The organism is Micromonospora yangpuensis (genome assembly GCF_900091615.1).
GTDB classification, from domain to species: Bacteria; Actinomycetota; Actinomycetes; order Mycobacteriales; family Micromonosporaceae; genus Micromonospora; species Micromonospora yangpuensis.
Map to the genome: position 1 here is coordinate 622,350 of NZ_FMIA01000002.1, position 55,486 is coordinate 677,835.

The 55,486-nt window shown below is 72.9% G+C and carries 56 protein-coding genes, 2 pseudogenes and 1 riboswitch (2 of these 59 only partly in view); of the genes and pseudogenes, 34 read left to right on the forward strand and 24 right to left on the reverse strand.

Translation table 11 applies throughout. The features are described from left to right. From GA0070617_RS03075 to GA0070617_RS03085, 3 genes are all read right to left on the reverse strand, one after another. Positions 1-399, reverse strand: partial view of a hypothetical protein gene (locus GA0070617_RS03075; protein ID WP_091433696.1) — the 5' portion only. 918 nt of this gene lie to the left of the window's left edge; 399 of the gene's 1,317 nt are visible here — the first part of the coding sequence; it begins with the start codon at positions 397-399; the stop codon falls past the left edge of the window. Positions 400-429: 30 nt separating this feature from the next. Beyond that, the gene (locus GA0070617_RS03080) at positions 430-1,128 is read right to left on the reverse strand and encodes a hypothetical protein (protein WP_139135561.1); all 699 of its coding nucleotides are present in this window, start codon (positions 1,126-1,128) and stop codon (positions 430-432) included. Between the two features lie 145 nt (positions 1,129-1,273). Then, positions 1,274-2,953 carry a DNA repair helicase XPB gene (locus GA0070617_RS03085; RefSeq protein ID WP_091433701.1) on the reverse strand — a complete coding sequence of 560 codons (1,680 nt, stop codon included), beginning with the start codon at positions 2,951-2,953 and terminating at the stop codon, positions 1,274-1,276. Between the two features lie 165 nt (positions 2,954-3,118). Here GA0070617_RS03085 and GA0070617_RS03090 point away from each other — a divergent pair, with 165 nt between their 5' ends. After that, entirely contained in the window at positions 3,119-3,355 is a 237-nt protein-coding gene (locus tag GA0070617_RS03090) for a hypothetical protein (RefSeq protein ID WP_091433704.1), read from the forward strand. A 4-nt stretch (positions 3,356-3,359) separates the two neighbouring features. On the opposite strand, the gene GA0070617_RS03095 is transcribed toward GA0070617_RS03090, so the two are convergent. Then, positions 3,360-5,843 carry a helicase-associated domain-containing protein gene (locus GA0070617_RS03095; RefSeq protein WP_091433707.1) on the reverse strand — a complete coding sequence of 828 codons (2,484 nt, stop codon included), beginning with the start codon at positions 5,841-5,843 and terminating at the stop codon, positions 3,360-3,362. Positions 5,844-5,928: 85 nt separating this feature from the next. Between GA0070617_RS03095 and GA0070617_RS03100 the strand changes: the two genes are divergently transcribed. Beyond that, positions 5,929-6,552 (forward strand): HAD family hydrolase, encoded by a 624-nt coding sequence (locus GA0070617_RS03100; protein ID WP_091433711.1) that lies wholly within the window; start codon positions 5,929-5,931, stop codon positions 6,550-6,552. 28 nt (positions 6,553-6,580) lie between these two features. Further along, positions 6,581-6,967, forward strand: coding sequence for a cold-shock protein (locus GA0070617_RS03105; RefSeq protein ID WP_091433714.1), 387 nt, complete (start codon positions 6,581-6,583; stop codon positions 6,965-6,967). Here the strand turns inward: GA0070617_RS03105 and GA0070617_RS03110 are convergent. From GA0070617_RS03110 to GA0070617_RS03125, 3 genes are all read right to left on the reverse strand, one after another. Further along, the gene (locus GA0070617_RS03110; RefSeq protein ID WP_091433717.1) at positions 6,928-7,851 is read right to left on the reverse strand and encodes a 1,4-dihydroxy-6-naphtoate synthase; all 924 of its coding nucleotides are present in this window, start codon (positions 7,849-7,851) and stop codon (positions 6,928-6,930) included. The genes GA0070617_RS03105 and GA0070617_RS03110 overlap by 40 nt on opposite strands. Before the next feature lie 439 nt (positions 7,852-8,290). Then, entirely contained in the window at positions 8,291-8,980 is a 690-nt protein-coding gene (locus GA0070617_RS03115) for a futalosine hydrolase (RefSeq protein ID WP_091433721.1), read from the reverse strand. A gap of 217 nt (positions 8,981-9,197) precedes the next feature. Beyond that, the gene (locus tag GA0070617_RS03125) at positions 9,198-10,886 is read right to left on the reverse strand and encodes an MFS transporter (RefSeq protein ID WP_091433728.1); all 1,689 of its coding nucleotides are present in this window, start codon (positions 10,884-10,886) and stop codon (positions 9,198-9,200) included. Positions 10,887-10,972: 86 nt separating this feature from the next. Between GA0070617_RS03125 and GA0070617_RS03130 the strand changes: the two genes are divergently transcribed. Next, positions 10,973-11,884, forward strand: a complete 912-nt coding sequence (locus GA0070617_RS03130; RefSeq protein ID WP_091433731.1) for a DUF3027 domain-containing protein — start codon at positions 10,973-10,975, stop codon at positions 11,882-11,884. 72 nt (positions 11,885-11,956) lie between these two features. Here GA0070617_RS03130 and GA0070617_RS03135 read toward each other — a convergent pair whose 3' ends face one another. Next, positions 11,957-12,211, reverse strand: a complete 255-nt coding sequence (locus GA0070617_RS03135) for a DUF2530 domain-containing protein (protein WP_091433735.1) — start codon at positions 12,209-12,211, stop codon at positions 11,957-11,959. An 88-nt stretch (positions 12,212-12,299) separates the two neighbouring features. Between GA0070617_RS03135 and GA0070617_RS03140 the strand changes: the two genes are divergently transcribed. From GA0070617_RS03140 to GA0070617_RS03155, 4 genes are all read left to right on the forward strand, one after another. Further along, positions 12,300-13,778: an NCS2 family permease gene (locus GA0070617_RS03140; RefSeq protein WP_091433738.1), complete on the forward strand. Its 1,479-nt coding sequence runs from the start codon at positions 12,300-12,302 to the stop codon at positions 13,776-13,778. Between the two features lie 62 nt (positions 13,779-13,840). Continuing rightward, positions 13,841-14,290: a MarR family winged helix-turn-helix transcriptional regulator gene (locus tag GA0070617_RS03145; RefSeq protein ID WP_175440417.1), complete on the forward strand. Its 450-nt coding sequence runs from the start codon at positions 13,841-13,843 to the stop codon at positions 14,288-14,290. A 104-nt stretch (positions 14,291-14,394) separates the two neighbouring features. Beyond that, a complete protein-coding gene (locus tag GA0070617_RS03150; RefSeq protein ID WP_091433742.1) occupies positions 14,395-15,678 on the forward strand; it encodes an MFS transporter in 1,284 nt (427 codons plus the stop codon). 125 nt (positions 15,679-15,803) lie between these two features. Continuing rightward, on the forward strand, positions 15,804-16,391 hold the full coding sequence (locus GA0070617_RS03155) for a hypothetical protein (RefSeq protein ID WP_175440418.1): 588 nt from the start codon (positions 15,804-15,806) through the stop codon (positions 16,389-16,391). A 227-nt stretch (positions 16,392-16,618) separates the two neighbouring features. Here the strand turns inward: GA0070617_RS03155 and sepH are convergent, their stop codons facing one another. The 3 genes from sepH to GA0070617_RS03170 all read right to left on the reverse strand — a co-directional run bounded on the left by sepH (position 16,619) and on the right by GA0070617_RS03170 (position 20,266). Continuing rightward, positions 16,619-17,692 (reverse strand): septation protein SepH, encoded by a 1,074-nt coding sequence (sepH, locus tag GA0070617_RS03160; protein ID WP_091433745.1) that lies wholly within the window; start codon positions 17,690-17,692, stop codon positions 16,619-16,621. Between the two features lie 186 nt (positions 17,693-17,878). Beyond that, positions 17,879-19,006 (reverse strand): phosphoserine transaminase, encoded by a 1,128-nt coding sequence (gene serC / locus GA0070617_RS03165; RefSeq protein ID WP_091433748.1) that lies wholly within the window; start codon positions 19,004-19,006, stop codon positions 17,879-17,881. Between the two features lie 153 nt (positions 19,007-19,159). After that, positions 19,160-20,266 (reverse strand): citrate synthase 2, encoded by a 1,107-nt coding sequence (locus GA0070617_RS03170; protein ID WP_091433751.1) that lies wholly within the window; start codon positions 20,264-20,266, stop codon positions 19,160-19,162. 284 nt (positions 20,267-20,550) lie between these two features. Here GA0070617_RS03170 and pdxH point away from each other — a divergent pair. The 6 genes and pseudogenes from pdxH to GA0070617_RS03200 all read left to right on the forward strand — a co-directional run. Continuing rightward, positions 20,551-21,153, forward strand: a pseudogene (pdxH, locus tag GA0070617_RS03175) (pyridoxamine 5'-phosphate oxidase); the annotation flags it as partial. 179 nt (positions 21,154-21,332) lie between these two features. Then, positions 21,333-22,615: pseudogene (locus tag GA0070617_RS03180) on the forward strand (MFS transporter). Positions 22,616-22,658: 43 nt separating this feature from the next. Then, complete coding sequence (locus GA0070617_RS03185; RefSeq protein ID WP_091445821.1) at positions 22,659-23,588, forward strand: aldose 1-epimerase family protein; 930 nt, start codon at positions 22,659-22,661, stop codon at positions 23,586-23,588. 18 nt (positions 23,589-23,606) lie between these two features. Further along, a complete protein-coding gene (locus tag GA0070617_RS03190) occupies positions 23,607-24,215 on the forward strand; it encodes a nitroreductase family protein (RefSeq protein ID WP_091433754.1) in 609 nt (202 codons plus the stop codon). Between the two features lie 73 nt (positions 24,216-24,288). Then, positions 24,289-24,591, forward strand: a complete 303-nt coding sequence (locus GA0070617_RS03195) for a type II toxin-antitoxin system VapB family antitoxin (RefSeq protein WP_091445823.1) — start codon at positions 24,289-24,291, stop codon at positions 24,589-24,591. 94 nt (positions 24,592-24,685) lie between these two features. After that, entirely contained in the window at positions 24,686-25,417 is a 732-nt protein-coding gene (locus tag GA0070617_RS03200) for a DUF4230 domain-containing protein (protein ID WP_091433757.1), read from the forward strand. 55 nt (positions 25,418-25,472) lie between these two features. Here GA0070617_RS03200 and GA0070617_RS03205 read toward each other — a convergent pair whose 3' ends face one another. Further along, positions 25,473-25,682, reverse strand: a complete 210-nt coding sequence (locus tag GA0070617_RS03205) for a PspC domain-containing protein (protein ID WP_091433760.1) — start codon at positions 25,680-25,682, stop codon at positions 25,473-25,475. Between the two features lie 303 nt (positions 25,683-25,985). Between GA0070617_RS03205 and GA0070617_RS03210 the strand changes: the two genes are divergently transcribed. The 7 genes from GA0070617_RS03210 (at position 25,986) to GA0070617_RS03240 (ending at position 36,489) form a co-directional block, all read left to right on the forward strand. Beyond that, positions 25,986-26,813: an ABC transporter permease gene (locus GA0070617_RS03210; RefSeq protein WP_091433763.1), complete on the forward strand. Its 828-nt coding sequence runs from the start codon at positions 25,986-25,988 to the stop codon at positions 26,811-26,813. After that, positions 26,814-27,554 carry an ABC transporter ATP-binding protein gene (locus GA0070617_RS03215; protein WP_091433765.1) on the forward strand — a complete coding sequence of 247 codons (741 nt, stop codon included), beginning with the start codon at positions 26,814-26,816 and terminating at the stop codon, positions 27,552-27,554. 68 nt (positions 27,555-27,622) lie between these two features. Continuing rightward, the gene (locus GA0070617_RS03220) at positions 27,623-29,644 is read left to right on the forward strand and encodes a DUF5941 domain-containing protein (RefSeq protein ID WP_373868360.1); all 2,022 of its coding nucleotides are present in this window, start codon (positions 27,623-27,625) and stop codon (positions 29,642-29,644) included. Between the two features lie 17 nt (positions 29,645-29,661). Next, the gene (locus GA0070617_RS03225) at positions 29,662-31,848 is read left to right on the forward strand and encodes a bifunctional glycosyltransferase/CDP-glycerol:glycerophosphate glycerophosphotransferase (protein ID WP_091433768.1); all 2,187 of its coding nucleotides are present in this window, start codon (positions 29,662-29,664) and stop codon (positions 31,846-31,848) included. Positions 31,849-31,952: 104 nt separating this feature from the next. Beyond that, positions 31,953-33,260 (forward strand): ABC transporter ATP-binding protein, encoded by a 1,308-nt coding sequence (locus GA0070617_RS03230; protein WP_091445825.1) that lies wholly within the window; start codon positions 31,953-31,955, stop codon positions 33,258-33,260. Positions 33,261-33,358: 98 nt separating this feature from the next. Continuing rightward, entirely contained in the window at positions 33,359-34,117 is a 759-nt protein-coding gene (locus tag GA0070617_RS03235; protein ID WP_091433771.1) for a beta-phosphoglucomutase family hydrolase, read from the forward strand. After that, entirely contained in the window at positions 34,114-36,489 is a 2,376-nt protein-coding gene (locus GA0070617_RS03240) for a glycoside hydrolase family 65 protein (RefSeq protein ID WP_091433774.1), read from the forward strand. Before GA0070617_RS03235 ends, GA0070617_RS03240 begins: the two co-directional genes overlap by 4 nt. A gap of 70 nt (positions 36,490-36,559) precedes the next feature. Here GA0070617_RS03240 and GA0070617_RS30335 read toward each other — a convergent pair whose 3' ends face one another. Then, complete coding sequence (locus tag GA0070617_RS30335) at positions 36,560-36,724, reverse strand: hypothetical protein (protein ID WP_175440420.1); 165 nt, start codon at positions 36,722-36,724, stop codon at positions 36,560-36,562. A 227-nt stretch (positions 36,725-36,951) separates the two neighbouring features. Between GA0070617_RS30335 and GA0070617_RS03245 the strand changes: the two genes are divergently transcribed. The 3 genes from GA0070617_RS03245 to GA0070617_RS03255 all read left to right on the forward strand — a co-directional run bounded on the left by GA0070617_RS03245 (position 36,952) and on the right by GA0070617_RS03255 (position 39,406). Continuing rightward, a complete protein-coding gene (locus GA0070617_RS03245; protein ID WP_091433778.1) occupies positions 36,952-37,605 on the forward strand; it encodes a dienelactone hydrolase family protein in 654 nt (217 codons plus the stop codon). A 348-nt stretch (positions 37,606-37,953) separates the two neighbouring features. After that, positions 37,954-39,162 (forward strand): cytochrome P450, encoded by a 1,209-nt coding sequence (locus GA0070617_RS03250; RefSeq protein WP_229688405.1) that lies wholly within the window; start codon positions 37,954-37,956, stop codon positions 39,160-39,162. 7 nt (positions 39,163-39,169) lie between these two features. Then, positions 39,170-39,406: a ferredoxin gene (locus GA0070617_RS03255; protein ID WP_091433785.1), complete on the forward strand. Its 237-nt coding sequence runs from the start codon at positions 39,170-39,172 to the stop codon at positions 39,404-39,406. Positions 39,407-39,472: 66 nt separating this feature from the next. Here GA0070617_RS03255 and GA0070617_RS03260 read toward each other — a convergent pair whose 3' ends face one another. From GA0070617_RS03260 to GA0070617_RS03285, 6 genes are all read right to left on the reverse strand, one after another. Beyond that, positions 39,473-39,883, reverse strand: a complete 411-nt coding sequence (locus tag GA0070617_RS03260; protein WP_091433788.1) for a pyridoxamine 5'-phosphate oxidase family protein — start codon at positions 39,881-39,883, stop codon at positions 39,473-39,475. 7 nt (positions 39,884-39,890) lie between these two features. After that, on the reverse strand, positions 39,891-40,208 hold the full coding sequence (locus GA0070617_RS03265) for a DUF1232 domain-containing protein (protein ID WP_091433791.1): 318 nt from the start codon (positions 40,206-40,208) through the stop codon (positions 39,891-39,893). Between the two features lie 119 nt (positions 40,209-40,327). Then, the gene (locus GA0070617_RS03270) at positions 40,328-41,122 is read right to left on the reverse strand and encodes a hypothetical protein (protein WP_091445826.1); all 795 of its coding nucleotides are present in this window, start codon (positions 41,120-41,122) and stop codon (positions 40,328-40,330) included. Between the two features lie 209 nt (positions 41,123-41,331). Next, the gene (locus GA0070617_RS03275; RefSeq protein WP_091433795.1) at positions 41,332-41,817 is read right to left on the reverse strand and encodes a hypothetical protein; all 486 of its coding nucleotides are present in this window, start codon (positions 41,815-41,817) and stop codon (positions 41,332-41,334) included. A gap of 144 nt (positions 41,818-41,961) precedes the next feature. Next, positions 41,962-42,423 (reverse strand): hypothetical protein, encoded by a 462-nt coding sequence (locus GA0070617_RS03280; RefSeq protein ID WP_091433798.1) that lies wholly within the window; start codon positions 42,421-42,423, stop codon positions 41,962-41,964. Between the two features lie 101 nt (positions 42,424-42,524). Continuing rightward, complete coding sequence (locus GA0070617_RS03285) at positions 42,525-42,866, reverse strand: helix-turn-helix transcriptional regulator (RefSeq protein ID WP_091433801.1); 342 nt, start codon at positions 42,864-42,866, stop codon at positions 42,525-42,527. Positions 42,867-43,162: 296 nt separating this feature from the next. On the opposite strand from GA0070617_RS03285, the gene GA0070617_RS03290 reads away from it, so the two are divergent. Next, positions 43,163-43,741, forward strand: coding sequence for a carbonic anhydrase (locus GA0070617_RS03290; RefSeq protein WP_229688416.1), 579 nt, complete (start codon positions 43,163-43,165; stop codon positions 43,739-43,741). Between the two features lie 76 nt (positions 43,742-43,817). Here the strand turns inward: GA0070617_RS03290 and GA0070617_RS03295 are convergent, their stop codons facing one another. The 3 genes from GA0070617_RS03295 to GA0070617_RS03305 all read right to left on the reverse strand — a co-directional run bounded on the left by GA0070617_RS03295 (position 43,818) and on the right by GA0070617_RS03305 (position 46,998). After that, positions 43,818-44,828 carry a coiled-coil domain-containing protein gene (locus GA0070617_RS03295; RefSeq protein ID WP_091433804.1) on the reverse strand — a complete coding sequence of 337 codons (1,011 nt, stop codon included), beginning with the start codon at positions 44,826-44,828 and terminating at the stop codon, positions 43,818-43,820. Positions 44,829-44,832: 4 nt separating this feature from the next. Beyond that, positions 44,833-44,963: riboswitch (cyclic di-AMP (ydaO/yuaA leader) on the reverse strand. Positions 44,964-45,129: 166 nt separating this feature from the next. Next, a complete protein-coding gene (locus GA0070617_RS03300) occupies positions 45,130-46,503 on the reverse strand; it encodes a YibE/F family protein (RefSeq protein WP_091433805.1) in 1,374 nt (457 codons plus the stop codon). Positions 46,504-46,698: 195 nt separating this feature from the next. Further along, complete coding sequence (locus GA0070617_RS03305) at positions 46,699-46,998, reverse strand: metal-sensitive transcriptional regulator (protein ID WP_091433807.1); 300 nt, start codon at positions 46,996-46,998, stop codon at positions 46,699-46,701. Between the two features lie 118 nt (positions 46,999-47,116). Between GA0070617_RS03305 and GA0070617_RS03310 the strand changes: the two genes are divergently transcribed. The 6 genes from GA0070617_RS03310 to GA0070617_RS31240 all read left to right on the forward strand — a co-directional run bounded on the left by GA0070617_RS03310 (position 47,117) and on the right by GA0070617_RS31240 (position 51,530). Beyond that, a complete protein-coding gene (locus GA0070617_RS03310) occupies positions 47,117-47,326 on the forward strand; it encodes a heavy-metal-associated domain-containing protein (RefSeq protein ID WP_091433809.1) in 210 nt (69 codons plus the stop codon). Then, positions 47,323-47,496: a hypothetical protein gene (locus GA0070617_RS30340; RefSeq protein WP_175440421.1), complete on the forward strand. Its 174-nt coding sequence runs from the start codon at positions 47,323-47,325 to the stop codon at positions 47,494-47,496. Before GA0070617_RS03310 ends, GA0070617_RS30340 begins: the two co-directional genes overlap by 4 nt. Before the next feature lie 12 nt (positions 47,497-47,508). Further along, a complete protein-coding gene (locus tag GA0070617_RS03315; protein WP_091433812.1) occupies positions 47,509-49,902 on the forward strand; it encodes a heavy metal translocating P-type ATPase in 2,394 nt (797 codons plus the stop codon). 99 nt (positions 49,903-50,001) lie between these two features. Further along, complete coding sequence (locus tag GA0070617_RS03320; protein WP_091433814.1) at positions 50,002-50,175, forward strand: CsbD family protein; 174 nt, start codon at positions 50,002-50,004, stop codon at positions 50,173-50,175. 38 nt (positions 50,176-50,213) lie between these two features. Next, the gene (locus tag GA0070617_RS03325) at positions 50,214-50,426 is read left to right on the forward strand and encodes an alpha/beta hydrolase (RefSeq protein WP_268239701.1); all 213 of its coding nucleotides are present in this window, start codon (positions 50,214-50,216) and stop codon (positions 50,424-50,426) included. Positions 50,427-50,666: 240 nt separating this feature from the next. Continuing rightward, positions 50,667-51,530 carry a DUF3152 domain-containing protein gene (locus GA0070617_RS31240; protein ID WP_308472683.1) on the forward strand — a complete coding sequence of 288 codons (864 nt, stop codon included), beginning with the start codon at positions 50,667-50,669 and terminating at the stop codon, positions 51,528-51,530. 182 nt (positions 51,531-51,712) lie between these two features. Here the strand turns inward: GA0070617_RS31240 and GA0070617_RS03335 are convergent, their stop codons facing one another. After that, on the reverse strand, positions 51,713-52,465 hold the full coding sequence (locus tag GA0070617_RS03335; protein WP_091433818.1) for a class I SAM-dependent methyltransferase: 753 nt from the start codon (positions 52,463-52,465) through the stop codon (positions 51,713-51,715). Between the two features lie 127 nt (positions 52,466-52,592). On the opposite strand from GA0070617_RS03335, the gene GA0070617_RS03340 reads away from it, so the two are divergent. The 3 genes from GA0070617_RS03340 to GA0070617_RS03350 are packed head-to-tail and all read left to right on the forward strand — an operon-like array spanning position 52,593 to position 54,083. Further along, positions 52,593-52,934, forward strand: a complete 342-nt coding sequence (locus GA0070617_RS03340; protein ID WP_091433819.1) for an ArsR/SmtB family transcription factor — start codon at positions 52,593-52,595, stop codon at positions 52,932-52,934. Positions 52,935-52,941: 7 nt separating this feature from the next. Next, positions 52,942-53,436 (forward strand): SRPBCC family protein, encoded by a 495-nt coding sequence (locus tag GA0070617_RS03345; RefSeq protein WP_091433821.1) that lies wholly within the window; start codon positions 52,942-52,944, stop codon positions 53,434-53,436. Between the two features lie 38 nt (positions 53,437-53,474). After that, on the forward strand, positions 53,475-54,083 hold the full coding sequence (locus GA0070617_RS03350; protein ID WP_091433824.1) for a dihydrofolate reductase family protein: 609 nt from the start codon (positions 53,475-53,477) through the stop codon (positions 54,081-54,083). 19 nt (positions 54,084-54,102) lie between these two features. On the opposite strand, the gene GA0070617_RS30990 is transcribed toward GA0070617_RS03350, so the two are convergent. Beyond that, on the reverse strand, positions 54,103-55,486 hold the 3' portion of the coding sequence (locus GA0070617_RS30990; protein ID WP_217628763.1) for an ATP-binding cassette domain-containing protein. 644 nt of this gene lie beyond the right edge of the window; only the last 1,384 of its 2,028 coding nucleotides appear in the window; its start codon lies beyond the right edge, outside the window — the gene reads right to left on this strand; the stop codon is at positions 54,103-54,105.

Consider the following 55,486-nt stretch of genomic DNA (forward strand, 5'->3'; position numbering starts at 1 on the left):
CCGCACCCTCGGCAGGGTGACCTCGGGAGCCGACCAGGTGTGACCGGTCGACCTGAAATCCACCACGGCGGCGTCCTGGTAATTGCCGATCACCTCATTGGTGAGCAGGTACGCGTAGTCTGTCTTGTCCAGGCCGGACTCGATCAGGTGCCGCTTTGCCAGCTTGGCCAGGGTCAGGTTGACTGACCGGACGCTCTCCAGGCTGTCGCTATTCGCCTCGCGCCACGCATTTGCCTCGTCGAGGACAGGCGCGACACGCGACCAGTGGCTTCGGTCGGTCAGCCTGCGCAGATCGCGAAGCGCCTCGGTGAGCTCAGTGAAGTCCCGCTCGCTTCGCTCCTTCGCGGCCTGTTGGGCACCGCCGAGGGAAGCGGGCCCACGGCCGGGGTAGTCGTACATGTCGCCTCCTCCTCACGGTCAGCGGACCCGCTACGGTCGATGCGACTGGTTGCCGGAGCGGCGGTGGTGCTCGCGGCCGTGGTGCTCGCGGGTGGCGCTGCTGGTCGGCGCGGCACCGCCGGTGGCTCCGCGCCGGCTCCGCCCGGCCGCCGCCTCGGCGACGGACCTGCTCGCCTCAAGCGCGGCCACCTCCTCGGCGCTCAGCGGCTGCGCCCCCGGGGGCAGCGGGGGGAGCGGAAGGGGCGGTCCGGCCCAGGGCCGGGGAGCCTGGGGCGGGGGGAAGGTCGGATCGAGGTGGGTGGACCAGAACGGCGACGTCCCCGCCGGGCTTCCCCAGCCGGCCGCCTCGCTGGTCAGCGCCGGGCCCCGGTAGTCGGCCGGGTCCCAGTTCGTGCGCGCGTCGTGCTCCGCGACGAGCCGCTGCCGGACCCCCGTCGCCTGCTGGTAGAGGGGGTCCCCGGTCAGGTTGTGCCGTTGCAGCGTCGACAGGACCTGGTCGAGGCCCAGTCGGTTGTCCTCGTATCCGTAGGCCTGGCCCGTGTAGGCCAGGGCGTTCGTGAGCATGTTCCGCACATTGGGGTCGAGGTCGGTGCGGGCGCGGACGGCGTTGTCGAGACTGATCAGCGCCTGCTGTCCCCCTGACGGTGGCAGGCTGTCGACGCGGGCCTGGGCCACTGCGGCCTGGTCTGCCAGGAAGTCCATGTACTCGTCGTACCCGGCATTACTCATCGTCGTCCTCCTGGTGTCTGGGCGTGGCCGGTGCTGCCCGGCCACGTCGCACTACGGCCCAGGAGGGCCACCGGTTCGCCGTCGAACCGACTTTTCGCTGGTCGCCGTATCGCCTGTCGTCGCTTTTCGTGCTGACCCGCGTAACTCAGTCGACCGAGGGTAGGGGCGGGCCGAGGACGTCGTCGGCGTCGACGATGGTGTAGGCGTACCCCTGCTCGGCGAGGAAGCGTTGCCGGTGGGCGGCGTACTCGGTGTCGATGGTGTCCCGGGAGACCACTGTGTAGAAGTGCGCCTGCCGGCGGTCGGCCTTGGGGCGCAGCACCCGGCCGAGGCGTTGGGCCTCCTCCTGCCGGGAGCCGAAGGTGCCGGAGACCTGGATCGCCACCGCCGCCTCCGGCAGGTCGATGGAGAAGTTGCCCACCTTCGAGATGACCAGGGTACGGACCTCACCCGAGCGGAACGCGTCGAAGAGCCGCTCCCGCTCCTTGTTGGTGGTCGACCCCTGGATGATCGGCGCGTCGAGGTACTCGCCGAGCTGGTGCAACTGGTCGATGTACCCGCCGATCACCAGCACCTGGTCGTCGGCGTGCCGCCGCACCAGGGCCCGGACCACCGGCAGCTTGGTGCGCGCGGTGGCCGCCATCCGGTACCGCTCCTCGGCCTCGGCCGTCGCGTACGACATCCGCTCGGCGTCGGTGAGGGTGACCCGTACCTCGGTGCACTCGGCCGGGGCGATCCAGCCCTGCTGCTCGATGTCCTTCCACGGCGCGTCGTACCGCTTCGGGCCGATCAGGCTGAATACGTCGCCCTCCCGGCCGTCCTCCCGGACCAGGGTCGCGGTCAGGCCGAGCCGGCGACGGGCCTGCAGGTCGGCGGTGAACCGGAAGATCGGCGCGGGCAGCAGGTGCACCTCGTCGTAGACGACCAGCCCCCAGTCCCGGGCCCCGAACAGGTCCAGGTGGGTGAAGGCGCCACCGCGCCGCGCGGTGAGCACCTGGTACGTGGCGATGGTGACCGGGCGGATCTCCTTGCGTTCGCCGGAGTACTCGCCGATCTCCTCCTCGGTCAGCGAGGTGCGGGCGATCAGCTCCCGCTTCCACTGCCGGCCGGCCACCGTGTTGGTCACCAGGATCAGGGTGGTCGCCTTCGCCTCGGCCATCGCCGCCGCCCCGACCAGGGTCTTGCCCGCGCCGCAGGGCAGCACCACCACACCGGAGCCGCCGGCCCAGAACGCCTCCACCGCCTCCCGCTGGTACGACCGCAGCGTCCACGGCTTCGACCCGTCCCCGCCCGCCTCGGCCAGCTCGATCGGGTGCGCCTCACCGTCGACGTACCCGGCCAGGTCCTCCGCCGGCCAACCCAGCTTGAGTAGCGCCTGCTTGAGCCGGCCCCGCTCGGAGGGGTGCACCGCGATGGTGTCGTCGTCGAGCTTGTTGCCGAGCATGCCGGCGAGCTTCTTGCTCTTGGCGACCTCGATCAGCACCATCCGGTCCAGGCCGCGCAGGACCAGGCCGTGCGCCGGGTCGTTGGCCAGCTGCAGCCGGCCGTACCGGTCCATGGTCTCGGCCACGTCGACCAGCAGCCCGTGCGGCACCGGGTAGCGGGAGTACTTGATCAGCGAGTCGACCACGCCCTCGGCGTCGTGGCCGGCGGCGCGGGCGTTCCAGAGCCCCAACGGGGTCAACCGGTACGTGTGCACGTGCTCCGGAGAGCGTTCCAGCTCGGCGAAGGGCGCGATCGCCATCCGGCAGGCCTGCGCGTCGGGATGGTCGATCTCCAACAGCAGGGTCTTGTCGGACTGCACGATCAGTGGTCCACCGCTCACCCGGGTGTCCTCTCTGCGCTGTGACGTCGCCGGCCGACCGTGGCTGACCTGCCCCGGGCCGACCTACCAGTGTTACACGCCGAAATACCGTCCGGACCTGTCACTTCGCCCGTACCGGTGCCACCCTGGTAGGGCCGGTGCCGGACGAACGGGGAGGCTGAGGCGATGACCGTCGACCGTGAGGCGATCTCCGGGGAGGAACGGACACCGGTCGAGGAGGTGTCCACGGCCACCGTGATGGCGTACGCGTTCGCCGCGATCGTGCTGTTCGGGTGGTTTCTCTTCGGGTGGCTGGTGCTCCAGCAGGGCTTCGTCGCCTCGGTGGGTGAGGCGGCCGGTGCCGGGTTCGCCCTGCTGCTGGCCGTGACGATCATCGGCAGCGTCCGGCGCAGTCGCCGCTGACCGGTTACTTCTCCCGGACCGCCGCGGTGATCCGGTGCAGGGCGAAGGTGTGCAGCATCTCGGTGCGCTCGTCCTCGGCCCGCAGGTAACCAGCGCCTATCGACACCGGCCGCAGCAGCCGCGACGCGGTCGCCCCGTGCGCGTCGACGTAGCCCACCCAGACCAGCGCCTTCTCCCGTACCGCCTGCTGCAACACGGCGATGGCGTCGGCGTGGCCGGTCACCGGCACCGGGCCGGTCCGCTCGGTGGGGGTGCCGCCGCGCACCGACACCGGTGCCCGGCGGGCCGCCCGCGACGCCGCCTCGCCCCGCCGGATCTGCTCCACCACCCCCAGCAGGCGTGGCATCGCCAGCCTCGGCGTGGCCAGCGGATCGACCGCCCGGCTCGCCGCCGGCACCCGGGTCGGGGCCCGCCGGGCCTTCGGCCGGGACAACACGATCGCCCCGGCCGCGTCCTCCGGCACCGGGGCGTACCCGGCGTCACGCAACGCGGTCAACAGCCGGTTGATCTGGTACGGCGTGACCAGCACCGTCGGGGCCAACCGGCGCAACGCCAACGCCTCCAACCGCCGGTCCACCAGCACCTCGGCCAGCAACGACTCGTCGTCGCTGCGCAGGTACCCGCCGGCCGAGCCGGCCCGCAGGCCACCGTGCTTGCGGGCCACGTCGTCGATCAGGTACGTCAACCCCTGCGGCACCGGGGTACGCGACCGGGCGGCGAAGAGGCCGTGCAGGTCGTCGGCGGAGTACCCGGAGTCCAACGCCCGCCGGACACTCGCCGGGCTGACCCGGTGCACGCTGGCCCCACCGGCGGACTCGTGCTCGGCCACCACCTCCAACTCGGCGGCCAGCGCCGGATCGGGTGGACCGGGCACCACCACGCTCAGGTCGGCCTGCACCAGGAAATGGTCGACAGGTGCCGGCAGCAGCGCGTCCAACGCCCGCACGACTGTCGACGCCTGGCCCGGATCGGCCTCGGTGAGCAGCCCCAACGGATCGGTGTCCCGCTCGTCGGCGGCGGTGACGTCGTCCAACAGCAGCCGCCCGTACGAGGTGAGCGCCCCCAGCCCGGTCACGCCCAGCGTGGCCGCCTCGGTGAGCACCTGCCGGTGGGCGGCCTCCCGGCCCCGGCTGCGGCGCGGCGCCCGCCACTCCAGCAGCGCCAACACCTCCTCGGCGGTGGGTGCGGTGGCCGGCACCAGATCGGCCAGCACCCCGAGCACCGCCCGCCGGGCGGCCGGCGCACCGGCCCGTTCCGCCTCGGCGGAGAGCACCGGGATCGGGCGGTCCCGGTCGTCGCGCTGCCCGACCAGCCCGGCCTGCCGGGACATGGTCAGCCAGGCGCGGGCCAGCTGCTCCCACCGCTGGGCCAGCGAACCGGCCCGCCACACCTCGTACCCGGCGGTGGCCAGCACCTGCTGGTCGGCGCCGTACCGGCCGCCGGTGGCACCGGGCAGGTCCAGCTCGCCGATCAGTCCGGCCGCGTGCGCCACCTCCAGCAGCAACGCCGTCGCCGACTCGTCCACCCCGACCGTACGGGCCAGCCGACGCAGGTCACGTACCCCGATACCGCCCGAACGCAGCATCGGCGCCGGCTCGGCGGTCAGCTGCTCCACCAGCGCCTCGGTCTGGCGTACCAGCTCCATGGTCTGCCCGGCCCCGGCGGAGTCGGCGGCCTTCGGCTCGCGCGGCGCGGCGGCCACCGGCGGCGGCGCGGAACGCAACGCGCCGAGCGGGCCGGTGTCCCGGCGCAACAGCAGCCCGACCTCCCGGGGCAGCTCCACGGTGCCCGGGGTGCCGGCCCGACCGCCGGCCACCACGGCCAGCAGCCGGTTGTCGACCAGCCACCGCACCGGCGAACCGGTCGGGGTGCCGCCGTTGGTCGGATCCGGCGGCAGGCTCTGCTCGGCCCCCGCCGCCGGTGCCTGCAACGCCCCCGGCGGGACGCTGCCCACCGGCGGTCCGGCGGCCAGCCGGTCCAGGATCGCCCGGGCCGAGGGCGGCGCGGCCAGCAGCGTGCGCCGTAGCTTCGCCGGGTCCGCGCAGAGCGCCGCCGTCGCCGGGGCCAGCTCCGCCGCCGGTCGACCCAACCCCGCCGGGTACGGGGCCAGCTCGTCGACGGACTCGACGACCCGCAGGTCGCTCTCCGGGCCGTACAGCAGGAACCGGGCGCGCAGCCGCTGCACCGCCGAACGGACACTGGTCGGCGCGGGCGGGTGCGCGCCGGCGGTGGCCATGGCGAGCACCGCCTCGACGGAGGTGGTGCCCTCCTCGGGATGCCGGGTCAGCCGGGCGGCGTCGAGAATCAGGAGGGTGAACTGGTTCAGCCCGTCCAGGGCGCGGGCCACCGAGACCCGGGAGTTGGCCCGGGTGGCGAGCGCGCCGAAGTCGGCCGGCACCGGTACGACCAGGTCCGGCCGCAACTGGAGCAGCGCGGCGAGGGCGTCGTCGGGAAGCGACCGCAGGTGGTCCGCGAGTGAGGTGGTCATCGTCGTTCCACGCTAGCCCGATGGGTGGCCCTTGCGCCCCTCGGACGTCCGGCTGGGGTGCGGCGTCCCCGGGTACCGTCGCGGGATGCCCCTTCTGACGGTCGGCTTCGACCTCGACATGACCCTGGTCGACTCGCGTCCCGGCATCGCCGCCACGTTCCGCGCGCTGAGCGCCCGTACCGGCGTGTACGTCGACACCGACGCGGTGGTGTCCCGACTGGGACCCCCGTTGCGTACCGAACTCGCCCGCTGGTTCCCGGCCGACCAGGTGGAGGCGGCGGTGCTGGTCTACCGGGAGCTGTACCCGGCGTACGCGATCACGCCCACCGTGCCGATGCCCGGCGCGGAGGCGGCGATCGAGGCGGTGCACGCCCGGGGCGGCCGGGTGATGGTGGTCACCGCCAAGATGGGCCCGCTGGCCCGGCTGCACCTGGACCACCTCGGCCTGGCCGTCGACGAGCTGGCCGGCGACCTCTTCGCCGAGCAGAAGGCCACTGCGCTGCGCGAACACGGTGCGACCCACTACGTCGGCGACCACACCGCCGACATGGTGGCCGCCGACACGGCCGGGGTGCCCGGGATCGCGGTCGCCACCGGCCCCTGCACGGCGCAGGAGCTACGCGACGCGGGGGCCGCGCAGGTGCTCGACGATCTCACCGGATTCCCGGCGGCACTCGACGCCATGATCCGGCTAGCCTTGACGGAGTAGTCGTCTCGAGCGAAGCAGGGGTCTGAAGGTGCCGACGGGTCGAGTGAAGTGGTACGACGCGGCCAAGGGATACGGGTTCGTCACCAGTGACGAGGGTGGCGACGTGTTCCTGCCGAAGGGCGCGCTACCGGCGGGTGTCACCGACCTCAAGGGTGGTCAGCGGGTCGACTTCAGTGTGGTGGACAGCCGCCGTGGCGCCCAGGCGATGGGGGTGAAGCTGCTCGACGCCCCGCCGTCAATGGCGGAGCTGCGGCGACGCCCGGCCGAGGAGCTGCACGGCCTGGTCGAGGACATGATCAAGGTGCTGGAGGCGAAGGTCCAGCCGGACCTGCGGCGGGGGCGTTTCCCCGACCGCAGGACCGCGCAGAAGATCGCTCAACTGGTCCACGCGGTCGCCAACGAGCTGGAGGTCTGAGGGACCAGCCCGGCCTCGGTGGCCCGACCCAACAGCGCCCGTACGGCGGCCAGCCCCGCGTCCCCCAGGTTCGCGGTGAACTCGTTGACGTACAGGTCGATGTGCCGGTCCACCACGTCGGGCTCCATCTCCTGGGCGTGTGCCAGCACGTACGGTCGGCTCACCGCCGGGTCGGCCCAGGCCTGCCGGACGGACTCCCGGATCCACCCGGCGGCGGCCTGCGGGTCGACCACGCCCCGGCGGGCCAGGATCGCGCCGAGCGGGATCGGCAGGCCGGTGTCGGCCTCCCACCACTCGCCCAGGTCCACCAGGGCGGTCAGCCCGTGCCGGTGATAGGTGAACCGCGCCTCGTGGATCACCAGACCGGCGTCGTACCGCCCGGCCGCCACCCCCGGCATGATCTCGTGAAACGGGACCACCTCGATCCGCGCCGGTGGCCGCTGCGCCGACCAGAGCCGGAACAACAGGTACGCCGTGGTCCGGTCCCCCGGGACCGCCACGGTGGCCCCGGTCAGGTCGCCCGCCGGGGTGCTGCCCCCGGTCCTGCCCGTCGGGGTGCTGCCCCCGGTCCTGCCCGTCGGGGTGCTGCCCCCGGTCCTGCCCGTCGGGGTCGGGTGGTCCTGCCGGGTGAGCACCAGCGGGCCGCAGCCACGCCCGAGGGCACCACCACAGGGCAGTAGGTGGTAGTCGTCGAGGAGCCAGGGCAGCGCCGCGTAACTCACCTTGACCAGGTCGTAGGCCCCCCGCTCGGCGGCGGTGTTGGTCACGTCCACGTCGGCGAAGGTCACCTCGACCGGTGGTGCTCCCGGCACCCGCCCGTGCACCAGGGCGTCGAAGACGAACGTGTCGTTGGGACAGGGCGAGATCGCCAGGGAGAGCGCCACGCCCCCACGGTAACCCGCCTAGCTCCCCTCCCCGCGCCGCCCTGCTCCCGTGCCCCTCGCCCTGCTCCCCGCGCCGCCCTGCTCCCCGCGCTGCCCTGCTCCCCGCGCTGCCCTGCTCCGCGCGCTGCCCTGCTCCCCGCGCCCCTCGCCCTGTTCCGCGCGCTGCCCTGCTCCCCGCGCTGCCCTGCTCCGCGCGCTGCCCTGCTCCGCGCGCTGCCCTGCTCCCCGTGCCCCTCGCCCTGCTCCGCCGCCCGGCTCGCGTATGCGATCCGGGTGTAGATCTTGGACACTTACCGTTCTATTTCGACGGTAAGTGTCCAAGATCTACCTCGGAGCCCGGCTTTGGGCGATGGCGGGGGGCGTGATTGGGGGATTTGCGGGGTTTGGGGTGGCTGGTTTGGGTGGCGCTGCTTCGTGTTGGTGGGGGTGCCGTTCGCAGTCAGCAGCCCGGCGGCGTAGCTGCTTGATCACCGGTCGGGCCCAGCGCCGCCGCCGCAGCGGTCAGGGCGGTCAGCGCGGTACCGAGCTGCCAGGCAGCCCGGTCACGGGGGCCGATCGGGTTGGAGATGGTGCGCAGCTCGACGAAGGGGAGCCGGGCCTGGTCGGCGGCGACCGCGACGGCGTACCCCTCCATGGCCTCGGCCACGGCGGTGGGGTGCCGGGCGACCAGGGCGGCGGTGCTGGTGACGGTGCCGGTCACCGTGCTTACCGTCAACACCGGCCCGACGGTCGCCCCGGGCAGCCGTTGGCGTAGCCGGGTCAGCAGGGTCGGGTCGGCGGCGAGCACGCTCGGCGCACCTAGTAGTTCCGCCGGCATGCCCAACTCCTCGACGGGGAGGAACCCCTCGGGGGACTCGGCACCCAGGTCGGCGGCGACGCTGTGGTCACCCAGCACGGTCCCGCCGACCGGCACCCGACCGGGGAAGCCGCCGGCGACGCCCGCGCTTACCACCCCCTGGTACGGCCGGCCGGCAGCCTCGGCGAGCGCGAGCAGCCGGGCGGTGGCGGCACCGGCCACGGCGGGGCCGACTCCGACGGGTACCACGGTCACCGTCGTCGGATCGGCGAGTCCCTGCCGGACCGCCTCCGCCTCGGCGGGCACCGCGGTCACCACCAACAGCCCAGTCACCGACGGCCTCCCGGCCCGGTCCCGCCCGGCTTCGTGCGGCCTCCCGGCCCGGTCCCGCCCGGCTTCGTGCGGCCGATGGTGCCGGTCCCGCCCGGCTTCGTGCGGCCGATGGTGCCGGTCCCGCCCGGCTTCGTGCGGCCGGGGGTGCCGGTCCCGCCCGGCTTCGTGCGGCCGGTGGTGTCGGTTGCGGTCGGCATCGGGTCTCCGGTCGGGTCGGTCACGGCAGTGAGCCGGGTGACTCACGGCGACCGCTGTCGTCCTTGCCCGCGGCACCGCCGACGGTGGAGGAGGGGCGGTAGATGTGGTAGCCCGGTGGTGCGGTCCGGGTCGCGTCGGTCGGTGCCGGGCGTGGGCCGGCGGGTGCCGGTGACGTGGGGGTGGGATCGTCGGCACCACCGGTGTCGCCGGTGTCGATGGGCTTTCCGGCCGGGCCCGGCCCGTCGGTGCCGGGTCGGTCCGGGCTGGGGTGGTGGCCCGGCTCGTCGGCGGGCGGCGAAGTGGTCGACAGTTCGTCGTCGGCCAGCGGGCGTCCGACCAGGCGTTCGGCGCGCAGTCGACCGGCCACCAGTACCCCCCGGGCGGCGGCCAGCACGGCGACGGCGGCGGCGACGGCGATGCCGGTCCGGCCGGTGAAGGGGACGAGTCCCAGCGCGCCGCCGGCCACGAAGGCGAGCATCAGCGCGGTTTCGGAGTGGGCGAAGGAACTGGCGCGCAGCCGTTCCGGAATCCGCTCCTGGATCGAGGCGTCCACGGCGAGTTTGGCGATGCCGCTGAAGAGGGCGGCCACCACGCAGAGCAGGGTGACCATGGCCAGCGAGAACTTCAGGGTGGCCAGGATCGCCACGCCGGCCACGATGACCAGGCCGCTGGACTGCAGGGCGGCGGGCCGGTGGATACGCAGTCGGGTGCCGATCGCGGTGGCCAGGAAGGTGCCGACGGCCAGCGCGCCGCCGACCACCCCGAGCGCCAGCTCCGGGCCCAGGTCCCGGCCGAAGAAGGTGGTGTCCAGGTCGCCCTTCTTGAGGGCGAACGCCAGGAAGAGCAGCAGGAAACCGTAGACCGCGCGGAGGGTGGCGGCGCCGGTCAGGGTGGCGATGACCAGGCGGCCGGCCGGTCGGCCCCGGCCCAACGGTCGGTCGCCGTCGCGGCGCCACAGCGCCCGTAGTGGACGGGGGACCCGCTCCGGTGGCTCGGAGTCGGCCTTCGGTGGCAGCCGTAGCGCGACCACCATGCCGATCAGGAAGATCACCGAGGCGACCCGCAGCGGCCACTGCGGGCCGAACCAGAAGGCGGCCAAGCCGATCGGTGCGACCAGTGCGCCGGCGATCGTGCCGTAGACACTGGCCCGGGCGCCGGCCTGGGACAGGCCGAGGCCGTCCGGGAGTAACCGGGGTACCGCCGCCGAGCGGGCCACCCCGTACGCCCGGGAGAGCGCCAGGACACCGAACGCGGCCGGGTAGAGCCCGAAACCGTGGATGTAGTCGGAGATCAACCAGGCCAGGAAGGCCCGGCCCAGCATGGTGACGGCCAGCGCGTACCGCCGGCCGTGCCGGAAGTGGTCGAGCAGTGGACCGACCACCGGTGCCAGCATGGCGAACGGCACCATCGTCACCAGCAGGTAGAGCGCCACCTTGCTGCGCGCCTCACCAAGCGGAACGTTGAAGAAGATCGTCCCGGCCAGGCCGATCGCGATCAGGGTGTCCCCGGCACAGGAGACGGCGTGCAGGTCGAAGAGTCGGACCATGCCGGTCTCGCCACCGGCGCCCCGGGTCCGGGCCTGCCCGGCCTGCCGGGTGACCCAGCGTCCGCTGCGGGCCGAGCCGCGGAACAGCAGCCGGGTGGCCCGGATGCCGGTGCCGACGGTCCGCCCGAGTGCGGACCGCCCGGAGCGGGAGAACAACGGCATGTGCACCATCCTCACCCATCTGCTGCGCCCGTGCCCACCACTGTGGCAGAAGGTTGGCGGGGAGCCCCTGTCGCCGGTCGGCGGGCATGGGGAACAATGGTCGGGTGACCAGGCCCGCCTCCACCCGCGCCGCCCGCCTCGACCAGGTCTGTGCCGCCGCCGTCGAGGTGGCCCGCGCCGGCATCACCGAGGTGGGTGCCGACGACGTCGGCGAGCACCTTCAGGTTCTCGCCGAGGCGGACCGGCTCGTCACGCATTACTTCGAGTGTCGGTTGGCCGGTTACCGGGGCTGGCGGTGGGCGGTCACCGTCACCCGGGTGCCCCGCAGCCGGCAGGTGACCGTCTGCGAGACGGTGCTGCTGCCCGGCCCGGACGCGCTGCTGGCCCCTGGCTGGCTGCCCTGGCAGGAGCGGCTCAAGCCGGGTGACCTGGGCCCGGGTGACCTGCTGTTCACTCCGCACGACGACGACCGGCTCGCCCCCGGGTACGTCCTCTCCGACGACCCGGCGGTCGAGGAGACCGCCTGGGAGCTGGGTCTCGGTCGGCCCCGGGTGCTGTCCCGGGAGGGCCGGGCCGAGACGGCCCAACGGTGGTACGACGGCGAGCACGGCCCCAGCGCGCCGATCGCGATCTCCGCCCCCGCCGCCGCCCGCTGTGGCAGCTGTGGTTTCTACCTGCCGTTGGCCGGTGCGCTACGGCAGTCCTTCGGGGCCTGCGGCAACTTCTACGCCCCGGACGACGGTCGGGTGGTCAGCGCCGACCACGGATGCGGCGCGCACTCGGAGGCCCTGGTCGACACGGCGGAGACGCCCGTCGACGAGCTGCCCACGGTCTACGACGACAGTGCCGTCGAGGCGATGACGGTCAACCCCGCGCCGGGGCCGGCCGGGTCGGGCGACGTCGACCTCGCGGCGGCCGAGCCGGCGAGCCCCACGTCCCCGACGGCCGAGTCAGTCGAGCCGGTGGAGTCGACCGAGCCGGCGGAGTCGCCGAGCTAGGACTACCGAGTCGGCCGAGTCGGCGAGCTAGGACCGTCGGATCGGCCGCGTTGCGCTGACCGGGTCACGAGGTCAGGACAGTCCGGCGGCCGCGCGGCGACGGCGGCGTTTCGCGTCGTGCCGCATCATCACCGCCAGACCGGGAAGGCCCCACAGAAAACCGGCCAGGCAGGTCCAGAGCCAGTGCTGGTGACCGTTGGCGGTGAGCCAGTCCGACCGGACGAGCAGCACCACCCCGGCCAGTGCCCACGCGGCCATCCCGGCGAGCACGAACGGCACCATCGGCGGGTCGAGCGGCTCGGGGCGGGGCATCGGCTGCGGGGCCATGACCCCGAGGGTACGCGATCCTGCTTCCCAGCCCGTCGTTGATCTGCGACGATGCCGGCGACCAGTCGATGATCCCTGTGAGGTCCCGATGGCAGTAGCGCCGCCCGAGAACGGCACGCCACCCGAGCCCGCTCGACCACGTAACGGCTTCGACCGGTACTTCGAGATCTCGGCCCGGGGCTCCACGCTGAGCCGGGAGGTACGGGGTGGCCTGGCCACCTTCTTCACGATGGCGTACATCGTGGTGCTCAACCCGTTGATCCTCGGCGCCGCGCTGGACGGGGACGGGCAGAGCCTGGCCATCCCGGCGTTGGCGGCGGCCACCGCCCTGCTGGCCGGGTTGATGACCATCCTGATGGGCGTGGTGGGCCGGTTCCCGCTGGCGGTCGCTGCCGGGCTCGGCGTCAACGCGCTTGTCGCGTACGAGATCGCCCCGGAGATGACCTGGGCGGACGCGATGGGCCTGGTGGTGATCGAGGGTCTGATCATCGGGGTGTTGGTGCTGACCGGCCTGCGGACCGCGGTGTTCCGCTCGGTGCCGACCCAGATGAAGACCGCCATCGGGGTCGGCATCGGGCTGTTCCTGACCATCATCGGTCTGGTCGACGCCGGTTTCGTCAGGCGGATCCCGGACGCGGCGAACACCACCGTGCCGGTCGGGTTGGGCATCGGCGGCAAGCTGGTGAGCTGGCCGATGCTGGTCTTCGTGGTGGGGCTGCTGCTGACCCTGGTACTGGTGGTACGTCGGGTGCGCGGGGCGATCCTGATCGGCATCCTGGTCTCGACCGGGTTGGCGATCGTCATCCAGGCGCTGTTCAACGTCGGCCCGTCAGTGGTCGACGGGGTGGCCAACCCGAAGGGTTGGTCGCTGAACGTCCCGGAGTTGCCGAGCACGATCGTGGACGTGCCGGACCTCTCCCTGCTCGGCAACTTCAACGTGTTGGACTCGTGGGGCCGGGCCGGCTGGCTGGTCGTGCTGATGTTCGTCTTCACCCTGCTGATCACCGACTTCTTCGACACCATGGGCACGATGGTGGCGGTGGGGCAGGAGGGGAGCATGCTCGACGAGCAGGGCACCCCGCCCCGGGCCAAGGAGATCCTGCTGGTCGACTCGATCGGCGCGATGGCCGGTGGCGCGGCGAGCGTCTCCAGCAACACGGCGTACGTGGAGAGCGCGGCCGGGGTGGCCGAGGGGGCCCGTACCGGGGCGGCGAACCTGGTCACCGGCGCGCTGTTCCTGCTGGCGATGTTCTTCGCCCCGCTGGTGCTGATCGTGCCGTTCGAGGCGGCCTCGACCGCCCTGGTGGTGGTCGGGTTCCTGATGATGACCGCGGTACGCACCATCGACTGGTCGGACTACGAGATCGCCGTGCCGGCGTTCCTCACCATCGTGCTGATGCCGTTCACGTACTCGATCTCCAACGGTATCGGGGCCGGTCTGATCACGTACGTGGTGGTCAAGCTGGCCAAGGGCAAGGCGCGTGAGGTGCACCCGCTGCTGTACGGGGTGGCCCTGGTCTTCGTGCTGTACTTCCTGCGCGGGCCGATCGAGTCGGCCCTGCTGTAACCGCCGGTGAGCATGGTCATATCGCACCTCGTTAGCCATGCTCATTAGTTATGCTAACTATCGTGACGGAGCGGACGGTGACGGCGAGACGCGTGCCACCGGCGCAGCTGGCTGGCCAGTTGCGTGATGCGATCACCAGGTTGAACCGACGGGTCCGCCAGGCCCGGCCGGTTGGCGACCTGACGGCGACCCAGCTCAGCGCGCTCACCAGTCTCCGGCTGGCGGGTGCGCTGACGCCCCGGGAACTGGCCGACATCGAGCGGGTGCAACCGCCGACCATGACCAGGATCGTCGCGAAGTTGGAGGGGCGCGGGCTGGTCCGGCGTACCCCCCATCCGACCGACGGTCGCCAGGTGATCCTGGCGGCCACCGAGGGCGGCCAGCGGGTGCTCGACCAGTTCGAGCGGGCCCGCGACGAGTGGCTGGCCCGCCGGCTGACCGAGCTCGACGAGGAGGAACGCGACACGCTGCGGCGTGCCGCCGAGATCCTCCAAGCCTTGGCCCGCGACTGAACGGCCCGCGACCGATCTGGTCGACGACCGATCTGGGTCCGCGCCAACCGCGCCGCGCCGTCCGCTGTCGATGACGCGTACCACGGCGAGGAGGCGCACCAAGCGTGCAAGCCACGTTGAGCACGATGTTCCAGTCCCTGAACGTCCGTAACTACCGGCTCTTCGCGTCCGGGCAGCTGATCAAACTGATCGGCGTCTGGATGATGTTCGTCGCCCAGGACTGGCTCGTGCTCGAACTCACGGACAACTCGGCCACCGCGCTCGGCGTGGTGGTGGCCCTCCAGTTCACCCCGGTGCTGCTGCTCACGCTGCTCAGCGGGCGGCTCGCCGACCGGTACGACAAGCGGATGCTGCTCTTCGTGGCCAACGCGTTCTGGAGCGTGCTGGCCCTGGCGATGGCCGTACTGGTGATCACCGGACTGGTCCAGCTCTGGCACGTCTTCGTCTTCGCCGCCCTGCTGGGCGTGGCCAACGCCGTGGAGACCCCGGTCCGGCAGTCCTTCGTCTCCGAGCTGGTCGGCACCTCGCTGCTGCCGAACGCGTTGTCGCTCAACGCGGCGGTGTTCAACTCGGCCCGGATCATCGGCCCCGCCGTCGCCGGTCTGGCGATCGCCGCCGTCGACGTCGGTCCGGTCTTCCTGGTCACCGCGATCAGCTCGATCGCCCCGCTGGCCAACGTGGTCCGGATGCGACCGGAGGAGCTGTACCGCAAGGACCTCCCACCGATCGCCGACCGGGACTCGGCCAGGGTGATCGACGGCCTGCGTTACGTCGCCCGCCGGGCCGACCTGGTGCTGCCGATGGCGCTGATGTCGGTGATCGGCATGACGTTGTTCAACTTCCAGCTCACCCTCGCCGCCCTGGCCAAGACCGTCTTCGAGACCGGTGCCGCCACCTTCGGTCTGTTCAGTACCGCGCTGGCCGTCGGCGCGTTGGGTGGGGCGTTGGCCGGTACGGGCCGGCGCAGCCGACCCTCGGTCTGGGTGGTGCTCGGTGCCGCGGTCGGCTGCGCGGTCTTCGGCACCCTGGTCGGGCTGGCCCCGGCGTACTGGCTGGTGGTGACGCTGCTGGTGCCTACCGGTTTCTTCATGGTCTACTTCGCCCAGGCGGCCAACCAGCGGGTGCAGCTCGGCGTCGACGCCGCCTTCCGGGGCCGGGTGATGGCCCTCTGGGTGCTGGTCTTCCTCGGTACCAACCCGGTCGGCGCACCGCTGATCGGCTGGGTCGCGGAGACCTTCGGCGCGGGGGCCAGCATCTGGATCGGTGGGCTGATCTCGTTGACCGTCGCCCTGCTCGCCCTGGCCTGGCAGCTGCGCCGGGAGGGGGCCCGGCTGCGGGTGCGGATGCTGCCCGTCCCACGGTTCTACGTGGTGTCGCCGGACTGCTGAGTACGGTCGAACCCGCCTGACTGCGAAGAGTGACAACGTCAAACCTGAGCGTGTCGATCGTGCGGATGGCGCGGATACCGGGAAACCGGTGGCGGCCCGGGTCGGCCGGGCCTTAGCGTCGATGCGTGGGAGTCGATCCAGCGCTGCCCGTGACGCTCGTCGCCGCAGCGGGGCTGCTGGCGGCGGTCGCCCTGCTGCGCCGCTCCGGCCGGATCACCGGCCGAGTCGCCGGCCGAGTCACCGGCCGGGCCGCCGGCCGAGTCACCGGCCGGGCCGCCGGCCGAGTCACCGGCCGGGCCGCCGGCGGGATCGCCGGCCGGTGCGCGCGGTGGCGTGACCGGCGGCGCGAACGGCGGACGATCGCCCGGCTCGACCGGGCCTTCGAGGCCGACGCGCTCACCCGGGACATCGACCTCACCGAGTTCGACCGTCCCGACCGGCGTCCGGTCGAGCAGGCCGTCGCCCACCTGCGGCGGCTCGGCGAGAACCGGGTCGCCCCGGTCGGGCGGACGGTGGTCTGGAACGTCGCGGTGGTCGAGGCGTACGACACTCAGCTGCGGACGGTCTGCCGGGCCCTGGGCATCGCCGAGCACCTCGGCGAGCTGACCGGCTTCGACCGGGAGATCGAACGGGTCCGCGTCGAGGGCCTGCTCCACCGAGCCGGCTTCCCCCTCCCCGCGACCCAACCCGAACACCACCAACGCCACCACTGACACCCACCCTCAACCTGGACGCTGCATCGTGGAGTCGGTGGTGTCCGGGGCGGATGAGGCCACTGTTTCCGCGATCCTGCGCGCGGGTTCGGGTGGTCGCGGTACGGGCGCGGAGTTTGTGCGCGGAGTTCGGGCGCTCGCAGGGCGCGAGTTCGGGTGGTCGCGGCATGGGCGCGGAGTTTGGGCGCGAGTTCGGGTGCCCGTGCCCTGTGCGGGAGGGGCGTGGGTCAGGAGGACTCGCGGGCGGCGGGGCCGCTGCCGAAGAGCACGTCGTCCCAGCTGGGCAGCCGCTTGCGGGGCTTACCGGTGGCGTCGGTCGGCTCGGCGGCCGGCGTGCCCGTGCGACGCGGCCGGAGCACCGCCAACGACGGCACGGCCGGCACCTCCTTGGGCGCGTCGGAGTCGTCCTCGAAGGCGGAACCCTGACCGCCACCGAGCAGCGCGGCGGCCCCACCGGTGACCGCCCGCTGGCGGGGCGAGTCGGAACCGGCCAGGGCGGCCGGTGAACGGGGCTCCAGGCCCCGGCCGGAGGTCGAGCCGAGCGGCCGGTCGAGGGAGGCGAGCAGGGCGTCCCGGCCGGCCCGGATCGGATCCCGCCCGGAGCGGCTCTGCTCGCTCGCCGCCGGCACGCCGTGCCCGCCACCCCGGCTCGGCTCGCCGCGCGACGGGCCGGGCAGCGCGTGGCCGCCCCGCTCCGGTGCCGGCTCCTGGCCGAGGATCGGCATGGGACGCTCGGCGCACAGGTACTGCGCCATGTCGTCGTGCGGGATGACGTTCTGCCGGGTCTTGTCGAGATCCCAGACCGCCTGGGCGGTGGCCTTGCCGGAGGGCCAGGTGGCCACGATCCGCCAGGTGCCGTCGTCACGCCGCCAGGCGTCCCAGGAGATCTTCTCGGTGTCGATCCCGTGCTGGGCCAGCCGGCCGTTGACCACCTCGGCGAGGGGGGTCGGCTTGTCCGCGCCCTTGAGCCGGGTGCGGCGGGCGTGCTGGGCGAGCATCGCCCGCTCCTGGAGCACCGGACCGGCGTACCGCAGGACGCGGTCGACCGGGACCCCGGCGATCCGGGCGACGTCCTCGGCGGACTCGCCGGCGCGGATGCGGGCCTGGATGTCCCGGGGGGAGAGCGACGGCACCGGGTCGACGTTGCTCGCGGCCACGGAGAGCGCGGGGGTGCCCGGCTCCGCGTGCAGCGCGGTGGCGATGCGTTCGTCGATGGGCAGGGCGAGCAGTCGACCGACCTCGTCGGCGAGCACCATTGCCTGGCCGTCCTCGGAGAGGGCGACGAAGCGTACTGGGCGCATGACGTTGCCTCCGTCCCACTCCGCTGGCCGCACGCCGCGAGTCGGCCACCCGGGCGTCTTGACGACCACCGTACGCCCCTCGGCCCACCGATGGGGGATGCCACGCCCGCATGTTGCGGATGACCAGCCTGATCAGTCAGTCGGGGTCGCCGCCGAAGTCCGGCGACGACCCCTCGACGGAACCGGTCAGAGCCGCTCGACGACGTAGTCGATGCTGGCGGTCAGCGCCTCCACGTCGGCCGGCTCGACGGCCGGGTAGAGCGCGATCCGCAGCTGGTTGCGACCCAGCTTCCGGTACGGCTCGGTGTCGACGATCCCGTTGGCCCGCAGCGCCTTGGCGATCGCCGTGGCGTCCACCCCGTCGGCGAAGTCGATGGTGGCGACCACGTTGGAGCGCAGCGCCGGGTCGGTGACGAACGGGGTGGCCACCGCGGAGCGCTCGGCCCAGCCGTACACGATGCCGGCGCTCTCGGCGGTGCGCTTGGCCGCCCAGGCCAGGCCGCCCTGGGAGTTCATCCAGTCGGTCTGCTCGGCGGCGAGGAAGATGGTGGCCAGCGCCGGGGTGTTGTACGTCTGCTCCAGCCGCGAGTTGTCGATCGCGGTGACCAGGTCGAGGAAGGCCGGGATGTAGCGGCCGGACGCCTTGATCTCGGTGGCCCGCGCCAACGCGGCCGGCGACATCAGGGCCAGCCAGAGCCCGCCGTCGGAGGCGAAGCACTTCTGCGGGGCGAAGTAGTAGACGTCGGTCTCGGCGACGTCGACCGACAGGCCACCGGCGGCGGAGGTGGCGTCGACCAGCAGCAGCGAGCCCTCGTCGGCCCCGACCACCCGGTTGATCGGCACCGCGACGCCGGTCGAGGTCTCGTTCTGCGGCAGAGCGTAGGCGTCCACGCCGGCCTCGGCCTGCAACGCGGGGGCGCTGCCCGGCTGGGACTTGCGGACGGTCGGCTCGCCGAGGAACGGCGCCTGGCTTACCGACTTGGCGAACTTCGCGCCGAACTCGCCGAAGCTGGCGAACTGGGCCCGGTCCCGGATCAGGCCGAAGGTGGCGACCTCCCAGAACGCGGTGGTGCCGCCGTTGCCGATCACCACCTCGTACCCCTCGGGGAGGGAGTAGAACTCGGCGATGCCCCGGCGCAACCGGGCGACCTGGTCGCGGACGGTCTTCTGCCGGTGCGAGGTGCCCAGGAAGCCCGTCGCCGCGTCGGCGAGAGCGGACACGGCCGCCGGACGGATCTTGGACGGCCCGCAGCCGAACCGGCCGTCGGCGGGCTTGATCTCGTCGGGAATCCGGATGGTCGGTGCGTCAGCCACGGTCCTGAAAGTCCTTCCGCATGGGGCACTGCCGGCCTTCATCCTCGCACCCGGGGCGGGTCGCCAGCAGGCTTGACCCGACCCGGGTGCTGAGGTCTCCAACACACCCTGAGGCCTGCACCACAGCGCCCCGGCGGCGTGGTGCGGGCTGGCTCACACGTCGTGCGGTACCGCGCTCCAGCCCTCGACCTGTGAGGGCTTGCGGGTGGCCGGCCCGACGTAGCGGGCGGCCGGCCGGACCAGCCGGCCGAGCTTCTTCTGCTCCAGGATGTGCGCGCTCCAGCCACCCATCCGGGCGCAGGTGAACATCGAGGTGAACATGTGCGCGGGCACCTCGGCGAAGTCGAGGACCACGGCCGACCAGAACTCGACGTTGGTGGCGAGCACCCGGTCCGGACGGCGGGCCTGCAACTCGGCGAGCGCGGCCTTCTCCAGCGCCTCGGCGATCTCGAAGCGCGGCGCGCCCAGCTCCTTGGCGGTGCGGCGCAGCACCCGGGCGCGCGGGTCCTCGGCCCGGTAGACCCGGTGGCCGAAGCCCATCAGCCGTTCGCCCCGGTCCAGCACGCCCTTGACGTACCCCTCGGCGTCGCCGCTGCGTTCGACCGCCTCCAGCATGGAGAGCACCCGCGAGGGCGCGCCGCCGTGCAGCGGGCCGGAGAGTGCGCCGATGCCCGACGAGATGCAGGCCGCGGCGTCCGCGCCGGTGGAGGCGACGATCCGGGCGGTGAAGGTGGAGGCGTTCAGGCCGTGCTCGGCGGCCGAGATGAAGTACGCGTCGACGGCCTTGACGTGCCGGGGGTCCGGCTCACCACGCCAGCGCTTCATGAACCGCTCGACGACGGTGGAGGCCTTGTCGATCTCCTTCTGCGGCACCGCCGGCAGGCCCAGGCCACGCGCGGACTGGGCGACGAAGGAGAGCGCGGTGACCGAGACCCGGGCCAGGTCCTCGCGGGCCTGGGCGTCGGAGATGTCGAGGAACTGGTCGAGCCCCCAGTACGGTGCGAGCATCGCCACCGCGGACTGCACGTCGACCCGGATGTCGCCGGAGTGCACCGGCACCGGGAAGGGCTCGGCCGGTGGCAGGCCGGGGCCGAACCGGCCGTCGACCAGCAGGGCCCAGACGTTGCCGAAGGAGACCTGACCGATGAGATCCTCGATGTCGACCCCGCGGTAGCGCAGCGCCCCGCCCTCCCGGTCGGGCTCGGCGATCTCGGTCTCGAAGGCTACGACGCCCTCCAGCCCAGGTTTGAAGTCGGCCATGTCGCTCTCCTGACTCTGGTCCGTGCGCCCGGCTGGGCGCGGGGGCCCGGCCCGGCCGGACGAGCGCCTCAGGCGACCCTCAGGGATGTGTTCGTGACATCTTGCCTGCTGGGTAACCCGGTTTGCGACCCATCGCGGCTGTGCTACGTACGACATTCATGGCGGTGTCCGTCGATGACACCCGGGAAATACCGGTCGGTAGCCGCTGAACAGCGCGGCTGGGGGCGGATCCGACCGGGCAGGAGGAGGGGAAAGTGACAGGCGACACAGTGGTGCCGGCCGCGATGCGGAACGAGTACGCCGAGGAGAAAGCGTTTTCCCCGGCGGATCTGGCGGCCGACTGGGCCACCCAGTTCGATCACTGGTTCCACGACGCGGTGACGGCCGGTCTGCCCGAGCCGAACGCCATGGTGCTCGGCACGGCCGACGCCGCCGGTCGACCGAGCGGCCGTACCGTGCTGCTCAAGGGGTACGACCCGACCGGGTTCGTGTTCTTCACCAACCACGACTCGCGCAAGGGCACCGAGCTGGCCGGCAACCCGTACGCCAGTCTGGTCTTCCCCTGGTTCGCCATGCACCGGCAGGTGGTGGTCGTCGGCCGGGTGCGCCGGCTGGCCCGGTCGGCGACCGAGGCGTACTTCGCCAGCCGGCCGCGCGGGGCGCAGCTGGGCGCCTGGGCCAGCACCCAGTCCCAGGTGATCACCGACCGGTCGGTGCTGGACGAGCGCTACCGGGCGGCGGCCGAGCGCTTCGCCGACGTCGAGCCGATCCCCGCCCCGCCACACTGGGGCGGGCTGCTGGTTCGCCCGGACACGGTGGAGTTCTGGCAGGGCCGGCCGAGCCGGCTGCACGACCGGCTCCGCTACCGGCGGATCGGAGCGGACGACGCCGGGCCGGACGACGCCGGGCCGGACGACGCCGGGCCGGACGACGCCGGGCCGGACGACGCCGGGCCGGACGACGCCGGGCCGGAGGGGGCCGGGGGCCCCGAAGAGTGGATCATCGAACGGCTCGCCCCGTGACCACTGCCACCTCGCCCCGGGCGCCGCGCGTCGCGCGCCGGGGACTGGCCCGGCGGCTCGCCATCGACCTGAGTCCGCTGCGGGTGCCGGCGTACCGGCGACTCTGGCTCGGCAACACGGTGGCCATGTTCGGCTTCCAGGTCACCGCGGTCGCCGTACCGGTGGAGATGTACGCGCTGACCCGCGACTCGCTCTGGGTCGGCCTGCTGGGCGTGGCGTCGTTCGTACCGTTGCTGGTCTTCGGGCTCTGGGCCGGCGCGGTCGCCGACGCCCGGGACCGACGGCAGGTCCTGTTGACCGGCTCGGTGCTGCTCTGGCTCTCGATGCTGGGGCTGCTGGGCCAGGCGCTGCTCGACGTGGGCAGCCCGGTGCTGCTGCTGACGTTGGTCACCCTGCACTCGGTCGCCTTCGCGATCAGCTCGCCGGCACGCAGCGCGGCGTTGCCCCGGATCCTGCCACCGGAGCTGCTCCCGGCGGCGATGACGTTGAACTTCACCACCTTCACCGCCGCCTCCGTGGTCGGGCCGCTCGCCGCCGGCGTGATCTTCGCCGCCTGGGGCACCGGGGCCGGCCTGCCGATCGCGTACGGGCTGGACGTCGTGCTCTTCCTCGGCCTGATCGTCGCGACCCTGCGGCTGCCGGCCATGCCACCGGCGACCACCACCGCCGGCGCGGCGGTCCGGTCCGGGCTGGCCGGAGTCCTCGACGGGCTGCGCTACCTGACCACCACGCCGGTCCTGCTGCTCTCCTTCGGCATCGACCTGATCGCGATGATCCTGGCCATGCCCCGGGCCCTCTTCCCCGAGATCGCGGTGGAGCGCTTCGGCGGCGGTGCGGCGGTCGGTTGGCTCTACAGCGCGATGGCGATCGGGGCGATGTTCGCCGGGCTCACCTCCGGCTGGATCGGCCGGATGCAGCGGCAGGGCCGGGCCCTGGTGCTCGCCGTGCTGGCCTGGGGGCGGTGATCGCCCTGGCCGGGTTGGCCCGGCAGCTCTGGCTGATGGTGCTGCTGCTCGCCCTGGCCGGGATGGCCGACCTGGTGAGCGCGGTACTGCGGCAGTCGATGCTGCTGGTCCACGCCCCCGACGAGATGCGTGGCCGACTGCAGGGGGTGAACCTGGTGGTGGTCGCGGGCGGGCCGCGCCTGGGCGACCTGCGGGCCGGCGCGATGGCCGGGGCCGGCGGCGCGGGGTTGGCCTGGATCGCCGGTGGGCTCGGCGCGGTCGTGCTGACCGCACTGCTCGCGCTGACCTTCCCGGCCCTGTGGCGCTACCGACCCGGCACGGTCGGCGAACCACGGCCATCCGGCAAGCGGGACGGTGGGTGACGTGTCCAGCGCGCAGCGGCAGCCACCCGTTAAGGTCGCCGGCATGCAGAACGTCGAGCCGCGCCCGCCGTCGGGCGCCCAGTGGACCATCGCCGCCGCGGGCCAGGAGGCCGTCATCGTCGAGGTGGGCGGTGGGTTGCGGAGTTACCGGCACGAGGGGGTCGACTACCTCGACGGGTACGCCGCAAACGAGATCAGCCCCGGCGGGGCGGGGCAGGTGCTCGCCCCGTGGCCGAACCGCATCCGGGACGGCCGGTACACCGTCGACGGTGAGACGTACCTGCTGCCGCTCACCGAGCCGGAGCGCGGGGTGGCGCTGCACGGGCTGGTCAACTGGGCGCGGTGGCGGCTGGTGGAGCAGTCCGACGACTCGGTCACCGTCGAGTACGACCTGCCGCCGCACCCGGCGTACCCGTGGGCGTTGCGGGTCCGTGGCCGGTGGAGTCTCGGCCCGGAGGGGCTGCGCGCCGAGCACGAGACGACCAACCTGTCCGCCGAGGCGGCACCGTTCGGCTTCTCGGTCCACCCGTACCTGCAGTTGCCCGGGGTGGCCGTGGACGATCTGGTCATGCGGGTGCCGGCGCGCAACCGGTTGGTGGTGGACAGCCGGCTGCTGCCGGTGGGCGCCACCGCGGTGGCCGGCACCGAGCAGGACTACACGGCGCCGCGGCGGATCGGTGCGGCCCAACTGGACATGACCTTCGGCGAGGTGATCCGGGACGCCGACGGTGGTTCCGCGGTGAGCCTGACCGCGCCCGACGGCGCGACCGGGGTGCGGATCTGGGCCGACCAGCAGTTCGGCTGGTGGCAGGTGTTCACCGGGGACGCCCTCACCGGCGAGCGGCACCGCCGTTCGGTGGCGATCGAGCCGATGACCTGCCCGCCCGACGCGTTCCGGTCCGGCCGGGACCTGATCAAGCTGGCCCCCGGCGAGACCTGGCGGGGTGCCTGGGGCATCCGACCGGGCGTCTGAGCGGACGCGGCCGCCAGCATGGAGTTCGCCGAGGTGATCCGGCGTCGCCGGATGGTACGCAACTACGACCCGGACCGGCCGGTGCCGCCCGAGGTGGTCCGGCGACTGCTGGACCACGCCACCCGCGCCCCCTCGGCGGGCTTCGCCCAGGGCTGGGGTTTCCTGGTGCTGGACACCGCGGCCGACATCGAGCGGTTCTGGGCGGCGACCACCCCGGACGGCGGGGGGCGGGAACGCTGGCTGGCCGGCATGCGCCGGGCCCCGCTGATCGTCGTGCCGCACGCCAACCGCGCCGCCTACCTGCGACGGTACGCCGAGGCGGACAAGGGCTGGACGGACCGGTCGGAGGCCCGCTGGCCGGTGCCGTACTGGTACGTCGACACCGGCTTCGCGTCGTTGCTGATGCTGCTCACCGCCGTGGACGAGGGGCTGGGTGCCTGCTTCTTCGGCATCCCGGCCGCCCGGACCGACTCCTACCGGGCGGCGTTCGGGGTGCCGGCGGAGTACGAGCCGATCGGCGCGGTGACGGTGGGTTACCGGGCGGCCGACCACCGGTCACCGTCGCTGCGCCGGGGCCGCCGCCCGGTGACCGAAGTGATCCACCGGGGACGCTGGAGCCAAACGTGATGTGGCGGGGCCGGTTAGGCTGGCATCGCCAGGTTCCGGGTCGGTCCGGTCAGGGGGAGGGGTGCGTGCCGTCGTGATCTTCAGAGCGGTCCGGGACGGGCGTCCCTACCCGGAGCACAACCTGACGCTCAAGCAGTGGGCGGAGATCCCGCCCCGACCGGTCAGGCTGGACCAGCTGATCACCACCAAGCGGGAGCTGGCGTTGGACAAGCTCCTCGCCGAGGACTCCACCTTCTACGGTGACCTGTTTCCGCACGTGGTGCAGTGGAGCGGTGGGCTCTTCCTGGAGGACGGGTTGCACCGGGCGCTGCGCGCCGCCCTGCAACAGCGCAACCAGATCCACGCCCGGGTCTTCGTCTTCGCCGGTCCCGAGTGAGCGGTGCGCCGGGCGGCTGTCGTACGGAGGACGTACCGTCATCGGCAGGAGGTCATCGACCGTGGTGGCCTGTCGCAGGAGGACGGTGAGGGCCATGTCGCGCAGGAGTAACGACCAGCCCACCAACGAGTTCCCCGGGGACGACCCCGGTGCCCGACCGGTCGCGCCACCGCCGGCGGCGTCCCGTGGCCCGGTGCGCGGACTGCTCGTGGTGCTGGGCGGCGCGGCGGTGGCGGTGGTGGTGCTGCTCGGGGTGCAGACCACCGGGCTGCTGCCCAGCTTCCGCAACCCGTTCAGCCAGGAGCAGACCGACCGGAGCCAGCCGCCGCTGCTCAAGTCGATCCAGGACCTCAGCCGCTACGTGGCCGCCGAGGGTAACTTCCAGGTGGTGGTCGACCTGCAGAACGACCGCCGCAACGTGCCGGACTTCCTGCTCAACGAGCGCACCCTCTTCGTCGGCAGTGGCAGCGTCGAGGCGTACGTCGACTTCGGCAAGATCGCCGAGGGGGCGATCGTCGTCTCCGACGACGGAAAGACGGCCGAGATCAAGCTGCCGGCGCCGCAGCTCGGCCAGACCAACCTCGACATGGAGAAGAGCTACGTCGTCGCCCAGGAGCGCGGCCTGCTCAACCGGATCGGTGACCTGGTCGAGGGCGACCCCAACCGGCAGCAGCAGGTCTACCGGATGGCCGAGGAGCGGATCACCACCGCGGCCCGCGACAGCGGGCTCGGCGAGCGCGCCGAGGAGAACACCCGCAAGATGCTGGCGGGGCTGCTGCGCTCCCTCGGCTACGAGCAGGTGACCGTCACCTACGTCGCACCCTGAACGCCGCAGCGCCCGCCCCGGAGGTCCGGGGCGGGCGCCGGCGGGACGGTGTGGATCAGTAGCCGGTGGCGGCGGGGTAGCGGTCCTCGTTGGGCATCAGCACCCAGAGCACCAGATAGATGATCACCTGGGTGCCGGGCAGCAGCAGGGACAGCAGGAACAGCAGCCGCACCATGGTGGCGGACATGCCGAACCGCTTGCCCAGACCGGCGCAGACGCCGGCGAGCATGCGCCCCTCCCGGGGCCGGACCAGTTTGCGACTCATCGTCGTCTCCCACTCTGCGGCGTCGTGCCGCCTCTGCCTCCACGGTAGGAACGGGCCACCTGCGCGCCCTCGCTCGTAGGGAGGAACCGTTCGTCCGGTACCCGTAGGTGCTTACCCCGGACCCTCCCGCCCGACTCCCCCCGACGCCGCCGCCGACCCCGGCCCGCCGCCGACCCCGGCCCGCCGCCGACCGGGCGTGGGCCGCACGCCGGGCCGCCACCCGGTCGGGGTACCGCAGGTGGCGAGCGGGCCAGCCGGCGGCAGCTGGCTGTTAGCCTGTGCGCGGTCAACGAGGAGGCGACGGTGACCTCTGGCGTCGGGGCGTTGTGGTCGCACCGCGACGCGCTGCGCATCCTGGTCAAGCGCGACCTCGCGGTGAAGTACCAGCAGTCGGTGCTCGGGTACCTCTGGTCGTTGATCGAGCCGCTCGGCATGGGCGCGATCTACTGGTTCGTCTTCGGGGTGCTCTACTCCCGCGACACCGGCCGGCACCTGGGCGACGCGGCCGACTCGTACCCGTTGTTCCTGGTCACCGGGATCTTCGCGTGGATGTGGACCAGCTCGGCGTTGAGCGAGGCGACCAACGCCCTGACCGGGCAGGCCCGGTTGATCACCACGATGAACGTGCCCCGGCAGGCGTTCCCGATCGGCCGGGTCGTCGGTCGGTTCGCCGAGTACGCCGCCGGGCTGCCGATCCTGGCCGCGATCGCCGCCTGGTACGCCAGCCAGGGCCGGATCGACCCCGGGTGGTCGCTGCTCGCCCTGCCGCTGGCCGTCGCGGTGCAGGCGACCCTGCTGATCGGGCTGGCGCTGCTGCTGTCGGCGTGCAACGTGCTGATGCGCGACATCGAGCGGTTCATGCGGTTGGTGATCCGGGTGCTCTTCTACGCCACGCCGATCATCTACCCGCTCAGTCTGGTCCGCGACTCCGACCTGCCCGGTTGGGCGAGGACCGGGTACGAGCTGAACCCGCTGGTCGGCATCTTCCAACTGCACCACGCCATCTGGTACCCGGACGAGTTCCCCCCGGTCGGCCTGCTCTCGGCCACGGTCGCCGGCAGTCTGCTGGTGCTGGCGGCCGGCTGGTGGGCGTTCGGCCGGCTCGAACCCGCAGTGCTCAAGGAACTGTAGATGACCGGTCCGCTGATCGAGGCCGACCGGCTCGGCATCCGGTTCGTCCGCAACCGCCGGCGTCAGTTGCGCCTGCGTGACCTGCTGATCCGCCGCAACACCACGCCGGCCGGGCAGTTCTGGCCGCTGCGCGACGTGTCGTTCGAGATCGCCGCCGGTGACACCGTCGGGGTGGTCGGGCGCAACGGCACCGGCAAGAGCACCCTGCTGCGGCTGATCGCCGGGGTGCTGATCCCCGACGAGGGGCGGATCCGGGTCCGGGGTGAGGTGGCCCCGCTGCTGGAACTCTCCGCCGGTTTCTCCAACGACCTGACCGGCCGGGAGAACCTGTACCTCGTCGGCGGGCTGCACGGGTTGGACGCCGGCTACCTGCGGCGGCACTTCGACGAGATCGTCCAGTTCGCCGGTGAGCAGGTGGAACGGGCCATCGACACCGCGGTGCGGCACTACTCCTCGGGGATGAAGGTGCGGCTCGGTTTCGCGATCATCTCCCACCTGCCGCACCCGATCCTGTTGATGGACGAGGTGACCGCGGTCGGGGACGCGGAGTTCCGGCAGAAGTGCTATGGCACGATCGACCGACTGCTTGGGGAAGGGCGCACACTGGTGCTGGTGTCACACAACGAAAAGGACCTGACCCGGTTCTGCCGTCGAGGGCTGTATCTCGACGCGGGCCGATTGACCGTCGACGGGACGGTCGCCGAGGCGCTGGGCGCGTACCACGACGCGGTCCAGCGGTGACGCTCGCGATCGTGCTCGCCGCCGGTAGCGCGGGAGCCGAGCGATCCGCGGCGGGCTCGGCAGCTGGTGTGCCGCTGCCCGCGACGCGCCTGGCGACCGATGCCGGGGCGACGCTTGCCGACCGGCTGGCCGACCAGTGGCGGCGGGCCGGCGCGACCGAGGTGCGGCACGCCGCCGACCTGACCGAGGTGGCCGCCCTGGCCGACGCGGCCACCGGACCGGTGATCGTCAGCGGCGCCGACCTGGTCGCGCACACCGCCGTGCTGCGGCACCTGCTCACCAGCCCGGTCGGGCCGACGGTGGCGCTGGTGCTCACCGACCCGGCCGGGGCCGGGCGGGCAGCGGTCCGGGAGGAACGCGGCCAGGTGGTCGCCGCCGGCACGCCGACGGAGCTGACCGGCACGGCCACCGGGATCTTCGGTGGCGCGCTGCGGGTCGGCGTCGCCGACCTGCCCGCGCTCGCCGCCGCCGCCCGCGCCACCGGGGCCGACGGCCTGCCCGGGGCCGACGGCCTGCCCGGGGCCGACGGCCCGGCCGGGGCCGACGGCCTGTCGGCCGGGCCCGAGGTGGATCGGCTCTTCGTGGGGCTCACCGCGCTGGGCACGCTCACCTTCGCCCACCGGGTACGCCTGCTGGTGGCGCACCGGGTGACCGATCCGGCCGAACTGGCCGCCGCCGAGGCCGCCGTGGCCGGCGTCGACGAGGACCGGGCCGAGCTGCGGCTGTCGGTGAAGGAGAAGGACGACTTCTTCACCACGTACTTCGTCAGCACCTGGTCGCCGTACGTGACGAAGGCCTGCGCCCGGATCGGGCTCGGGCCGACCTCGGTCACGATGATCTCGGTGGCCTTCGCGGTGGCCGCCGCGGTGTTCTTCGCCGTCGGCGGGCGACCCGCGCTGGTCGCCGGTGCGGTCCTGCTCTACCTCGGGTTCGTGTTGGACTGCGTGGACGGGCAGCTGGCCCGCTACACCCGGCACTTCAGCGCCTGGGGTGGCTGGCTGGACACGATGGCCGACCGGGCCAAGGAGTACGTCGTCTACGCCGGTCTCGGCTTCGGCGCGACGGCAGCCGGGTTCCGGTACGGCTGGGCGCTGGCCATCGCGGCGATGACCCTGCAGACCGTGCGGCACATGACCGACGCCTGGTACGGGGTGCTGCACGACGAGGCCGCCCGGCGGCCGAAACCGGCCACCGGCGGCGGGGACGGCGGGATCGGTGACCGGCTGAACGCCGCCTCGACGAGGGTGCAGGCCGACACCGGGTCGCTGTCGTACTGGCTGAAGCGCACGGTGGTCTTCCCGATCGGGGAGCGGTGGGCGTTGATCGCGCTCGCCACGGCGCTCTTCTCGCCGCTGGTGGCGCTGGTCGCGGTGCTGGTCTGGGGCACGTTGGCGTTCGGCTACACCGGTGCGCTGCGTACCCTGCGGGCCCGCTGGATGTGGGTGCCGGTGCTGGACACCGTGGATGCCACCCTGCACCGCGACGACGGCCCGTTGGCCGGCCGGCTGCCGGCGCTGCGTCCGGTGGGTCCGCTGGTGCTGGCCGTGGTCGGCGCGCTCGGCGCGGCCGGGTTGCTGGCGGCGGCGTTGCTCGCCGACCCGACCGGGCTGGCCGCCGACCCGACCGGGCTGCGCTGGGCGGTGCCGGTCGGGCTGTTGGTGCTGTTGGTGGCCGGGCTGGGGGCGGGTGCGGCGCACAACGGCCCGCTGGACTGGCTGGTGCCGGCGGTGCTGCGGGCGGCGGAGTACCTCTTCGCGATCGCGGTGGGGGTGGTCGGCGGCGTACCCGCGTGGTTGATCTTCGCTTATGTCTTCGTGCTGACCGTGCACCACTACGACCTGGTGGCCCGCCTGGAGAAGCGGCAGGCGGCTCCGCCGCTGCACGGGGTCACGCTGGGCTGGGAGGGCCGTTCGGTGCTGCTGACGGTGGCGTCGATCGCGGGAATTGCAGGCATTGGTCTGGCTACACTCGGTTCGTACCTCTTGGTGGTTTTCGCGGTGAGTGTGGTCCTGGCCTGGGTCGTCCTGCCGGCCCGCGCGGCGCGGACGCCGGCCGACGCGGTGCCCGTGGGAGGCCGCTCGCCGCTCTGACGGAAGGGGCCGGCCCGATGACGCTGATCAGCTTCGTCGTGCCGGCCTTCCGCGTGCAGGGCTACCTGCGCGAGTGCCTGGACTCGATCCTCGGCCAGCCGTTCGCCGACTTCGAGGTGATCGGCGTCGACGACTGCTCGCCGGACGACAGCGGGGAGATCCTGGCCGGGTACGCCGACCGGGACGCCCGGGTCCGGGTGCTCCGGCTGGCCGAGAACGTCGGGCTCGGTCCGGCCCGCAACGCCGGGCTGGACCGGGCCGTCGGCGAGTACGTCTGGTTCCTCGACTCCGACGACTGGCTGGCCCCGGACTGCCTGCCCGAGGTGGCGGCCCGGCTGCGCGAAAGCGGGCCGGACGTGCTGATCGTCGACCACGTGCGGCGGCACTGGAACGAGACGGCCAGCCCCAGCGCGCTGGCGGAGGTCTTCCCCGCCGGCGTCGAGACGGACACCTTCGCGCTGGCCGAGCGGCCGGAGACGCTGCGGCTGCTGCACACCGCCTGGAACCGGCTGCTGCGGCGGGAGTTCCTGCTCACCTCGGGGCTGCGCTTCGCGTCCGGCTGGTACGAGGACGTCTCGTTCACCTACCCGACGCTGCTGGCCGCCGAGCGGATCTCGGTGCTGGACCTGGTCTGCGTCAACTACCGGCAGCGGCGGGCCGGGGCGATCACCCGGACCCGGGGGGAGCGGCACTTCGAGGTCTTCGACCAGTGGGACCGGGTGTTCCGCTGGCTGGACGGGCAGGGGCCGGAGCCGCAACGGCTGCGACCGGTGGTCTTCGAACGGATGCTCTGGCACTACCTGACCGTGCTCGGCAACGGTGAGCGGATCGCCCCGGCCCTTCGTCCGGCCTTCTTCGACCGGATCACCGCCGAGGTGGCCCGCCGCCGGCCGGCCGACGCCCTCCCGTCGCCCGGCGGGACGGCCGGGCTCAAGCAGCGGCTGGTGGCCGGCGGGCACTGGCACACCTTCACCGCGCTGCGCCTGGCCCACCAGGCCACCGACACCGCCCGCGCCCGGCTGACGGCGACCCGCCACCGGATCCACCCGGTGGCGCGGGCCACCCGCGACACGCTCTGGCAGCAGTACTACCGGGCCGAGCTGCGCCGGCCGGTGGACGAGACGCTGGCCGTCTACGCCGCCTACTGGTACCGGGGGTACGCGTGCAACCCGGCCGCCGTCTACGAGGCGGCCCGCCGGCTGGTGCCGCAGGTCCGGGGGGTGTGGATCGTCCGCGCCGACCGGGTGGGCAGCCTGCCCGACGGGGTCGAGTACGTGGTGGCGGGCACGCCCGCGTACCACCGGGTGCTGGCGCGGGCCCGGTGGCTGGTCAACAACGTCAACTTCCCCGACTTCGTCCGCAAACGGCCGGGCACGGTGCACGTGCAGACCCACCACGGCACCCCGGTCAAGGTGATGGGGCTGGACCAGCAGCGGTATCCGGTGGGCGCGGTCGGGATGAACTTCGCCGGGCTGCTGCGGCGGGTGGACCGGTGGGACTTCAGCATCACCGCCAACAGCTTCTCCACCCAGATGTGGGAGCGGGCGTACCCGGCGGACTACACCACCCTGGAGTACGGCTACCCCCGCAACGACCGGCTGGTCACCGCCACCGCAGCCGAGGTACGCCGACTGCGGGCCCGGTTCGGCGTCACCGGTGCCGAGCCGGTGGTGCTCTACGCCCCGACCCACCGGGAACACCTGCCCGGATACCGGCCGCCGTTCCGGCCGGTGCAGCTGCTCGACACCCTCGGCCCCGGCGGGCGGTTACTGGTGCGCAGCCACTACTTCCACGACCGGGATCCCGCCCGCCGGTCGGCCTCGGCGGAACGGATCCTCGACGTGAGCGGCCACGACCGGGTGGAGGATCTCTATCTCGCCGCCGACGTGCTGGTCACCGACTACTCGTCGGCGATGTTCGACTACGCGGTGCTGGACCGGCCGATCGTCGTCTACGCCCCCGACCACGAGGCGTACCGGCTGGCCCGGGGGGTCTACCTGGACGTGACCGCCGAGCCGCCGGGTGCGGTGGCGACCGACTTCGCCGGGCTGGTGGAGCTGTTCCGCAGCGGTGCGGTGGACGCGCCCGCGGCCCGGCAGGCCCGGCAGCGCTTCCGGGCCCGGTACTGCGCCCTCGACGACGGCCACGCCGCCGAACGGGTGGTCCGACGGGTCTTTCTCGGTCAGCATCCGGAAAACAGGTAATAAACCTGTCACGAGTCGAACATGGCACGTTTACCCGATGTGCGAAGCCGATGATCCTGGTCACAGTCATTCGGACCCGACCGCGCTGCCTGGGGGAGGAGACGGTGACCACCGTCGCGCTGAAGGACGTCAGCAAGGTGTTCCGCAACGGGACGCTCGCGGTCGACAACGTCACCCTCGACGTGCACGACGGCGAGTTCATGGTGCTGCTCGGCCCCTCGGGGTGCGGCAAGTCGACGGTGCTGCGGATGATCGCCGGGCTGGAGGACCCGACCCGGGGCGCGGTGCTGCTCGACGGGGAGCTCGCCAACGACCTGCCACCGCAGGACCGCCGGATCGCCATGGTCTTCCAGGACTTCGCGCTCTACCCGCACATGACGGTGCGGGAGAACATCTCCTTCCCGCTGCGGCTGGCCGGGATCGAGCCGGCCCCGCGCGGCGAACGGGTCGCCGACGTGGCCAGCGCGCTGGGCATCGGTGACGTGCTGGGCCGCAAGCCGAGCCAGCTCTCCGGCGGGCAGCGGCAGCGGGTGGCGATGGGCCGGGCGATCGTCCGCCGGCCCGGGTTGTTCCTGATGGACGAGCCGTTGTCCAACCTGGACAGTGGGCTGCGCGCGGAACTCCGGGCCGAGATCTCCGCCCTCACCCGGGAGTTGGGCGTCACCACCATCTACGTCACCCACGACCAGGCCGAGGCGCTGACCATGGCCGACCGGGTGGCGATCATGCGGCGCGGTGTCCTGCAGGACGTCGGCACCCCGACCCAGGTGTACGGCCGACCGGCCACCCTCTACGTCGCGGCCTTCCTCGGCAGTCCCCGGATGAACCTGCTGGAGGCCTCGGTCTACGTCCACCTCGACCGGTACGTCCAGCTCAAGTTGGGTGAGCAGTCGCTCTACCTGCCCTGGACCGACATCCGCAGTCGGGCCGTGGCGCACTACCACGGTGAGCGGATCGTGGTGGGGATGCGCGCCGAGGCGTTGACCCCGGTGGTGCCCGACGACCCGGGCGACGTGCTGCGCGGGCGGATCCGGTACCTGGAGCACCACGGGCACGAGTCGCTGGCCTTCCTCGACATCGGGGCCACCGCGGTCGTGGTGGACGAGATGGGCGCCCCGGTCGAGGTGACCGAGCCCGGCCAGCGTGGGCTGCGTCGGCTCGGGCGGGTCGTGCAGCGGCTGGCCGGTCGGCCGGTGGAGCCGGCACCGCCGCCGGCACCGGCCACCGACCGGCGCGGCGGCAGCGTGCTCAGCGACCCCGGCCGGCACCACCGGCGGCCGGCGGAACTGGCCGTGCGTCTGGCCCCGTACCCGACGGTCACCGCCGGCCATCCGCTGACCGTCTCGGTACGCATGGACGCCCTGCACTTCTTCGACGAGCGGGGCGGCCGGATCGACATCGGTTGGCGTTGACCTGCATCGATGTGATTGTGGGTGGCTGCCACGACACCCCGGGTGATCGGGCTTCGATAGGCGTTTGCCGGGCCCGGCGGGTGGATAGTGTCGTAGCCGTGCTGGGCCTACCTGCTCATGTGACCGCCTGCCTCTTCGACCTGGACGGTGTGCTGACACAGACCGCCCTGGTGCACAACGCCGCCTGGAAGCAGACCTTCGACGCGTTCCTGCGCGCCCACTCGGCAGCCACCGGTGAGCCGTACCGGCCCTTCGATCCCGGGCCGGACTACCACCGCTACGTCGACGGGCGACCGCGTGCCGACGGGGTGCGTTCCTTCCTCGCCTCCCGGGGCATCGTGCTGCCCGACGGTGGCCCGGACGACCCGCCGGAGGCGGAGACCGTGTACGGCCTGGGCAACCGCAAGAACATCGTCCTCAAGGAGCGGATCCGCACCGACGGGGTGCAGGCGTACCCCGGCTCGGTGCGGTACCTGAAGGAGACCGTCGCCGCCGGGCTGCGCCGGGCGGTCGTCTCGGCCAGCGCCAACTGCCAGGAGGTGGTCGCCGCCGCCGGCCTGGCACCGCTGCTCGAAGCGCGGGTGGACGGGGTGGTCGCCCGCGCCGAGGGGCTGCGCGGCAAGCCGCACCCGGACACCTTCCTGGCCGGCGCGAAGCTGCTCGGGGTCGCCCCGGCCCACGCCGCCGTCTTCGAGGACGCCCTCGCCGGGGTCGCCGCCGGTCGGGCCGGCGGATTCGGTTACGTGATCGGCGTCGACCGGGGCGGTCAGGCCGACGAACTACGGGCCCACGGCGCCGACATCGTCGTCGACGACCTCGCCGACCTACTCGACGCCGATCGGGGTGACCAGCGATGATCCGTGAACGGGCCTATCCCGTCGAGCCGTGGCACGTCCGGGAGACCCGGCTGGACATGGACGTCCTCGCCCAGTCCGAGTCGGTCTTCGCGCTCTCCAACGGCCACGTCGGACTGCGCGGCAACCTGGACGAGGGCGAGCCGCACGGCCTGCCCGGGACGTACCTCAACTCCTTCTACGAGCTGCGGCCCCTGCCGTACGCCGAGGCGGGCTTCGGCTTCCCGGAGTCCGGCCAGACCATCGTCAACGTGACCAACGGCAAGCTGATCCGGCTGCTGGTCGACGACGAGCCCCTCGACGTGCGCTACGGCGAACTCCTCGACCACGAGCGCATCCTCGACCTGCGAGCCGGCACCCTGCACCGCCGGCTGCACTGGCGTTCGCCGGCCGGCCGGGAGGTCAGGGTACGCAGCACCCGGTTGGTCTCCTTCACCCAACGCTCGGTCGCCGCGATCAGCTACGAGGTCGAGGCGGTGGACGGCCCGCTGCGGCTGATCCTCCAGTCGGAGCTGGTGGCCAACGAGTCGCTGCCGCCGCAGAGCCGGGACCCACGGGTCGCCGCGGTGCTGGAGTCACCGCTGCTGGCCGAGGAGGAGCTGACCACCGGCGACGGCGGGCTGCTCATCCACCGGACCAAGGTCTCCGGCCTGCGGGTCGCCGCCGCGATGGACCACGAGGTGTCCGGTCCGACGCGCACCACCGTCGAGTCCGAGGGGTACGAGGACTGGGTGCGTACCACCGTGGGGTGCGTGCTGGCCCCCGGCGAGACGCTGCGGGTGGTCAAGTACCTCACCTACGGCTGGTCCAGCCGGCGCTCCCTGCCGGCGCTGCGCGACCAGGTGGGCGCGGCCCTCGCGGCGGCGAAACTGGACGGCTGGGACGGGCTGCGCCGGGCCCAGCGGGAGTACCTCGACGAGTTCTGGGACGCCGCCGACGTGGTGGTCGAGGGGGACCCGGAGGTGCAGCAGGCGGTCCGGTTCGGCATGTTCCACGTGCTGCAGGCCGGCGCCCGCGCCGAACGCCGACCCATCTCCGCGAAGGGACTCACCGGTCCCGGGTACGACGGCCACGCGTTCTGGGACACCGAGATGTTCGTGTTGCCGGTGCTCACCTACACCCAACCGAGCGCGGTCCGGGACGCGTTGTTCTGGCGGCACTCCACTCTCGACCAGGCCCAGGACCGGGCCCGTACGCTGAACCTGCACGGCGCGGCGTTCCCCTGGCGCACCATCGAGGGGGCCGAGTCGTCGGCGTACTGGCCGGCCGGGACGGCGGCCTTCCACATCGCCGCCGACGTGGCCGACGCGCTGCGCCGGTACGTCCTGGTCACCGGCGACGAGCAGCTGGAACGGGAGATCGGCCTGGAGCTGCTGGTGGAGACCGCCCGGCTCTGGCGTTCGCTTGGCCACCACGACCGGCAGGGCAACTTCCACATCGACGGGGTGACCGGCCCGGACGAGTACACGGCGGTCAAGAACGACAACATCTACACCAACCTGATGGCCCAGCGGAACCTGGCCACCGCCGCCGACGCGGCCATGCGGCTGCACGACGAGGCGCTCGCCCTCGGGGTCACCGAGGAGGAGGCGGCCGGCTGGCGGGACGCGGCAGAGTCGATGTCGCTGCCGTACGACCCGGAGATGGCCGTCCACGAGCAGGTGGAGGGCTTCACCCGGCTCCAGGAGTGGGACTTCGAGCACACCCCGGGGGAGAAGTACCCGCTGCTGCTGCACTACCCGTACTTCGACCTGTACCGCAAACAGGTGGTCAAGCAGGCCGACCTGGTGCTGGCGATGCACTGGCGGGGTGACGCCTTCACCGGCGAGCAGAAGGCCCGCAACTTCGCGTACTACGAGCGCCGGACGGTACGCGACTCGTCGCTGTCCGCCTGCACCCAGGCGGTGCTCGCGGCCGAGGTGGGCCAGCCCGAACTGGCGCACAGCTACCTGCGCGAGGCAGCGCTGATGGACCTGCACGACCTCAACGAGAACACCCGCGACGGGGTGCACATGGCGTCGTTGGCCGGGGCCTGGATCGCGCTGGTGTCCGGCTTCGGTGGGCTGCGGGACCACGACGGCTCGCTGTCCTTCGCTCCCCGGCTGCCCAGTCGGCTCACCCGGCTGGAGTTCTCCCTGCAGTGGCGGTCCATGCGGCTGCGGGTGGACGTCCGACCGCACCACACGACGTACGCGCTGCGCAACGGTGGGCCGGACACCGTGCTGGAGCTACGGCACCACGACGAGACCGTCACGGTAACCTGCGCCCAGCCGACCACGCTGCCCAACCCGCCGGCCGAGCCGAGCGGCCCCAACCCGGAGCAGCCCGCCGGCCGGGCACCCCTGATGCACCCGCCGCCCGTACCGGACAAGTGACCTGAGAGGTCCCGGCCCGCTCGGGCCCGCTCGGGACGTCCCGGCCCGCTCGGGTCCCGGGCGGGCCGGGTCAGCGGTCGCCGGTGGAGGGGGTGCCGGTGGCGTCACGGGGTGCCCGCGCCCGCGGGTCGTCGGCGGTGCGGGCCCGCGCGGCCTCGTCCGCCCAGTCCCGCTCCTTGTCCGGTTCGCTCCGGTCCGGCCCGCTCTGCCGGGACTTTTCGGATCGCTCGCCCATGGTGGTCCTCCGCCCGCCTCGCGTCGACTTCCGACGCCCGCCGGCTACCCGTCGGCGTAGCCGACAAACGGCCTGCCCGACCGCGGTGGCCGAGCCGTGGTGACCGTCTACGCGGGCCGGCCGGCGATGCGGGCCGGCGGTGTCGGGCCGGCCGGCGGTGTCGGACCCGCCGGGGCGGGTAAGCGGGACGGCCGGTGCCGGTGCCGGCGAGGGCGGGGAGGTCGCAGATGGAGACACTCAGCAGCGCGGTGACGATCCCGGTGGCCGGAGCTGCCCTCGCGGCCGATCTGGTGGTGCCCGCCGAGGCCAACGGCGTGGTGCTGTTCGCCCACGGCAGCGGCAGCTCCCGGCACAGCCCGCGCAACACCTCGGTGGCCCGGGTGCTGCACCGGCGGTCGCTCGGCACCGTCCTGGTCGACCTGCTCACCCCGCAGGAGGAGCGGGTGGACGCCCGGACCGCCGAACTCCGCTTCGACATCGGTCTGCTGGCCGACCGGCTGACCGCGATCGTGGACTGGCTGCGCGCCGCCTCGGGGGTCACCGCCCTGCCGCTGGGGCTCTTCGGCGCCAGCACCGGGGCCGCCGCCGCCCTGGTCGCCGCAGCGGCCCGGACCGACCAGGTGGGTGCGGTGGTCTCCCGGGGCGGACGGCCGGACCTGGCCGGCAGAGCCCTGTCCCAGGTACGCGCACCGACGCTGCTGCTGGTCGGTGGCGCGGACGAGCAGGTGCTCACCCTCAACGAGGAGGCCCTGGGCCAGCTGCCCGACGGGGTGGGTGAGCTGCGGGTGGTACCCGGCGCGACCCACCTGTTCGAAGAGCCCGGCGCCCTCGACGAGGTGGCCGACCAGACCGCCGGGTGGTTCGCCAACCGACTGCACTGAGCGCCGCGGCACCGCGACCTTTCCCAGCAGGTACATCCCGGCCGCGATCACCACCAGGCAGGCGCTCCACAGCACCGCCGTGCGGACCAGCCACGGCAACGCCGCCCAGCTCTGACGGGGCCCGGTGGTTGCCGCCCCGGGTGTCCGCCCGGATTCGTCAGGTGTCACGTCGGTCCTCCTCGGTCGCCGGGCAGTCCGTTACCCGTGGTACGTCACTCCGACACCCGGGGGTGGTGGCGATCGACAACTCTCGCTACCATCCGCAATCATGGCATAACTCACCGTCCAGTCATGATCCCCGGACCGGCGTCGCCCTGGCGTGGCGCCGGAAACGACAGGGAGTCCTCGTTGACCGCTGCGACCCACGCGACGATCCCGCCCCGCTATCCCTTCAGCGCCCCGGACCGCCTCACCCTGGATCCGCGCTACGCCCAGCTGCGCCGGGACGAGCCACTGATCCGGGTACGTCTGCCCTTCGGCGAGCCGGTGTGGTTGGCCACCCGGCACGCCGACGTCAAGACGGTGCTCGGCGACGCCCGGTTCAGCCGGGCCGCCGCCGAAGGGCGCGACGAACCGCGCAACACCGAGCGACAGGTGCAGACCGGCATCCTCGGCCTGGACCCGCCGGAGCACACCCGGCTGCGGCGACTGGCGGCGAAGGCGTTCACCGCCCGTCGGGTGGAGCAGCTGCGCCCCCGTACCCGGGCGGTGGCGCACGAGTTGGTGGACGGCCTGATCGCCGCCGGTGCCCCGGCGGACCTGGTCGAGCACGTCGCCACACCGCTGCCGATCCGGGTCATCTGCGACCTGCTCGGGGTGCCGGTGACCGACCAGGACAGGTTCCACACCTGGGCGGAGGCGATCGTCTCGACCACCTCGCTCAGCGACGAGCAGGCCCAGCGGTACCTGGACAACCTCTTCGAGTACATCGGAGGTCTGATCGCCCAGCGCCGCCGCGACCCGGCCGACGACCTGCTCACCGCGATGGTGGAGGCCCGCGACGCCGACGCCGACCGGCTCACCGAGGAGGAGGTGGTGCGGCTCGCCGCCGGCCTGCTCGCCGCCGGCCACGAGACCACCGTCACCCAGATCCCCAACTTCGTGTACGTGCTGCTCACCGAGGCCGGTGCCTGGGCGCGGCTGTGCCGTGAACCGGAGCTGCTGCCGGGCGCGGTGGAGGAGCTGATGCGGTTCGTGCCGCTGGGCGCGACCGCCGGCTTCCCCCGGTACGCGCTGGAGGACGTCACCGTCGGCGGGGTGCTGGTACGCGCCGGCGAACCGGTGATCGTCTCCATCGCCTCGGCCAACCGCGACGAGCGGGTCTTCGCCGATCCGGACACCCTGGACCTGTCCCGGGAGACCAACCCGCACGTCGGGTTCGGTCACGGGGTGCACCACTGCATTGGCGCCCAACTGGCCCGGATGGAGCTTCAGGTGGTGCTCGAAACACTTGCCCAACGGCTGCCGGGACTCCGGTTGGGGGTGCCCGAGGCGGAGCTGAGCTGGAAGAGCGGGCTGCTGGTCCGGGGCCTGACCGCGCTACCGGTCAGCTGGTAGGGCGGGCATGGCGACGACGGAGCACGGCTGGCGGATCGAGGTCGACGCCCTTCGCTGCATCGGCGCCGGGATCTGCGCCGGTGTCGCACCGGGCCACTTCGCGCTCACCGACGGGCTGTCCCAGCCGCTTACCGACCGGATCGAGCCGGACGACGCGGTCCGGGACGCCGCCGACTCCTGCCCGATGGAGGCGATCACCGTCTCCGACGCGGCAACCGGCAGCCAGATCGCACCGGACCTCTGACCGCCGGCACCCGGCTGTGCCGGGCCCGGCCGCGGCTGGGGTGGGCGCGGCTGAGGGTGGGCGCGGTCAGAGACTGCCCAGCAGCCGGGTCACGGTGATCTCGATGACCACCCGGTCGGGGTTCGGTCGTGGCGGACGGTACCGCTCGGTGTAGCGGCGCTCCGCCTCCCGTACCGCGGCCGGGTCGGTCCGGACCACCGCGCGGCCCTCGATGGTCAGCCACCGTCGGCCGTCGACGTGGCAGACCGCCACCGCCGTGCCGGGCGCGGCGGCGACGAGCCGGGCCTTGCGCGAGGTGCGTGAGGTGATCACCCGGGCCAGCCCGGCTCCGGCGTCGAAGGTCACCCCGACCGGTACGACGTGCGGCGTGCCGTCCGGCCGCACGGTGGTCAGCGTGGCGAGATGGCGTTCCCCGCAGAACCGGGCGACCCGGTCGTCCCGCGGGTCCAACCGGTGGTCGACCGGGGCTCGTGACATGCCCCGATCATGACACGGGCCGGTGCTCCGGCGCGGTGACCGCCGGCCTGCCGGCGACCCGCCGGCGGTGCGCCAACCGGGTCAGGTAGATCAGGGCCGCCGCGAGCACCCCCATGTCGTCCAGGTAGATCGGGTCCGGCAACAGGTCGACCGGCAGGACGGTGTAGGCAAGCGCCCCGTAGAAGGCGACCCGGCCACCGGCGCCCAGGCTGCCGAGCATGCGTCGGGTCCGGATCACCCGGACGGCCAGCACCACGGCACCGGTGAGGGTCGCGAGGGCCACGACGGCGCCGGCGACGACGAGCAGCCAGGTCTCCTGGGACATGGCTAGACGCTAACCCACCGTCGGGGCGTACGCCGCTTCCCTCGGCGGCCGGGGCGCGTGGCGCGTCCGCCAGGCCCGCCGAGGCGGCCAGGAGCTTGCCCCGGGACATCCGGGCCGGATCAGAAGGCGGGCACCGCGGCGCGTCCCCGGGCCACCGGTGCGGCCGGCAGCACCGGCGCGGTGACCTCCACCGGGTCGACACCGGGCAGGAGCGAGTGCTCCGACTCCGGGGCCGGCTCGGTCGCGGCGAAGGCCTCCTGCCGCAGGCTGCCGGCGGCGGCGACCGCCAGCTCGGCGGCCTGCCAGGCGGCCCGCTCCCGCTCCTGCGCCGTCCGGTGCCGCTCCTGCAGGTTCGCCAGCACCGCCCGCCGCAGGAACAGCTCCTGCTCGACCGGGTGCCGCCGTGGGTCCCAACCGTTGCGGTGCGCGAAGACGTCACTGAGCTGCTCCACCGACAGCTCCCGACGCCAGTACGCGTCCAGGGCGGTCCGGTGCAGGAAACGCTCGCGGTCGGCGTACTCGGCCGGGGTCCGGACGGTACGCGGCAGCGGCAGCGCGGCGGCTACCGAGAGCCGCTGGACGTCCGCCTCGACGTCCTGGTACGCCTGCCAGGCGGCCTCCACCTCGTCCTGGGCGGCGAGCCACTCGGCCCGGTGGCGCTGGGCGGTGGTGACCGCCCGTTCGGCGGCCACCGCCACCTCGGCCGCGTACCGTTCCCGGTCGCGGTCCTCCTCGGCCCGTTCCAGGGTGCTCGGCAGGGCGGCCTCGCGGATCCGGCGGGCGACGTCGACGCCGACGCCACCCGGGCGGAGCACCAGCACGGCGACGGTGGTCGCCACCACGGCGATCAGGGCCAACCAGATGGCGGCGGCCTGTGGCACGTCGATCAGTACGGCGGAGAGGACGGTCTGCATCACCAACACCTCGTGATGGTCGAAGGAGGAACTGCCGATCGGGGTGCCCGGGTGCGCTGGGGTCGAACCGCTCGCGGCCGGGCCGGGCACGAGGGGTACGGCACCGACGGATCGTCGCGGGTGGGCCGACGGTGGGCGCAGCGGCGGCTGCGGGGGCCAACCGGGACGGGTGCCGGTGCGGCCGGCCGCCGGTCGGCGGCGTCGGCCGGTCAGGCCAGCGGGGGACCGCGCCGGGCGGGCAGACCCCGGACCGGCTCCGCCGCGGGCACCCGCACGGGCACCGGCACCACGGCCGGGGCGGTGCCGTCGACCCGGGGGGACGACGGCTGCTGCGGGAGGGCCACCTCGGTGACCCGATCCAGGCCCGGGGAGTCCGACCGCGACTGTGCCCCGCCGTCGACCGCGAGGTGGTCGACGGGTCCGGTGCGGCTGTGGACCGGGCCGCGGTGGCCGGTCCCGAAGGGACCGTCGAGCACGAGGCGGCTGTCGGTCACGAGGCGGCCGTCGAGCACGAGGCGGCTGTCGGGCGCGGTGGCGCTGCCGGACCCGGCGGGTGCGGCGGACGCGGGCGGACCGGAGAGCGCGAGGGCCGCGCCACCGAGGCCGAGGGTGAGCACCAGGAGGGTCACCGCCAGGCGGGTCAGCTCCCGCAGCGTCACCGGCCACAGGGGGCGGGTGGACGTCACGGGCGGCATCCCACCAACCTAGCGCCCCGGCCCGGCCGGGACCAACCACGTGACCGGACCCATTCACTCCCTTGTGGACGCCGGCACCGGATGGCCCTTTGTCGACCGAGGTGGACGTACCTGGTGGGTCGGCCCGCACCCCGGGGTACGCCGTCAGTTACGACCGTGGGGTTGCCGTGGCCCGGAGGCGCCCAGTTGCTGATCGGTGGCAGCCGGCCGGGTGGCGGTGGTCGGCGGTGTCTGTCCAGGGTCCGGCGCGGCGGCCGACCGAAGGGCGGCGATCTCCGCGGTCGGTGCGGACGGCGACTTCCGAGCGATGAGCTTGTCGATGTGTGCGTCCGTGCCGAACGAGCCGACGTCGATCGCACCCACCCGCAGGTAGTTGTTGATCAGATCCTGGGTCTGCGGGGGGCAGGCCGGCGGGTAGGAGCCATGGTTCAGGACGTTCTTGATCGCGGTGTCCGGGTGGAGCGTCGTCCCGTCCGCGCTGGTGGCCGAGGCGGGCAGGGGCTTCTTCCAGTTCGCGGGTTCATCCAGGTGCTTCATGATGAACTCGCCGAGGTTCTTCCAGTACGTCGCCGGAGACGCCGGGTTGCTGTCCGCTTTTCGTGGCATGGCAGGCACGACGGGCAACCGGGGTTCCGGGTTCAGCCGCGGTGCCGACTTGTTCGGTGACCGGCGGTGAGGCTGGTCACCCGGTGGCGGTCCGGATCCGGTCAGGAGGGCGGGGCGGCGGGGGTGGATCGGGGTGCGGCATCGGCGGTGAAGAGGGCGAGCAGGTCACCCACCTGGCGGTCCGCCTCGGCCGGGTGCCGGAAGTGGCCGTCCGGATTGACGGTGTACTCGTTGCGCCGGCCCACCCGGGTGCGCCGCAGGTAGCCGCCGGCCTCCAGGTCGGCGACGATCGCCTGGGCGGCGCGCTCGGTGACCCCTACCTCGTGGGCGACGTCCCGGAGCCGGGCGGTGGGGTTACGCGCGATGGCGAGCAGGACGTGCGCGTGGTTGGTGAGGAAGGTCCAGTGCCGGGTGCTCCCGCTTCCGCGTGGTGTCGTCGCCATGTCCGTCAAGATACGACCAGCCTTCACGATCGTCGTTCGCGAGCCGGTCGACGTGAACCGTCGTCCCGACACCTGAAATGCATATCACGTATAGCTTGACGTGTCTTGCGCTGCGTGTGAACGTGGTGGCGGACCGCGTCCGTGGCGGACGGGGTCGACCGGTCACCTTCCGAAGGGTGAGGACGTTGATCTCCACTCCGTCGACCGGGTCGCAGTCGGACCCGGAGCTTCCTCCCGCCCAGCCGCCGTCGGCACAGCCCGATCCGCCGCAGACCCCGGAACAGGCGCTCGCCGAGCTGTACGCGGGCAACCGCAGGTTCGTCACCGGTACGCCGCGGCACCCCAACCAGGACGTCGGACACCGCACCGCGGTCGCCGGTGAACAGCACCCCTTCGCGGTCATCGTCGGGTGCTCCGACTCCCGGCTCGCCGCCGAGATCATTTTCGACCGTGGGCTGGGTGACCTCTTCGTCGTGCGGACCGCCGGCCACACCACCGGGCCCGAGGTGCTGGGCAGCGTCGAGTACGCGGTGACGGTCCTCGGCACGCCGCTGGTGGTGGTGCTGGGGCACGACTCGTGCGGTGCCGTGCAGGCGGCCGCGACGGCGGTCAGCACCGGGGCCCGGCCGCCGGGACATCTCGGCGCGGTGGTCGACGCGGTGGTGCCCAGCCTGCGCCGGGCCGCCGCCCAGGGAGTCGACGACCCGGCCCGGATCATCGACATCCACATCGCCCAGACCGTCGAGGAGCTGTTGGGCAACTCGGCCGTGCTGGCCGCCGAGGTGGCCGCTGGCCGCTGCACCGTGGTCGGCATGTCCTACCAGCTGGCCGCCGGAGAGGTGCGGACGGTGGCCGCCGCCCCGGCCGCCGGCTGACCCCGCCCACACCGGTCAGGACAGGCGAACGGGCCGCCCCCGCGTGGGGGACGGCCCGTTCGGTGTCTCGGGGTGGTCAGAGCAGCGAGACGTGTACGTGGTCGGTGTGGTTCGACGGTCCGCTGTAGGAGCTCCAGCCGGTGGCCGGGAACCAGATCTGCCGGTTCCAGATGACGTAGTAGATGCCCAGCCGGTCGGCGTTGCGTACCAGGAACGCGGTCAGGTTGTTGCCGTACATCCGGGTGTCGTTGTTGTGCCAGGGCGCGAAGCCGCTGTTCTGCAGCGACCAGTCACAGGCCCGGCCCTTGGGGTGCTCCCACGGGCCACCGGGGCGGTAGCAGCCGACGAACCGGTCGAAGCCGGCCCGCTTGACCTCCTTGTACATGTGCAGCGTGCGCGCCGTGATGCAACCGGAGGTGGTGGGGTCGTTCTCGGTACAGCTCATCGGGCGCCAGTTGCCGTTGGCGTCGCGGCCCGGGGCGATCTTGGCCACCGGTGACGTGGCCACCACCAGGCCCCCGGTCAGGCCGGTGCCGCCGACGAGGGCGAGCGACTTCTCCGCCTCCCGCTTCTGCTTGGCCATCACCGAGGCCTGCTTCTGCTGCTCGCGTACCTCGGCGTCCAGGGCCTGCTTGGCCTGATCGGCCTTGTCCTTGACCGTCTGCACCTCGGCCAGCTTTCGGGCGTTGACCATGTTCAGCTCGTCGAGCGCCTGGGCCCGCTGGACGAACGAGTCCGGCGCGTTGCTCTCCAGCAGCATGGCCATCCCGCCGATCCGGCCGCTGCGGTACGACTGGGCGGCGATCCGACCGACCTGCGGGGCCAGCTCGTCCAGCTCGTTCTGGGCGCGGCGCACCTCCATGTCGAGCTGCAGCTGCCGCTTCTTGGACTTCTCCAGCTTGGACTTGGCCTGGGTGTAGCTGCGGTTGGTCGTCTCGATGACGTCGTTGAGCAGCTTCGAGTCGCCGTCCTCGTGCCCCGAGGGCTGGGCGGGCTGAGCCATGGCCGGCAGCGGGCCGGAGAAGATGGCCAGTGCGGTGAGCACGGCCGCCGCCGGCGTCAACCAGCGGCGTAGGAGTGCCGTCACAGTCGTCCCTTCCGTCGGCCGCCGACCGGGTTAGCTGACGGGTTCGGGACGGAAGTGGCCCCTACCGCTGGTGCGGATTCACCCCATGTACCTGGTTCCCCGGCTCGCCGTTCGGCGATTGGGCGGCGGTACCGCTGGCGCGGGTGCGCGCCTTCGGCGGTGACCGGCAGCGAGGTTACCCGAGAGTCGGCGCTGGGATCTACGTCCGGATGCCGACTCAACGCGTAATTTCTCCGCGATGTCGCGTGACCAGTGATGTGCTTCTCATCAATGGAGTCGTCGGCGGTCACGCTGAGGAGTGTCACCATGCGGTGTCGGTGCTCCTTTCTTGGTCGGGCCACCTCGCGGGGGCGTCGGGGGACTGACTGGCGGCCCGGGGTGCGCTCAGTGCCTGGAGCGCGTCGTCCCGCGGTGCGGGCGGGCGGGCCGAGCCGGTGCCGCCACCAGGCGGGGTGGGGGCTCCGGCGGTGGTGGCGGCCCGGTCGGTGGCGGTGCCCCGACCGGCGGCGGTCACCAGCGCGGCGAGCGCGGTGGTGAGCGGTACGGCGGCGATCAGCCCGAGCGTGGCGACCGCGCTACGGACGATCTCCTGGGCCAGGAACTCGCTGGTCAGCACCTGACTGACCGGTCGGGAGTCGGCGACCAGCAGAAGCAGCAGAGGCAACGACGCGCCCGCGTACGCCAACACGATGGTGTTGACGACGGACGCGATGTGCGCCCGGCCGACCCGGGTGGCCGACCGGTAGAGCTGGAGCCGGGACAGTCCCGGGTTCGCGTGGGCCAGTTCGGTGACCGTGGCGGCCTGGGTGACCGTGACGTCGTCCAGCACCCCGAGGGAACCGATGATGATCCCGGCGAGCAGCAGCCCGTGCAGGTCGACGTTGCCCTGGAACATCGACAGGGTGGTGGCCTCCTCGGTGCCGTACCCGGTCAGGTGGGTGGCGGCGGTGGCCGCGCTGCCGAGCAGACCGGTGACCACCAGGCTGCCCAGCGTGCCGAGCACGGCCACCGAGGTCTGGGCGCTGATGCCGTGGGTGAGGTACAGCACCACGAACATGATCAGTGCGGCGCCGACCACCGCGACCAGCAGCGGTGACCGGCCGGCGCTGATGCCGGGCAGCACGAAGGTGAGCAGGATGGCGAAGCTCGCCACCAGGCCACCGAGCGCGGCCAGGCCGCGCCACCGGCCGAAGGCCACGATCGCGGCAGCGAAGAGGACGGCCAACCAGATCAGCGGCTTGCCCCGCTGGTGCTCGGCGATGTTGTAGCTGCTCGACTCGGGGTCGGCCGGATCGGTCAACTCCACCAGGACGATCTCGTCACCGACGGCGATGGTCGGCGCCCCCGGACCGTCCGGGATCGGCGTCTCGACCTGCTGCCCCTCGTCGGGTCCCTGCTCGACCCGGACGGTGGCGGTGCCGCACGGGCCCTCGGGGGCGGACGCGGGGCCCTCCGGGGTCGGCGCGGCAGGTGGGCACGCCTCGGTCACCACCCGGGTCACCGTGCCGTGGTACCGGGGCACGTCCCCGCCCCCGTCGACCTGCGGTGCCCGGTCCGGCCAGAGGATCAGCGCGGCGACCAGGGTGACGAGGAAGAGCGGCACCACGGTCGCGACGAGGACCCGCCGTACCCCCGGCGGGGTGGGCGGGGCGGGACGGCTGTGGTCGGCACCCATCTGCGACTCTCTCCAAACGATCCACGACGGATTACGTGTCGCCGCGCCGGTCGGTTCACTCGGCCGGCACACCGGTCCGGTTCGCGGCGTTGCGTGCCGGAGTGGTCACGGACTGCGAACCGGGGGCGGCGGTGGGACCCGGATGCCCGTCGCGGGAATGGTAGCCACTCGGCCGACGGGTGCGGAGGTTGTGGGTCAGCCGCGCTTCATCAGCCGGCCGACGGCGGCCATCATCTCGGTGGCCATCTCGTCGGCGTGCCCCTCGGCGGCGCCCTCCTGCATGCAGTGCCGGGCGTGCCCGTCCAGCAGGCCGAGAGCGACCTTGTCCAGGGCGGCCTGGATCGCCGAGATCTGGGTCAGCACGTCGATGCAGTAACGGTCCTCGTCCACCATCTTCTCGATGCCCCGGACCTGACCCTCGACCCGGCGCAGCCGAGCGAGAAGCTGGTCCTTGCTGGCGGTGTAGCCCCGGGTGGGGGGCGTCGAAGTGGTCATGTTCGCCAGGGTACGCCCTACCCCCGGCGGGTATTCCAGGACAAATTACCCCTACCCGGTAGTGGTTGAGATACCCCCCATGGGTATATGGTGGGCTCCGGTCGAGAGGAGTACGGACATGGTCACCGACATCTACCAGGTGCAGGGCATGACCTGCGGGCACTGCGTGCAGGCGGTGAGCGCCGAGGTCGGCGCGCTGGCCGGGGTCGACGAGGTCCAGGTGGACCTGGCAAGTGGTCAGGTCACCGTCACCAGTGCGGAGCCGCTGGACCCGGCCGCCGTCCGGGCCGCCGTCGACGAGGCCGGTTACGACCTCGTGGACCGGTGAACACGGCGGCCAGGCTGGCCGGGTTCCTGCTCGGCCTCGTGGTGGTCTTCGGTGCGGCGTACGGGGTCGGCCAGGCGGTCGGCCCCCGCACCCCCGGCACCCCACCCCCGGCCAGCCCCAGCCTCAGCCCTTCGGGTTCACCCGGCGTGCCGGGTCACGGGCACAACTGACGGGAGCGGAGTGTGACCACCACCGGCAAGCCCCTGGAGTCGGCACCCCACCGGATCGAACTGGCCATCGGCGGGATGACCTGCGCCTCCTGTGCCGCCCGGATCGAGAAGAAGCTGAACCGGATGGACGGGGTCACCGCCACGGTCAACTACGCCACCGAGAAGGCCACTGTCGACTACGGCGCGGCGACCACCCCGGACGACCTGATCGCCACGGTGCGCAGGACCGGCTACACCGCCGCCCTGCCGCCCCCGCCGGCCCCCGCCGCCGAGCCGACCGGCACCGGCCCGACCGCCGCAGGATCGACCGCCGCCGCCGCTGGGCCGGCCGATCCGGTGCGTACCCGGTTCTGGGTGTCGGTGCTGCTCAGCGTCCCGGTGGTGGTGCTGGCGATGGTGCCGGCCTGGCAGTTCACCTACTGGCAGTGGCTGTCGTTGGTGCTGGCCGCACCGGTGGTGGTCTACGGCGGAGCGCCGTTCCACCGGGCCGCCTGGGTCAACCTGCGCCACGGCGCGGCGACCATGGACACCCTGGTCTCGCTGGGCACCCTGGCCGCGTTCGGCTGGTCGGTCTGGGCGCTCTTCCTCGGCACCGCCGGCGAGCCGGGCATGACCCACCCGTTCAGCCTGGCCATCTCCCGCACCGACGGCGCCGGCAACATCTACCTGGAGGCGGCGGCCGGGGTGACCACGTTCATCCTGGCCGGCCGCTACTTCGAGGCGCGGGCCAAGCGGACCGCCGGGGCGGCGCTGCGCGCCCTGCTGGAGCTGGGTGCCAAGGACGTCGCCGTGCTGCGTGCCGGGGTGGAGACCCGGGTGCCGGTGGGCCAGCTGGTGGTGGGTGACCGGTTCGTCGTCCGCCCCGGCGAGAAGATCGCCACCGACGGCGTGGTCGACGAGGGCACCTCCGCCGTCGACGCGAGCATGCTCACCGGTGAGTCCGTACCGGTGGAGGTCGGCCCCGGTTCGGCCGTGGTCGGTGCGACGGTCAACGCGGGCGGCCGGCTGGTGGTCACCGTCACCCGGGTCGGCGCGGACACCCAGCTCGCTCAGATGGCCCGGCTGGTGGAGCAGGCCCAGACCGGCAAGGCGGCCGTGCAGCGGCTCGCCGACCGGATCTCCGGCGTCTTCGTACCGATCGTGATCGCACTCGCCGTCGGCACCCTCGGCTGGTGGCTCGGCGTCGGCGCCGGACCGGCGGCGGCCTTCACCGCCGCGGTGGCGGTGTTGATCATCGCCTGTCCCTGCGCGCTCGGCCTGGCCACGCCGACCGCTCTGCTGGTCGGTACCGGCCGGGGCGCGCAACTCGGCATCCTGATCAAGGGGCCGGAGGTGCTGGAGTCGACCCGACAGGTCGACACCGTGGTGCTGGACAAGACCGGCACCGTCACCACCGGCCGGATGACGCTGGTGGATGTCGTACCCGCCGCCGACCAGGACCGCGCCGAATTGCTGCGGCTGGCCGGCGCCGTGGAGGCCGCCAGCGAGCACCCGATCGCCCGCGCCATCGCCACCGCCGCCGAGCGGTCCACCGCCCCGGAGCCCGCCGCAGCGGCCGAGCAGCCCACCGCCGAGGGTTCCGCCCCGGCCGCCGAGCAGCCCACCGCTGCGGTTCCCACCGCGGCGGCCGTCGGGAAGCCGGGGCCGGCCGGGTTGCCGCCGGTCAGCGGGTTCGCCAACGTCGAGGGGCTCGGTGTCACCGGGACGGTGGAGCGGCGGCAGGTGCTGGTCGGTCGGCTCCGGTTGGTGCGCGAGCGCGAGGTCGACGTACCGGTGGAGGTGCGGCGGGCGGTGACCGAGGCGGAGGCCGGCGGCCGGACGGCGGTGGTGGCGGCCTGGGACGGCCGGGCCCGGGGCGTCCTCGTGGTGGCCGACGTGGTCAAGCCCACCAGTCGGGCCGCGATCGACCGGCTGCGGGCGATGGGCCTGCGGCCGGTCCTGCTCACCGGGGACAACGCCACCGTCGCCCGGGCCACCGCGGCCGAGGTGGGCATCGACGAGGTGATCGCCGAGGTGCTGCCGGCCGGCAAGGTCGAGGTGGTCGAGCGGCTGCAGGGCGAGGGCCGGGTGGTGGCCATGGTCGGTGACGGGATCAACGACGCCGCCGCGCTCGCCCGGGCCGACCTGGGCCTGGCCATGGGTACGGGCACCGACGTGGCCATCGAGGCGAGCGACCTGACCCTGGTCCGGGGTGACCTGACCGCCGTACCCGAGGCGATCCGGCTTGCCCGGCACACCCTGCGGATCATCCGGCAGAACCTGTTCTGGGCCTTCGCCTACAACGTGGCCGCCCTGCCACTGGCCGCCGCCGGCCTGCTGAATCCCATGATCGCCGGCGCCGCGATGGCCTTCTCCTCGGTCTTCGTGGTGGCCAACAGCCTGCGCCTGCGTGCCTTCACGCCCTGACCTGCCGACAAAAGTGTGCCGGCCGGGGGTTGGCGGCCGGCACCGAGGGTAAATCAGAGCCAACAGCGATGGCTTTGATGACGGTAGGAGTTGATAACGATGGGTTTCGACGACAAGGTTGACAACACTGGTCAGAACGTGGCTGGCAAGGTCAAGGAGGGCGCCGGTCGCGCCACCGACAACGAGCGCCTGGAGGCCGAGGGTCGCAGCGACCAGACCGGCGCCAAGCTCAAGCAGGCCGGCGAGAAGATCAAGGACGCCTTCAAGAGCTGAGCCAGCCCCAGGAGTACGCGCACCACTGTGCCGGGTCGATCACATCGACCCGGCACAGTGCTAACGTCGCCCGGCAGCTCGGTCGGCACGGAGTCCTGGCCACGTACGACGGGTGGGGACACGGCGTCTACACCCGTGGCTGGCAGGACCCCGACACCCAGGGCTGCATGACGACCGTGATCGACACCTACCTGATCACCACCACCCCACCCACCCACGACACCCACTGCCCCGCCATCGAGCCGCGTTGAGATCGTGGACGGTTTCCGCCCGTGGGACCGTCCACGATCTGTTCGGTGCCGGGGTCGTTAAACCTTTTGCTGGTGGGGTCCGTCCTTATGGGTATGGGTGTGGGGGCGGCAGGGCGGCGTGGTGGCGGGCGACAGCGGGCGGCCACAGGGCGGCGCGGTAGCGGGCTGGAGCGGGCGGCGGGGTTGCCCCGGTCGCACCGGCGGCGGCGTCGCAGGGCCGGTGGGCTGCCGGTGGCGGTGGTGGCGGCGCTCGTCCTGGTCACCGGTGGGGTCTGGACGGCGGACAACGGCGGGTTCGACGCGTTGCTTGTCGACGGGGTCGCCACCGGCCGCCCGGTGGCCGGGGCCGCCGCTGATCCGGCCGGCGCGGTCGGCAACCCGGTCCGTACGGCGGCGACCGCCCCTCCGGAACCCACCCGGGCCAGCCAACCGGGGCCCACCTCGGGCGCGACGGCTGCGACCAGCCAACCGGTACCTGGCACCCCACCCGGGAGCGACCAGGCCGGCATCAGTTTCCCGCAGCGGGGCACCGAGCGGTGGAGCTTCGCCACCGTCCGGGGCGAGGTTGCCGGCAACGCCGGTGAGCTGCTGCGTTACCGGGTCGCGGTCGAGGATGGCATCACCAACCTCGATGTGGAACTGTTCGGCCGGGAGGTCGCCACGATCCTCGCCGACGAGCGGGGTTGGACCGCCGACGGGCGGTGGCGGCTGCAGCGGGTCGGCGCGGGCAGCGCTGCCGACTTCACCATCCACCTGGCCACCCCGGTCACCCGCAGCCGGCTCTGCGGCGACCTCACCGACCGCTACACCTCCTGCCGCAACGGCGACCGGGTGGTACTCAACGTGGCCCGCTGGGTCAACGGGGTGCCGCACTTCGGCGACGACCTGGAGACCTACCGGCGATATCTGGTCAACCACGAGGTGGGGCACCGGCTCGGGCGCGGCCACGAGTTGTGCCCGCGCGCCGGCGGGCCGGCCCCGGTGATGCAGCAGCAGACGTTGGGGCTGCACGGCTGCCTCCCCAACGCCTGGCCCCAGGTCGCCGGCCGGCAGCTCACCGGCCCCTCCGGCCAGTACGACGACCCGATCCCGAGCGGAAGCTGACCCCCGGCCTGGCCTCGGCGGCCCGGCCTGGCCTCGGCGGCCCGGCCTGGCCTCGGCGGCCCGGCCTGGCCTCGGCGGCCCGGCCTGGCCTCGGCGGCCCGGCCTGGCCCCGGCGGCCCGGCCCGGCGCCGGCGCTGCCGTTGTGGAACCGGCGGAAGCTGACCCCGCCCGGCGTGGGTCGGTCAGGCCAGCGCCGCCACGGCGGCGTCGGTGCCGCCGCGCCAGAGCGTGCCGACCTCGCCGAAGCCGGCCGCGCGCAGGGCGTCCAGGTGCCAGGTCGCCGGGGGCAGCCATTCCTGGCGGTGCTCGGCGGGGTAGATCCGCTGGCGTTGCTCGGCCAACGGGCCGAGGGTGGGATCGGCCGCGACGTGGGCCCACCAGTCCGGCCAGGAGAGCACGGCACCGGCCTGGTACCGGGTCGCGCGGCGGCTGGTGGCCCAGTCGGCCAGCCGCTCGGAGAGGGTGGGCAGGCCGTCGTCGGGCATGTGGTCGGCGTTGACGAAGAGCCCGCCGGGGCGCAGGATCTGGCGGATCTCGGCGTACAGGGCGGTCACCCGGTCCGGGGGCAGCCAGTGCAGGGCGGTGGCGGTGAAGACCGCGTCGTACCCGGAGTGGGGTAGTGCGCTCGACCACCGCGGGTCCCGCAGGTCGGCGCGGACGACGGTGGCCCGCCCGGCCAGCGACGCCTCGGCGATGCCGAGCAGGACCGGGTCGATGTCGGCGAGGGTCAGTTGGGCCTGCGGGAGGCGGGCCAGGGCGCGCAGGCTGATCGAGCCGGTGCCACCGGCCAGGTCGAGCAGGCGTGGGGTGGCGGAGTCGGCGACGGCCTCGACCGCGTCGAGGAGCGTGGCGAAGCGGTGCTCGCGGTCCGGCATGAACGCTTCCTGCTGCCGATCCCAACTCTCCTGCCAGGCGGTTGCTTCGTAAGGAGTCACGAGTCCGAAGGTAGTTACATCGGGGGGTCAAGTCCAGGGCTTGTTGCAAAGTGTTGGCAATTGCTCCGGCCTGCTCGCCGCCGGGGGTGCTTGCGTCCCGGGCCGACCCTCGCTAACGTACAACCGCATGGTTGTAGGTGAGCTGGGCGAGGCGGAGGTCGACCGCATCTTCCACGCCCTGGCCGACGCCACCCGGCGCGACATCGTCAACCGGGTGCTGCACACCGGACAGTCGGTGTCGGCGCTCGCCCGGCACTACCCGATGAGCTTCGCCGCGGTGCAGAAGCACGTCGCGGTGCTGGAGCGGGCGGCGCTCGTTACCAAGGAGAGGCGCGGAAGGGAGCAGGTCGTGCACGGCAACCCGGAGGCCCTACGCAAGGCGGCCCACCTGCTTCAGGCGTACGAGCGGATCTGGCGCGACCGGGTGCACGGCATCGACCAGATCCTGAACGAGGACCAGGAAAGGTGACAATCTCATGCCCGTGGTGAGTTCACACCGCGACGAACAGGCGCTGACGCTGACGGTCGTCTCCGAGTTCGCCGCCAGCGTCGAGCGCGTCTGGCAGGTCTGGCAGGACCCGCGCCAACTGGAACGCTGGTGGGGCCCGCCCGGCTGGCCGGCGACCTTCGACCGGCACGACTTCACCGTCGGCGGCCAGTCCCGCTACCACATGACCGGCCCGCAGGGGGAGAAGTCCCGCGGCTGGTGGACGATCACCGCGATCGAGGCGCCGTACCGGCTGGAGTTCGACGACGGCTTCGCCGACGACGACGGTGAACCGGTGGCCACCGACGTGCCCACCCACGCCAGCGTCACCCTGACCGCGACCGGGTCGGGCACCCGGATGACGAGTGTCACCCGCTTCGTCAGCCTCGAACAGCTCGAACACGTCCTCGCCATGGGGGCCGAGGAGGGCTTCCGGCAGGCGCTCGGGCAGATCGACGACCTGTTGGCCGCCGCGGCGCGCTGAACCGCGCCCCGGCATCTGGAATCGGAGGGATCCACCCGGTGAGAAAACTGATCGTGAGTACGTTCCTGACCCTCGACGGGGTCATGCAGGCACCCGGCGGGCCGGGTGAGGACGACGACGGCAGCTTCGCCCACGGTGGTTGGTCGGTCAACTACTGGGACGACACGATGAACGAGGCGATGGGGGCGGCGATGGGCAAGCCCTTCGACCTGCTCCTCGGCCGTCGGACCTACGACATCTTCGCCGCGCACTGGCCGCACGCCCCGGAGGACGAGGCCAAACCGCTGAACGACGCCACCAAGTACGTCGTGTCGCGGGGCCGGCCGTCGCTCGCCTGGCGCAACTCCGTACTGGTCGAGGGGGAGGCCGCCGCCGGGATCACGGCGCTCAAGCAGACCGACGGGCCGGAGCTGCAGGTACACGGCAGCGGGGACCTGATCCAGACCCTGCTGCGCCACCAGCTCGTCGACGAGTACTTCCTGTGGATCTTTCCGGTCGTGGTCGGTGCGGGCAAACGCCTCTTCGCCGGGGGCACCGTGCCCGCCGGGCTGAACCTCGTCGACAGCACGGTCTCCAGCACCGGCGTGCTGATCGGCAGGTACGTGCCGGCGGGCGAGATCGTCACCGGCTCGTTCGAGCTGCCGTGACCGTGGGCGGGCACCCCGCTCACCGACGATCCGGTTGAGCGTCCGCCCCGTCGAGGTGCAACAACGATCGGCTCAACGGCTGTCGGGCCGAGGTCAGCAGGGTGGTGGCCGGCCCGTCCTCGATGACCCGACCGTCGTGCAGCACGGCGACCCGGTCGGCGAGCCGGGCGACCACGTCCCGGTCGTGGGTGATCACCAGCAGGGCGAGCCGCTCCACCCGGCGTAACCCGTCGACGAGGGCGAGGATGCGGTCCCGGGTGACCGCGTCCAGCCCGGCGGTGATCTCGTCGCAGACCAGGACCCGGGGCTCGGCGAGCAGGGCCCGGGCCAGGGCGGCCCGATGCAGCTCACCGCCGGAGAGCCGGCCGGGATCCCGGGTCACCACGGAACCGGTCAACCCCACCCGCTCCAGAGCGGCCCGCGCCGCCTTCCGGGCCGCCGCCGTCGACCGACCGTGCAGTCGTACGGCCGGGCGGGCGACCTGGTCGACGACCGGCCGCCAGGGGTCGAAGCTGGCCCGGGCGTCCTGGAAGACGTACTGCACGGCGGCCAACTCGGCGCGTCGTCGCCGGTCCACCGTGGCGGCCAGGGGACGGCCGGCGAGGGCGACGGTGCCCGTACGCGGTCGGTGCAGGCCGACGACGCAGCGGGCCAGAGTGGTCTTGCCACTGCCGGAACGGCCGACCAGGGCGAGGCACTTCCCGGCGGCGAGGTCGAGGCCCACTCCTTCCAGGACGGTTCGCCGCCGCCCGGCGGACGAGTGCTCGGCGACCAGCCCGACAACCGCGAGCACAGCCTGTCCGTCGACGGTCCCCGCTTGGCCGGTGCCGGTCCCGGCCTCGACGACGACGGTCCCGGCTTGGTCGGTGGCGGGTCCGGCCTCGACGACGACGGTCCCGGCTTGGTCGGTGGCGGGTCCGGCCTCGACGACGACGGTCCCGGCTTGGCCGGTTGCGGTCCCGGCTTGGTCGGTGGCGGTTCCGGCCTCGACGACGACGGTCCCGGCTTGGTCGGTGGCGGTTCCGGCCTCGACGACGACGGTCCCGGCTTGGTCGGTGGCGGTTCCGGCCTCGACGACGACGGTCCCGGCTTGGTCGGTGGCGGTTCCGGCCTCGACGACGACGGTCCCGGCTTGGTCGGTGGCGGTTCCGGCCTCGACGACGACGGTCCCGGCTTGGTCGGTGGCGGTTCCGGCCTCGACGACGACGGTCCCGGCTTGGTCGGTGGCGGTTCCGGCCTCGACGGTGGTCCCGGTCTGGTTGGTGGCGCTGTGGGCCTCGACCGGCCGGGTGGCGAGGAGCCGGCGGGTCCACTCGTGGCGGCCGGCGGCGAAGACCTCGCCGGTCGGGCCGTACTCGACCGGCTCGCCCCGGTGCAGCACGAGCAGTTCGTCGGCGACCATC

Bases quoted from the DNA above. Each gene is read 5' to 3' on its own strand.
- GA0070617_RS03080 (WP_139135561.1), bottom strand. From the start codon at position 1,128: ATGAGTAATGCCGGGTACGACGAGTACATGGACTTCCTGGCAGACCAG.
- GA0070617_RS03090 (WP_091433704.1), top strand. From the start codon at position 3,119: ATGACCGTCGACCGTGAGGCGATCTCCGGGGAGGAACGGACACCGGTC.
- GA0070617_RS03095 (WP_091433707.1), bottom strand. From the start codon at position 5,843: ATGACCACCTCACTCGCGGACCACCTGCGGTCGCTTCCCGACGACGCC.
- GA0070617_RS03100 (WP_091433711.1), top strand. From the start codon at position 5,929: ATGCCCCTTCTGACGGTCGGCTTCGACCTCGACATGACCCTGGTCGAC.
- GA0070617_RS03125 (WP_091433728.1), bottom strand. From the start codon at position 10,886: ATGCCGTTGTTCTCCCGCTCCGGGCGGTCCGCACTCGGGCGGACCGTC.
- GA0070617_RS03130 (WP_091433731.1), top strand. From the start codon at position 10,973: ATGGGGAACAATGGTCGGGTGACCAGGCCCGCCTCCACCCGCGCCGCC.
- GA0070617_RS03135 (WP_091433735.1), bottom strand. From the start codon at position 12,211: ATGGCCCCGCAGCCGATGCCCCGCCCCGAGCCGCTCGACCCGCCGATG.
- GA0070617_RS03140 (WP_091433738.1), top strand. From the start codon at position 12,300: ATGGCAGTAGCGCCGCCCGAGAACGGCACGCCACCCGAGCCCGCTCGA.
- sepH (WP_091433745.1), bottom strand. From the start codon at position 17,692: ATGCGCCCAGTACGCTTCGTCGCCCTCTCCGAGGACGGCCAGGCAATG.
- GA0070617_RS03170 (WP_091433751.1), bottom strand. From the start codon at position 20,266: ATGGCCGACTTCAAACCTGGGCTGGAGGGCGTCGTAGCCTTCGAGACC.
- GA0070617_RS03185 (WP_091445821.1), top strand. From the start codon at position 22,659: ATGCAGAACGTCGAGCCGCGCCCGCCGTCGGGCGCCCAGTGGACCATC.
- GA0070617_RS03190 (WP_091433754.1), top strand. From the start codon at position 23,607: ATGGAGTTCGCCGAGGTGATCCGGCGTCGCCGGATGGTACGCAACTAC.
- GA0070617_RS03200 (WP_091433757.1), top strand. From the start codon at position 24,686: ATGTCGCGCAGGAGTAACGACCAGCCCACCAACGAGTTCCCCGGGGAC.
- GA0070617_RS03205 (WP_091433760.1), bottom strand. From the start codon at position 25,682: ATGAGTCGCAAACTGGTCCGGCCCCGGGAGGGGCGCATGCTCGCCGGC.
- GA0070617_RS03215 (WP_091433765.1), top strand. From the start codon at position 26,814: ATGACCGGTCCGCTGATCGAGGCCGACCGGCTCGGCATCCGGTTCGTC.
- GA0070617_RS03225 (WP_091433768.1), top strand. From the start codon at position 29,662: ATGACGCTGATCAGCTTCGTCGTGCCGGCCTTCCGCGTGCAGGGCTAC.
- GA0070617_RS03240 (WP_091433774.1), top strand. From the start codon at position 34,114: ATGATCCGTGAACGGGCCTATCCCGTCGAGCCGTGGCACGTCCGGGAG.
- GA0070617_RS30335 (WP_175440420.1), bottom strand. From the start codon at position 36,724: ATGGGCGAGCGATCCGAAAAGTCCCGGCAGAGCGGGCCGGACCGGAGC.
- GA0070617_RS03245 (WP_091433778.1), top strand. From the start codon at position 36,952: ATGGAGACACTCAGCAGCGCGGTGACGATCCCGGTGGCCGGAGCTGCC.
- GA0070617_RS03255 (WP_091433785.1), top strand. From the start codon at position 39,170: ATGGCGACGACGGAGCACGGCTGGCGGATCGAGGTCGACGCCCTTCGC.
- GA0070617_RS03260 (WP_091433788.1), bottom strand. From the start codon at position 39,883: ATGTCACGAGCCCCGGTCGACCACCGGTTGGACCCGCGGGACGACCGG.
- GA0070617_RS03265 (WP_091433791.1), bottom strand. From the start codon at position 40,208: ATGTCCCAGGAGACCTGGCTGCTCGTCGTCGCCGGCGCCGTCGTGGCC.
- GA0070617_RS03270 (WP_091445826.1), bottom strand. From the start codon at position 41,122: ATGCAGACCGTCCTCTCCGCCGTACTGATCGACGTGCCACAGGCCGCC.
- GA0070617_RS03275 (WP_091433795.1), bottom strand. From the start codon at position 41,817: ATGCCGCCCGTGACGTCCACCCGCCCCCTGTGGCCGGTGACGCTGCGG.
- GA0070617_RS03280 (WP_091433798.1), bottom strand. From the start codon at position 42,423: ATGCCACGAAAAGCGGACAGCAACCCGGCGTCTCCGGCGACGTACTGG.
- GA0070617_RS03285 (WP_091433801.1), bottom strand. From the start codon at position 42,866: ATGGCGACGACACCACGCGGAAGCGGGAGCACCCGGCACTGGACCTTC.
- GA0070617_RS03300 (WP_091433805.1), bottom strand. From the start codon at position 46,503: ATGGGTGCCGACCACAGCCGTCCCGCCCCGCCCACCCCGCCGGGGGTA.
- GA0070617_RS03305 (WP_091433807.1), bottom strand. From the start codon at position 46,998: ATGACCACTTCGACGCCCCCCACCCGGGGCTACACCGCCAGCAAGGAC.
- GA0070617_RS03310 (WP_091433809.1), top strand. From the start codon at position 47,117: ATGGTCACCGACATCTACCAGGTGCAGGGCATGACCTGCGGGCACTGC.
- GA0070617_RS03320 (WP_091433814.1), top strand. From the start codon at position 50,002: ATGGGTTTCGACGACAAGGTTGACAACACTGGTCAGAACGTGGCTGGC.
- GA0070617_RS03340 (WP_091433819.1), top strand. From the start codon at position 52,593: ATGGTTGTAGGTGAGCTGGGCGAGGCGGAGGTCGACCGCATCTTCCAC.
- GA0070617_RS03345 (WP_091433821.1), top strand. From the start codon at position 52,942: ATGCCCGTGGTGAGTTCACACCGCGACGAACAGGCGCTGACGCTGACG.